Below are 57,671 nucleotides of genomic sequence, written 5' to 3'. Positions count from 1 at the left end.
CTAACGGAGCAGGGAAATCTACTACAATGAATATCATAACAGGGTATATACCTGCCAGTGAAGGTACTGTCAAGGTATGTGGTTATGATATTTTAGAAGAACCAAAGGAAGTAAAAAAGAGGATAGGGTTCTTACCAGAGCAACCTCCGGTCTACTTGGATATGACAGTAAAAGATTATCTAAGTTTTGTAAGTGATTTAAAGCAAGTGGATAAGGCTAAGAAGTGGAGCCAAATCAACGATATTATGGAACTTGTAAAGATTGGCGACCACAGAAACAGATTGATCAAAAATCTGTCAAAGGGTTACAGGCAGAGAGTAGGACTAGCCCAAGCCCTGATTGGAAACCCTGAAGTTCTTATACTTGATGAGCCTACAGTAGGTCTTGATCCAAAACAGATTATAGAAATAAGAAGACTGATTAAAGCTTTGGGAAAGGAACATACTATTATATTAAGTTCCCATATATTGCCTGAAGTAAGTGCTGTGTGCGAAAGGGTAGTAATAATAAATAAAGGGGAAATTGCAGCTATTGATACACCTGATAACCTTTCTAAAGGTCTAGGTACCATATCAAAGATTTCAGTTACAATTGCTGGTCCCAAAAATTCCGTATTAAATTATATTAGGGAAATTTATGGTGTAAAATATGTTGAGCCTAGTGTTGAAAAAGAAAAGGACGTTATTAGCTACGTTGTAGAATCGGACAAGGATATAGATATAAGACGTCCCTTGTTTTTCGCAATGGCAAAAGCAGGATATCCTATATTGGAGCTTAAATCATTAAGTATGTCCCTTGAAGAGATATTCCTTCAAGTTGTTACAAGCGAAAATAAGGAGGTGGGTTAAATGTTTGCAATATTCAAAAAAGAAGTAAAATCTTATTTTTATTCACCCATAGCTTATATTTTAATAGGATTCTTCATATTGTTAACATCTATATTTTTCTGGCCCAATCTTGTTTATCAATATGCGGATTTTAACGGTGTATTAAATACAATGGGTTTTATACTTATATTTATAATACCTGTATTGACGATGAGAATCCTTGCAGAAGACAGAAAAAACGGAACAGAGGTGCTGCTCATAACTTCACCTTGCAGTATTGCAGACATTGTTATAGGAAAATATCTTGCAACCCTGGTTGTTTTTCTTGTAATGACAGCTATTACTTTCATTTACCCTATTATTTTGATTGCATATGGAGGACAGCTTACTGTACAGCTTGTAGGTGGTTATATAGGTTTTATCTTGTTAGGCGCTGCCTTTTTATCAGTAGGTGTGTTTGCTTCTTCTCTTACTGAAAACCAGGTTGTCGCAGTTGTAATTGCTTTTGTAAGTTTGTTGATAATGTGGCTTGCCGACAGCATAGGAAATATTGCGGGAGGAATAACATCTAAAATATTAAGCTGGTTTTCTCTGATATCAAGGTATGAGGATTTTAATGTAGGTATTCTGGGATTAAGCCCCATAGTATACTATATAAGCTTTGTGGGAGTTTTCCTGTTCATTACCATAAGAGTAATAGAAAGGAGACGCTGGAGTCAGGGGTGATAAAATATGAATAATATAACGGAAAAAATTAAAAAAATTCTTACTAGCAAAAAACTAAAATATGGAAGCAATTCTGTAATATTAATAGCAGTTGTTATTGCAATTGCAGTTGTTCTCAATATGTTGGTAGACCTCCTTGGAATAAAATGGGATTTAACACCTAATAAGCTATATTCTATTGGTGATGTTACAAAGGAACTTTTAAGTTCTCTGGATAAAGATGTAAGAATAATAGGTTTATTTGATGAAACAACAATAACTTCAGATGACAGATATAAAGATGTCATAGAGCTTTTGGAAAACTACGCCAAATATCCTCGTGTTACTGTAGAGTATATTGATCCCGATAAAAACCCCGGTATCATAAAGGAATTGGATCCCGATAACCTAAAAGATCTATCTTATAGCGATTTTGTTGTAATGCATAATGGCAAAATGAAAAAATTAGAATATTACGATCTTTTTAATACTCGGTTTAACCAGATGACTTTCAGTTATGAGCTAACAGGAACAAATGCTGAACAGGGATTTACCGGGGCTATTAAATATGTAACTGCTGAAGTCACTCCAACGGTGTATTTCCTGGAGGGACATGAGGAAACCAAGATAGATACTGATTATACCACTCTTAAGGAATATCTTGAGAGGAATAATTATGATGTTAAATCTTTGAATCTCTATTCAGAAGAAAAGGTTCCAGATGATGCAGCAATTTTAGTAGTGGTATCTCCCAAAAAGGATATAACGACTAGTGAACGTAATAAAATCCTTGATTATATTAAAAATGGCGGAGAAGCTATATTTATGTTTGATCCATTGGAAACAAACCCTGATTTTCCGGAATTCCAGAAACTTCTGGCAGAAATTAATATTTCCATAAACTATGACAGAGTAAAAGAAAATGACAGCACCAGACACATTCCCAACAATAGTTATAATCTGGTACCGATTTTACAGTCAAATTCCATAAATTCATCTTTGAATCCTGACAGTTTTGTAATGATCATGCCTGTATCAAGAAGTATAAATATACTAAAGAATCAAAAGGATTATATTACTATAACTCCTCTGTTAAAGACTAGTGATAGTGCTGTGGGAGAGCAGATAGACAAGAATAAAGGCGCAGATATTGAAGGACCTTTGGATTTGGCTGTAGCAGTGGAATACGTTGGCGGTCTTAATCCTTCTAAAATACTCGTTATGGGAAATGGTAGTTTTATGAGTGATACTGCCATAAGCCGGTATCAGAATTACTCGCTGAACGGGATGTATTTCTTCCTGAATTCCTTAATGTGGATGCAGGATAAATCTGATGATTTATTCATCGCTCCTAAATCATATGAAATGCCCAGATTGCAAATTACTGCTCTTCAATCGACCATAACCGGTATTGCAGTAGTAGTAGGTCTGCCCTTGATTATTTTGATTACAGGATTTGTTGTATTCTTAAGGAGGCGGCATCTATGAAATTATACAAGAATGCAATTATCCTTATAGTGATATTAGGGCTGTTAACGGGAGCATATCTTTTTGTTAATAATAATAAAAGGCCCAAAGAAGGAACAGGCGGTAGTAATGAAATCATAAGAATCTTTGATCTATATACGGACAACATGGTGGAAATGACCATTGAGAATTATGATGGGACATTTGTTTTTGAAAGGGCTACTGAAAAGGTTGATGATAAGGAAACCAAGTACTGGAAGCTGGTTTCTCCTGATAATTTAAGGGTTAGCAGGGATACCTTAAACAGCATTGCAATTAACTTTTCGTCTCTTGTAGCAAACAAAATTGTAGAAGAGGAAGCTCAGGATCTATCAATATATGGACTGGATAACCCGGTAACAGTAACCATAAAGATGGATGATGGATCTGTATATTCAATACAAATAGGAGATGAAACTCCTACCGGAAGCGGTTATTATGCAAAGGAAAAGGATAGTAATAAAGTATATACTATAAGTTCATATACAGGTGGGAAAATAAAAGTAAGTAAAAAAGATATAAGGGAGAAACAGCTTTTCAAGGAAGAAAAAGATGATATTAAATACTTTAGTTTAGAGAGAAATGGACAGCAAGTTTTTTCAAGCTCAAAGACAGAAGAGGATACCTGGGTTATGACTTATCCTATTAAAGGAAATACTTATTATGAAACAGTAGTTACTATGGTGGATGCAGTTATTAATACAAGTGTTATTGACTTTGTAGAAGAAAATCCATCAGATTTTAGTAAATATGGTCTGGATAATCCAAGGTACGTATTTGAATATCAAAGTTCTAAAGGAACAACAAGATTGTTGCTGGGTAATGAAAAAGTCAAAGGCAAGGAAATATATGCAAAACTTGAAAATAATAATGAAGTATATACAATATCAATGGATTCTTTTGGGTTTATAGATAAACCTTTAAAAGAAATAGTTGAGGTGTTTGCATATATAGTCAATATTAATGATGTAAACAAGATAGAAGTAGAAATGGATGGCCAGGTTACAACATCCGTGCTGGAAACCAATGAAGAAGACAGAAGTAAAGATAAATTCTATGTCAACGGTAAAGATGCCAGCATGGAAGATAGTAGCGGAAGACAGGTATTCAGGAAATATTACCAGGCACTCATAGGAGTCACATTAAGCGAGGTGGACCCCGAAGGCGATCCTTCAGGCAAGGAAGCAGAAATAACCTTTACCTATCACCTGAAGAAAGACCCAGGAATAATGAAAGTCGAATTTATACCTAAAGATGACATTTACTATTACGTGGTTAGAAATGGTGAATACTCTGGAATTTTGGTTAACAAAAAGAAATTTGATGAGCCAGATGGGGTAAGGGATAGTTACAGGAAACTCATGGAGGCTATAGAAAATCAAGGTAATGACCAAAGTAACGATTAATAATTAAAATTAGCCTTAGAACTATGTAATCCTCCGGATAATATATAATATTGTCTGGAGGATTTCTTTTCTGTTAAGCAACCCATATTATTTTATTTCTGGTAATTGTATGATAAAATAAATAAAAATCTTGAATTAATTTTACTGATAAAGGTACAAACCAACATACATACGTAAAAACCCGGGGTGCACAAATGATAAGATCTGAGGAGAAACCAGCTACCGGCAAGGCTAATAGCAAATTCAACATAGTATTGTTTTTCATGCTTATCATATTAATTGCAGGGTTAGCCTTTGTTATTTATATTAAAAGCCAGGGAGTTGACATTAAAAACGTAAGACTCGAAGAATATATTTCCGGTTTATTTCCTAGTAATAAGAATGATTCTGAAGGTCAGGAACAACGTATAAGGGAGCTTGATTATGACGGAAGGGAACGTCCGAGTTTTAGTGTTCTTAAACAATATATAATCAAATGCACCAGAGAGCATATTATTATGCTTGACAAGGATGGAAACCAGGTATGGACAAGAAGTATTCAAATGGATAAGCCTATAGTAAAGACCAATGGCTCGGAAGCTGTTGTTGCTGATGTTGGAGGAATGGATATTTATGTTCTGCAGGCAAAAGGTGTTAAATGGGAAGCTAGGTCAGAAGGTAAGATAGTTAATGCTGACATCAGCAAAGAAGGGTTTGTGACCGTCATTGAAGAAGCAAAAGGTTTTAGGGGCAGAGTTAGAGTATATGATCCTCTGGGAATAGAAATGTTCAACAGAAGCATCGCGGAAAGATTTATTTTAAGTGCAAAAGTATCACCTTCATCCAAGCAATTGCTTATATCAGGTATTGATTTATCAGGTATAGCATCATCATCAAGTATTGAGATAACAGATATGAAAGGGGAGCCTTTCTCTGCCAGGATATTGAGAGAAAATGAAGTTTTTCCTTCTGTATGGTATATGAACGATAATTCCATTTTGGCGCTTAACAGCAATATGGCAATATATCTTGATAAAGATAGAGAAGAAAAATGGAGCAAAAACTTTAAGAAGATTTACAGTTCAAATATATTACTTGGCAAATACCTTGTGGTGGGGGCAGAGAATGAGAATAAAACCCGATATGGAAACGTTGATTCTGTAATAATAATATATGATGGAAAAGGAAATGAAATTGCAAGTTGTAAGATTGATGGCAAGATATTTAATATACAAACCTGTGATGATGTAATTGCAGTTAATACCACACGGGAAATATATTTTGTTAATTCAAAAGGGAAGATTCTTGATAAATATAGTTCAAAGTCAGACATCTCTGACCTCTGTTTTTTTAATAAAAATGAAATACTTGTAGTTTCTAAAAACAAATTGATAATCATTAATATTGAGGGGGATTAGTTTATGAACTGGAGTGATTTCCTGGTATTGGCAATTATAGTTTTGTTTACTTTTATAGGCTTAAAAAAAGGTTTTATAATTTCTATTTTTGATATTGCGTCCTTTTTTATATCAGCCGTACTTTCCATTAAGCTTTATCCTAAGGTGGCTGAGTTTTTGAACGGCATTGGAGTTCGGTCCTATTTTCAAACAACCATTTATAAAGGGCTGCTGACGCAAAAAGATATTATGGTATCCAAAATGGGTTCATCAGATCTTTCTGTTTCTGTAAGTTCCTTTGTCAACGACCTTCCTGTTCCGGGAATTATGAAGAACAGCATGATTGAGCAAATACCCAATTCGCAGGATATTATAGGCATTAATGGCGTACTTGACATTGTTAGCGCTGAACTGTCCAATGTAGCTGTTAGTATTGCGGCTCTTGTAGCACTATTTATTATAATAAGGGTTTGCCTGCTAATAGCAAGAGTTTTATTGAAAGGAATAGCAAATTTGCCGGTGTTAAAGCAGTTGGATAAAGCAGGAGGTCTGGTATTGGGAGCTGTAGAAGGACTCCTTATGGTTTACATAATATTTTCCGTAATAGTATTTTTCAATGCATGGCCTCAGTATGAAGCAACATTTGGAGCGATCGACCAGTCTCTGATAGCAAAATTCTTTTATAGTAATAACTTTATAATGAATTGGATGTTTCACTGAGGCTTGTCTAAGATTAATGAAAACAGTACATATTCTATAAAATTTTCACGTATTATATTTTTTCTAAAATACAACTTTACATCAATATTGTAAAATAGTAAAATAACTTTACTAACTAATAGCCGGGATTCCCGGCTATTATCACATACAAGAACAATTGTTAAATTTCCACGAAAAATACAAATAGATCATATATAGTAATGCAATCGGGTTTTAAAAATTTAGTAAATAAAGGAAGGATAATCATATGAGGAGTGATATAGTAAAAAAGGGTATCGAGAGAGCACCTCACAGATCTTTATTCAAGGCCATGGGATATACAGATGAAGAATTAAACCGCCCTTTAATAGGAGTGGTCAATTCAAAAAACGATATTATACCCGGACATATTGGACTGGATAAAATAACTGAAGCAGTAAAAGCAGGAATAAGAATGGCAGGCGGAACTCCCGTTGAGTTTGGTGCAATAGGTGTATGCGACGGAATTGCAATGGGACATACAGGTATGAAATATTCCTTAGCCACAAGAGAACTTATTGCTGATTCCTGTGAGGCCATGGCAATAGCTCACAGCTTTGACGGAATGGTATTTATCCCCAACTGCGACAAGATAGTTCCCGGCATGCTTATGGCTGCAGCCAGGATAAATGTTCCTTCAATAGTAATAAGCGGTGGCCCTATGCTGTCACTTAATAAGAAAGGAAAATATCTTGACTTAAACAGCGTCTTTGAAGCTGTAGGGGCATATAAGGCAGGCAAGATAGATGAAGAAGAAATGCTTTTCTATGAAGATAATGCCTGTCCCGGATGTGGTTCCTGTTCCGGCATGTTTACAGCCAATTCCATGAATTGCCTTACTGAAGCTCTTGGTATGGGACTTCCGGGCAACGGCACCATTCCTGCAGTTTATGCAGAAAGAATAAGGCTTGCCAAGAAAGCAGGAATGAAGATCATGGAGCTTGTTGAGAAAGATATAAAGCCTTCGGATATATTGGTTTACGAGGCCTTTGAAAATGCCCTTGCAGTGGATATGGCATTAGGATGCTCCACAAATTCTGTTCTTCATCTGCCGGCAATAGCTCATGAAGTTGGTATTACAATTGATCTTGATATTGTAAACCGCATGAGCAGCAAGGTGCCGAATCTCTGCAAGCTGGCACCTGCGGGCGAACATCATGTACAGGATTTATATGCGGCAGGAGGAGTTCAGGCTGTTATGAAGGAACTGTCCAGGAAAAATCTGCTTCATTTAGATTTGATAACAGTTACCGGAAAAACAGTGGGAGAGAATATCAGTAAGGCAGAAATATTGGATGGCAATGTAATCAGGAGTATGGAAAATCCTTATAGTGAAACTGGAGGACTGGCTGTTCTGAAGGGTAATATTGCTCCTCATGGTGCAGTTGTGAAGCGGTCTGCGGTTGCTGAAGAAATGTTGTGCCACAGGGGGCCTGCCAGAGTATTTGATTCGGAGGATAGTGCTATTGAAGCTATCTACAATGGCAGAATTAATAAGGGAGATGTTGTAATTATAAGATACGAAGGTCCAAAGGGCGGACCCGGTATGAGAGAAATGCTTAGTCCTACTTCAGCAATAGCGGGAATGGGATTGGATAAAGATGTAGCACTTATTACCGACGGACGTTTTTCAGGAGCAAGTAGAGGGGCATCTATAGGACACGTTTCCCCGGAAGCAATGGAAGGGGGACCAATAGCAGTTGTGAGAGAAGGCGAGATAATAAGTATAGATATACCTAATGGAAAGTTGAATGTGGAAGTACCGGAGAAAGAACTAAAGAAAAGACTTGAAAACTGGAAAGCTCCTGCCCCAAAGATTACCAGCGGTTATCTTGGAAGATATTCCAGACTTGTTACATCAGCCAGTACTGGCGCTGTGCTCAAGTAAAGGAGGGTTAATTGTGTAATGATGAAACTTACAGGCGCGCAAATTATTGTTGAGTGTTTAAAGGAGCAGGGTGTAGATACTATTTTCGGCTTCCCTGGAGGTGCCGTTCTAAATATTTATGATGCTTTATATGACGCACAAAATGAGATCAGACATATTCTTACTTCCCATGAACAGGGAGCATCACATGCAGCAGACGGATATGCGAGAGCTACCGGGAAGACAGGAGTATGTATTGCAACTTCAGGACCTGGAGCAACAAACCTTGTAACAGGAATTGCAACAGCATATATGGACTCAATTCCCATAGTTGCCATAACAGGCCAGGTTGCAACTACACTGTTAGGAAAAGATTCATTCCAGGAAGTAGATATAACTGGCATAACAATGCCTATTACAAAACATAACTTTATAGTTAAAGATGTTGAAAAACTGGCGGATACTATAAGATTGGCGTTCGAAATTGCAAAAGAAGGAAGGCCGGGGCCTGTTCTTATAGATATATGTAAAGATGTGACAGCTGCTACAACCTGGTATGAAAGAAAAAACCCTAAAAATGTCTATTATAAATCTAACAAACATTACCTGGATGCTACTGATGAAGAAATAGAGGCTGCCGCCAATATAATTAATAACGCCCAAAAACCTTTCATGCTTACCGGAGGAGGAGTTTCCATTGGAGATGCATCAGAGGAAGTTATTACTCTTGCGGAAAAGGCAAGGATACCTGTAGCATCTACTTTAATGGGGCTTGGTGCTTTCCCTGGGACTCATCCGCTTTACATGGGACTTTTAGGCATGCATGGAAATAAATCATCAAATATTGCGGTTTCAGAAGCAGACTTGTTCATTGCTGTTGGTGCCAGGTTCAGTGATAGGGTAATCAGTAATGTAAAGGCATTTGCCCCCAATGCAAAAATAATGCATTTGGATATAGATCCTGCTGAGATTGGGAAAAATATTAATGTTCACTATCCTTTAACTGGAAATATAAAAAGAATTCTTCAGAGAATAAATGCAAAAATTATGAAAAAAGAGGACTCAGAATGGAATAAAAAGATTGAAGAATGGAAAAACCAATATTGTTTAAAATATCAGAAAAATGGCACCTTAAAGCCCCAATACATTGTAGAGAGAATATACGAACTTACAAAAGGTGAAGCTATTATTACAACTGAAGTAGGACAGAATCAACTATGGGCGGCTCAATTTTATAAATATACCAGTCCCAGACAGTTTATTTCTTCCGGAGGACTGGGCACCATGGGATTTGGCTTAGGCGCGAGCATAGGAGCGCAAATCGGAAAACCAGATAAAAAGGTTATCAATATAGCCGGAGACGGAAGTTTCAGGATGAACTGTACAGAACTTGCAACGGCAGTGGAATATAAACTACCAATAGTAATTGCATTGCTTAACAACAGAGTACTGGGAATGGTCAGACAATGGCAGGATTTATTCTATAATAAAAGATACTCATATACCACCATAGACAGAGGAACTGATTTCGTAAAATTGGCAGAGGCTTTTGGAGCAATAGGTATAAACGTTACCAGACCTGAGGAAGTGGACAGCGCATTATTAAGAGCTCTTTCCTCAAATGACAGGCCTGTATTAATCAACTTTGAAATTGATAAAGATGAGAAAGTATTTCCGATAGTGCCTCCTGGAGCGGCAATAAGTGATTTGATACTCGAATAGCATTCAGTAATTCATTGGAGGGACCTGTAACCCTCCAATGAATATAGTTTTTATCTATAGTTTTCAAAAAAGCGGAAAATAAAACTTGACTTTACTTAAAAAATGTGGTACATTACTTATGCTCTCTTTGTAGGTCTTTTTTTTTATGCTAAAAATGCAAGTAAATTGCCAATAATGTCAATAATACATTATATGTATTCTATAGATAAACTTGGGGCTGGAGGTGCACACAATGAGAGTTAAGATAACTTTAGCATGTACTGAATGTAAACAAAGGAATTATGACAGCATGAAGAACAAAAAGAATGATCCTGACAGGCTGGAAGCCAGGAAATATTGCAGATTTTGCAGAAAGCATACCTTACACAGAGAAACAAAATAATTGTTAATTATAAAAAATAATAAAATGAGGATGTATGCATATGGCTGAAAATGCAAAAACTTCAAAACTTACCGATATAAGAAAAAGGATTGTTAAGTTCTTTAAGGAAATAAAAGCTGAATTAAAAAAAGTTATATGGCCCACAAGAGAACAGTTGACCAAAAGTACCATTACAGTACTGTTAGTTTGCTTAGGTGTAGGTATAATCATTTGGATATCTGATGTATTGCTTTCCTTTGTACTTGGATTGCTACTTGAAATGTAAAAGGAGGACATTTAAGCTGATGCTTGTTAATGATGCCCCAGAAGAAGCCAAGTGGTATGTAGTTCATACCTACTCCGGTTATGAAAATAAAGTAAAAGCTAACCTGGAAAAGATAATTGAAAACCGTAATATGCAGGATTATGTTCTGGATATTGTTGTACCTATGGAAGAGCAGATAGAAATCAAAGAGGGAAAAAAGAAGGCAACTTTAAGGAAAGTCTTCCCAGGTTATGTTCTGATAAAAATGATAATGACTGACGAATCCTGGTACGTTGTAAGAAATACCAGAGGAGTTACGGGCTTTGTAGGGCCGGGATCCAAACCTGTGCCTTTAACTGATGAAGAGGTAAAGGCTATGGGAGTGGAGGAGTTTGCTCCTATCGTTGATTATGAAGTTGGTGATAGTGTAAGAGTAATTTCAGGTCCTCTTGAAAACTTTATCGGTGTAGTTGAAGAGATCAGCTTTGAAAAGAAAAAGGTAAGGGTATTAGTATCCATGTTTGGCAGAGAGACTCCTGTCGAAATGGAACTTTCACAAATACAAAAACTGTAATCTAAAACAAGTGGCGCTTAAAGCGCTGATATTTTTGGGAGGTGGATTTATGGCTAAAAAAATCACCGGTTATGTAAAACTACAGATTCCTGCGGGAAAAGCAACACCCGCTCCACCGGTTGGACCAGCACTTGGACAGCATGGAGTTAACATAATGGGATTTTGTAAGGAGTTTAATGAAAGGACTGCAAAAGATGCAGGATTGGTAATTCCAGTTGTAATTACTATCTATGCAGACAGAACTTTTTCATTTATTACTAAAACTCCCCCAGCTTCTGTGTTATTAAAGAAGGCATGTAAAATTGAAAGTGGTTCGGGAAAACCAAATAGGGAAAAGGTTGCAACTATTTCAAAGGAAGAAATAAGAAAAATTGCTGAATTAAAAATGCCTGATTTAAATGCCGGCAGTGTTGAAGCAGCTATGAAAATGATCGAAGGCACAGCAAGAAGCATGGGCATAGTTGTAGCTGAGTAGTGGGAGGAAATATAGTTTCCGAAAAAATTTACCACGAAGGAGATGGAATTGATGAAGAGAGGAAAAAAATATAAAGAAAGCTTAAAGTTAGTTGACAGACTTAAATTGTATGAACCTAGAGAAGCATTGGATTTAGTACAAAAGACTGCTAAAGCAAAGTTTGATGAAACTGTAGAAGCACATGTTAGATTAGGCGTTGACTCAAGACATGCTGATCAGCAGGTTAGAGGCGCTGTAGTTCTTCCGCATGGTACTGGTAAGAAAGTAAGAGTGTTGGTTTTTGCTAAGGGAGATAAGGCTAAGGAAGCTGAACAAGCAGGGGCAGAATACGTTGGTGCAGAAGATCTGGTAGCCAAGATTCAGGGAGAAAGCTGGTTTGAGTTCGACGTAGTAGTTGCTACACCAGATATGATGGGTATAGTTGGAAGATTAGGGAAAATACTCGGACCCAAAGGATTAATGCCTAATCCTAAGGCTGGTACGGTTACTATGGATATCGCCAGGGCCGTTAAGGATATTAAAGCCGGTAAAATTGAGTACAGGCTAGATAAAACTAATATTATTCACTGCCCTATCGGAAAAGTATCTTTTGGTACCGATAAATTATACGAAAACTTCCGCACTCTTTTAGAAGCTATAATTAAAGCAAAACCAGCAGCAGCAAAAGGACAATATTTGAAAAGTGTAGTAATTTCATCAACCATGGGACCTGGCATTAAGATTAATACTCAAAAAGTTATGGAATAATAACACTTTACAAAATCAATATTATGTTGTAATATAATGTGTGAAAATTTAATAAGCTATCTTGACTGCCATAGACAGTAGGGGCCGAAAGGCGTAATAGACAGATGTCTTCCTACCGAGGCGGCGACAAACTTGAGATATATTGAAGAGTTGTTACCCCTTGTATGTGTCTATGCATGCAAGGGTTTATTATTTTCATTACCTGGCTTGCCACAGGAGGTGAAAGATATATATGCCAAGTGAAAAAGTTTTAAACCAGAAGAAGGAAGTTGTATCACAGTTAACAGAAAAGCTTAAAGCATCTGAAAGTATAATTTTAGCAGATTATAGGGGACTTACTGTTGAACAGGATACAGAGCTGAGGAGTGCACTTAGAAAAGCAGGTGTTGAATATAGAGTCATCAAGAATACTCTTATTAAATTTGCTGCTAAAGAAAGTGGTTTAGAAGAACTTAACCCGTTCCTGGTCGGTCCTACCGCTCTGGCTATCAGTGACAGTGACCCTGTTGCTCCGGCGAAAGTGCTGTATGAGTATGCTAATAAGTATAATAATCTCGAACTAAAAGCAGGCATTGTTAACGGTAAATTAGTTGATGTAAAGGGAATTAAAGAACTGGCAGAACTTCCGCCCAAGGAAGTATTGCTGGCAAAAGTACTTGGAGGCTTCAATGCGCCAATAGCAGGATTAGTAAATGTATTAAATGCTAATATCAGAGGTTTGGTTGTTGCATTAAATGCAATTGCTGAAAAAAAAGCAGAAGCTTCTTGATTAAATAATTTAATTGTATGTTGAAGATAATAAAAAATTCGGATTAATGATTTGGAGGTAAGTAAAATGGCTAGTGAAAAAGTTACAAAGTTAATTGAAGATGTAAAGGCATTGACAGTATTAGAATTATCAGAATTAGTTAAAGCTTTGGAAGAAGAATTCGGAGTATCAGCAGCAGCTCCAGTTGCAGTAGCAGCAGCTCCTGCAGCAGGTGGCGCAGCAGCTCCCGCAGCAGTAGAAGAAAAGACAGAATTTGACGTAATATTAAAGGATGTTGGACCAGAAAAGATTAAGGTTATCAAGGTTGTTAGAGAAGTAACCGGATTAGGGCTTAAAGAAGCAAAAGATCTGGTTGAATCAGCTCCAAAGCCAGTTAAAGAAAACGTTCCAAAGGATGTAGCTGCCCAGATCGAAGCTAAATTTAAGGAAGTTGGCGCAACTGTAGAAATTAAATAATTTGGTTGCATAAGTTTCAATTACAAAGGGAGTTCCAGTAAGGGATTCCCTTTATTCGTTTTTAGAAATAAGAAATATTAAATACAAAACTCCTCTCACTGAAAAACATACTTTTATTAAATAAATCCCCGGCTGAACAAAAAAATATATATTATCAGAAAATTACCCAAAAAATCAATGTCATTTAAATTTGCATTTTACATGGAAAAATGAAAAAATAAAAAGAATTGACAAGTAAATAATGGTATGTTACAATTATAAACTGCGTTATAATCTGGGGTGATGTGTCATATTTTCTTTTATATTTTATATAAAGAAAATTCATCCCTATACTCTTATTATAACATAGGAGAATAAATAAAACAATAAATGTTAATAATAATTTAATAGTTATGAGAAAGTAATAATAATTATTATATGTACTTTTATGAAATTTATTCAGAAATACAAGGAAAATAGTTTGTTACTATACTGTTCAGCAAAAAATGTAGAATCTTATGAGGTGATTTTATGGTTCATCCCGTACAACTGGGAAGAAATACTAGAATGAGTTATTCTAGAATCAAAGAAGTATTAGAAATGCCTAATCTTATAGAAGTTCAGAAAAATTCCTACAATTGGTTTCTATCAGAGGGTCTTAGGGAAGTGTTCAGGGACGTATCCCCGATTACTGATTACACAGGCAATTTAATTCTTGAATTTGTAGACTATTCCCTGGATGATAAACCCAAATACAGTGTAGATGAATGTAAGGAAAGGGATACTACATATTCTGCCCCTTTAAAAGTAAAAGTTCGCCTTATAAATAAAGAGACTGGTGAAGTAAAAGAACAGGAAATATTTATGGGCGATTTTCCGTTAATGACAGATAATGGAACTTTTATCATAAACGGTGCTGAAAGGGTAATAGTAAGCCAGTTGGTACGATCCCCGGGCATTTACTATTCCATGAAGATAGATAAGACAGGAAAAAAACTATATTCTGCAACTGTAATTCCTAATAGGGGAGCATGGCTGGAATATGAGACCGATTCCAATGATGTATTATATGTAAGAATTGATAGAACAAGGAAGTTGCCCCTGAGTGTTTTAATAAGGGCAATGGGATATGGAACTGATATAAGTATTACAGATTTAATGGGAGAAGATGAGAGAATTCTTGCAACCATACAAAAAGATAATGCAAAAACTGAGGAAGAAGGCCTGTTGGAAATATATAAAAGATTGAGGCCCGGTGAACCACCTGCAGTTGAAAATGCAACTTCTCTTATACATGGTTTGTTTTTTGATGCTAAAAGATATGACTTGGCAAAAGTTGGTAGGTTTAAATTTAACAAGAAGCTTTCTATTGCTTCCAGGATTAATGGATTTAGGGCTGCTGAAAATATAGTTGATCCTGAGACCGGAGAATTTATTGTTGCTGAGGGTGAAGTAATTAACAGGCAAACAGCGGCGAAGATTCAGAATCTGGGTATTAATTCGGTATATCTGGATATTGAAGGAAAGAGAGTAAGGGTTATAGGAAATAATACTGTAAATATAAAATCATACATTGATTTTAATATATCAGATATAGGTATTCCTGAATTTGTAAGATATGATGTTTTACGTGAAATTCTTAATGAAAAGAAGACAGAGGCTGAGATAAAAAGAGCTTTAAAAGAAAGAGCAGATGAATTAGCACCCAAACATATTACCCGGGAGGATATTATTTCTTCTATTAATTATCTTGTAGGTTTAAGTTATGGAATTGGAACAATAGACGATATAGACCATCTGGGCAACAGAAGGTTGCGTTCAGTTGGAGAACTGCTTCAAAACCAGTTTAGAATTGGTCTGGCTAGAATGGAAAGAGTTGTCCGGGAGAGAATGACTATACAGGATATTGATATAGTCACTCCCCAGGCATTAATAAATATAAGACCTGTAGCTGCTGCGATTAAGGAATTCTTTGGAAGCAGTCAGCTTTCACAATTTATGGATCAGACAAATCCTCTTGCAGAGCTTACTCATAAGAGGCGTTTAAGTGCGCTCGGACCTGGCGGACTGAGCAGGGAAAGAGCAGGATTCGAGGTTCGCGATGTTCACCATTCCCATTATGGACGTATGTGCCCGATTGAGACGCCGGAAGGTCCGAACATTGGTCTGATTAGTTCTCTCAGTACTTATGCAAGAGTAAACGAGTATGGATTTATTGAAGCGCCTTATAGAGTTGTTGATAAGGAAAAAGGTGTTGTAACCGACAAGATAGAATATCTTACCGCTGATGAAGAAGATGAGTTTTTTATTGCCCAGGCAAATGAACCTTTAACTGAAGACGGCAGATTTGTAGAAAAGAAGGTTGTCGCAAGATACAGAGATGAAATTCTTGAAGTAGAAGCTGAAAAAATTGATTATATGGATGTTTCTCCAAAACAGCTTGTTTCAGTAGCTACAGCGATGATACCTTTCCTTGAGAATGATGACGCTAACAGAGCACTAATGGGATCTAACATGCAACGTCAGGCTGTTCCCTTGATTAAGCCTGAAGCTCCGATAATTGGTACAGGTATTGAATATAAAGCAGCTTTGGATTCAGGAGTTGTAGTTATTGCAAAGAACAGCGGAGTTGTAGAAAAGGTAGCTGCAAACCAAATAATTATCAAGAATAATGATGGAAAAAGAGACGTGTATAAACTTCAAAAATATATGCGTTCAAACCAGGGTACTTGTATAAATCAAAGGCCAATTGTAAAAAAAGGTGACATTATTAAAAAAGGCGACGTTATAGCTGATGGTCCTTCAACAGACCAGGGTGAAATTGCCCTTGGGAAAAATGTCCTGATCGGATTTATGACCTGGGAAGGATACAATTATGAAGATGCTATACTAATAAGCGAAACACTGGTTAATGAAGATGTGTTTACATCTATTCATATAGAAGAATATGAAGCTGAAGCAAGAGACACAAAACTTGGACCTGAGGAAATTACCAGAGATATTCCAAATGTAAGCGAAGAGTCTCTTAAAGACCTGGATGACAGAGGCATAATAAGAATTGGAGCTGAAGTAAGAGCAGGAGATATATTGGTAGGTAAGGTAACTCCAAAGGGAGAAACCGAACTTACTGCTGAGGAAAGGCTTTTAAGGGCTATATTCGGTGAAAAGGCCAGGGAAGTAAGAGATACCTCCTTAAGAGTGCCTCACGGTGAATCCGGTATCATAGTTGATGTTAAAGTATTTACAAGAGAGAGTGGAGATGAACTTCCTCCTGGAGTAAATCAACTGGTTAGGGTATATGTAGCCCAAAAGAGAAAAATATCAGTTGGAGATAAAATGGCAGGAAGACACGGAAATAAGGGAGTTATTTCCCACATATTGCCTGTTGAGGATATGCCATTCCTTCCTGACGGCACTCCTCTGGAAATTGTACTTAATCCTCTGGGAGTTCCATCCCGTATGAATATAGGACAGGTGCTGGAAACTCACCTGGGCTATGCAGCCAGGGCTTTGGGCTGGGAAATAGCTACACCTGTTTTTGATGGCGCATCAGAAGAAGACATTATTGAAACTTTGCGTTTGGCAGGGCTTCCGGAAGACGGTAAATCTATCCTCTATGATGGAAGAACCGGTGAACCTTTTGATAACAGAGTTACTGTCGGCTATATGTATATGCTGAAACTTGCCCACCTGGTTGACGACAAGATTCATGCCCGTTCTACAGGACCTTATTCTCTTGTCACACAGCAACCTTTGGGAGGTAAGGCACAGTTCGGTGGCCAAAGATTTGGAGAAATGGAAGTTTGGGCTCTGGAAGCATACGGTGCCGCATATACATTGCAGGAAATTCTGACTGTTAAGTCTGATGACGTTGTAGGAAGAGTTAAGACTTACGAAGCCATCGTAAAAGGTGAAAATGTGCCTGAACCGGGAATACCAGAATCTTTCAAGGTTCTTATAAAAGAACTTCAGAGTCTGGCTCTTGATGTTAAGGTATATTCTGAAGAGAAAGAAGAAATTGCTATTAGAGAATCTGTTGATGAAGAGCTTGAAGAATTGACCGTTAATATAGAAGGCAAAGAGGATGAAACCCCAACACCCGAGTATGATGAGCTTGAAGATGACAATCTGGAAGATGATTTAAGTTTAGACGACTTTGATCTTGGTGATATAACAACTCCAGATGGAATAGAAGATATACTTGAAGACGACCTCTTTGTTAGTGACGATGATTTTGAAGACGATTTAGACGATGAGGACTTCTAAAGAAAGGGGATATGACCGTGTTTGAACTAAACAACTTTGATTCAATAAGAATAGGTTTGGCTTCTCCTGAAAAAATCAGGGAATGGTCAAGGGGAGAAGTAAAAAAACCCGAAACCATAAACTACAGGACGCTAAAACCTGAGAGGGATGGCCTCTTTTGTGAAAGAATATTCGGACCTCAAAAAGACTGGGAATGTCATTGCGGTAAATATAAAAGAATAAGGTATAAAGGAATAGTATGTGATAGATGTGGAGTTGAAGTAACCCGTTCAAAAGTCAGAAGGGAGAGAATGGGTCATATTGAGCTGGCTGCTCCGGTATCTCATATATGGTATTTTAAAGGTATACCCAGCAGGATGGGTTTAATACTTGATATGTCTCCACGTGCTTTGGAGAAAATACTTTATTTTGCAGCTTATGTTGTAATTGACCCCGGGCAGACTCCTCTTTCCAAGAAACAGCTTCTTACAGAAAGAGAATACAGAGACAGTCTTGAAAAATTCGGACCCAAATTTAAGGCAGGTATGGGTGCAGAAGCTGTAAAACAACTTCTTGAAGAAATTGACCTGGACCAGCTGTCAAAAGAATTAAGGGCAGAACTTGAGAATGTAACTGGTCAGAAAAGAGTAAGAACTATAAAAAGGCTTGAGGTTGTGGAAGCTTTCAGAAATTCCGGTAACAGGCCGGAATGGATGATATTGGATGTTATTCCGGTTATTCCTCCTGAGTTGCGTCCAATGGTACAGCTGGACGGCGGCCGCTTTGCCACATCCGATTTAAATGACCTGTACAGGAGAGTAATAAACAGAAATAACAGGTTAAAAAGATTATTGGATTTAGGTGCACCTGATATTATTGTAAGAAACGAGAAAAGAATGCTTCAGGAAGCAGTAGATGCTCTTATTGATAACGGAAGAAGAGGCAGGCCGGTAACAGGTCCAGGGAACAGATCCCTCAAATCTCTTTCCGATATGTTGAAAGGTAAACAGGGAAGATTTCGTCAGAACCTGCTAGGTAAGCGTGTTGACTATTCAGGACGTTCTGTTATAGTAGTTGGACCTGAGCTGAAAATATACCAGTGCGGACTTCCTAAAGAAATGGCACTGGAACTGTTTAAACCATTTGTAATGAAGAAACTTGTTAATGATGGCCTTGCTCATAATATAAAAAGTGCCAAGAGAATGGTTGAAAGGGTAAGAAACGAAGTATGGGATGTACTTGAAGAGGTTATCAAAGACCATCCTGTACTGTTGAACCGTGCTCCAACGCTTCATAGACTTGGAATACAGGCATTTGAACCGGTTCTTGTAGAAGGAAGAGCAATAAAACTTCATCCTCTGGTTTGTACTGCATATAATGCCGACTTTGATGGAGACCAAATGGCGGTACACGTTCCTTTATCGGCAGAAGCACAGGCAGAAGCAAGATTCCTTATGCTCTCCGCAAACAACCTGTTAAAACCACAGGATGGCAGACCTGTTGTTGTACCTACACAGGATATGGTTTTAGGAAGTTACTATCTTACAATTGAGCGTGAGGGAGAAAAGGGAGAAGGTAAGGTATTTAGTTGTCCTGAGGAAGTATTAATGGCCTATGACGAAAAAGTTATAGGACTTCACGCACGAATAAAAGTGAGGATGACAAAGAATATTGACGGAAAGCAAGTTAGCAAGCTAATTGAAACTACTGCAGGAAGATTAATATTCAATGAAGCTATACCACAGGACCTGGGTTTTGTAGACAGAACCAATCCTGATGAGATGTTTAATCTGGAAATATCTTTCTTAGTTGACAGGAAAGCATTAGGGAAAATTATAGACAGATGCATAAAGACACACGGAACTACAGAAACTGCCATTGTTCTGGATAAAATAAAGGCTCTGGGTTTCAAATATTCAACCAGGGGAGCTATAACTATTGGTATATCAGATATGATAATACCTGAGATTAAGAAGCGCTACATTGAAGAAGCCGAAGCAAAGATAGAGAATATCATGAAGCAATATAAAAGAGGGCTTATATCAGAAGATGAAAGATATAACTCAGTAATCAGTACATGGACTGAGGCCAGTGAAAATATAACTTCAGCATTGATGGCGAGCCTGGATAGATTTAATCCATTATACATGATGGCTAATTCAGGTGCGAGAGGAAATATCAACCAGATCAAACAGTTAGCAGGTATGAGAGGATTAATGGCTGATACGCAGGGAAAAACTCTGGAAATACCAATAAAAGCTAATTTCCGTGAAGGTTTAAATGTATTGGAATACTTTATTTCAACCCATGGTGCCAGAAAAGGATTGGCAGATACAGCACTCAGAACTGCGGATTCAGGTTATCTTACCAGACGTCTTGTTGATGTCAGCCAGGATGTAATAGTAAGAGAAGTTGATTGTGGTACCGACAAATACATTGAAGTTTCTGATATCTTAGATGGCAATGATGTAATTGAAGATCTTGAAGAAAGAATTACCGGAAGATTTGCTGCCGAGGATATTGTTAATCCGGAGACAGGTGAAGTAATAGTAGAAAAAGATACAATGATAAGCAGTGATATAGCCGGAAAAATTGTAAAAGCAGGTATACAAAAAGTAAAGATCAGGTCTATACTGACATGTAATGCGAGGTATGGCGTTTGTGCAAAATGCTATGGCTCTAACCTGGCAACGGGAGAAATGGTTAATGTTGGTGAAGCGGTAGGTATTGTAGCTGCTCAGTCCATCGGTGAACCCGGAACCCAGCTCACAATGAGAACATTCCATACAGGTGGTGTTGCCGGAGACGATATTACACAGGGTCTTCCTCGTGTTGAAGAGCTTTTTGAAGCAAGAAAGCCAAAAGGATTGGCAGTTATATCTGAAATTGCTGGTACCATAAAGATAAACGAATCCAAGAAAAAGAGAGAAATAATTGTTACATCCGACAGCGGGGAGGCCAAGAGTTATCTTATTCCATATGGTTCAAGGATAAAAGTCCAGGATGGAGATACAGTTGAAGCCGGTGACGAGCTGACAGAAGGTTCCGTTAATCCTCATGATATATTAAAGATTAAGGGAGTTAAAGCAGTACAGAGCTACCTGCTTCAGGAAGTTCAAAGAGTTTACAGGTTCCAGGGCGTTGATATAAATGATAAACATATTGAAATTATCATAAGACAGATGATGAAAAAGATTAAGGTTGAAGATGCCGGAGATACGAGACTCCTGCCAGGAGGACTTGTTGATAGGTTTGAATTTGAAAAAGAAAATGAAGAAGCTATAAAGAACAACCTGAAGCCGGCAACAGGAAAAGTAGCTTTACTGGGTATAACAAAAGCTTCCCTTGCAACAGATTCTTTCCTGTCTGCAGCTTCCTTCCAGGAAACTACAAGAGTACTTACAGAGGCTGCTATAAAAGGCAAGATAGACCCATTAGTAGGATTAAAAGAAAATGTTATCATTGGAAAACTTATCCCAGCAGGTACAGGAATGAGCAGGTATAAGGACATTCAAATAACTACATCAGCAGAGTAAAGGAAGAGGGACATTCCTTTCCGGGCAAGAAGATTTTCTTTTGCGTTAAGAAATGTCCCTCAATTACGTTAAGAAATGTCCCTCAGTTCTGTAACCCTCTCTCTGAGCAGGGTTAACTCTTGACAAAATAATATTATGGGTGATAGAATATTGCAGTGCATGAACCTGTAAGTAATCCTTTTTGGAGGTTAGGTTGTGTTAGAAAGTTTAAAGGGGAAAAATAAAACAGTAGGAATAAAGCAAACAGCTAAAGCAATAGCGGCTGATAAAGCTAAAGTTGTTTTCATTGCAAATGATGCTGACCCAAAAGTAACAGAAAATGTTATAACACAATGTAAATTAAAATCAATTGAAATTGTATATGTAGAAAGCATGAAACAGCTTGGTAAAGCTTGTGGAATAGAAGTTGGAGCAGCTGCTGCTGCTTTATTAAAATAAACTTGGATTATAGCTTTATATAATAGTTTATTTAAAAGATTATAACTTTGTATAAAAGTTTTACTCTATATTAGGAAATAATTATTGAAAGGAGGTGGATGGATGCCAACGTTTAATCAGCTGGTTAGAAAAGGAAGACAGACAGCAAAGAAAAAATCTGACGCACCTGCACTGCAAAGAGGCTTTAACTTTCTTAAGAAACAACCCATAGAAATTAGCTCACCGCAAAAAAGAGGTGTGTGCACAGTAGTTAAAACTACTACTCCAAAGAAGCCAAATTCTGCTTTGAGAAAAGTAGCCAGAGTACGTTTAACAAACGGAGTTGAAGTAACAGCATATATTCCCGGAATTGGTCATAATCTCCAGGAGCATAGTGTTGTTCTGATCAGAGGCGGTAGGGTTAAAGATTTACCAGGTGTAAGATATCATATTATAAGAGGAACTCTAGATACTGCAGGTGTTGCAAAAAGAATGCAGGGCCGGTCAAAATATGGTGCAAAGAGGCCAAAAACCAGTGCAGCTAAATAACAGAGATAAGGCTAAATAACAGAGATAAGTAAGAAGAGAAATTAAAAAGTGCAGGTACGTAGTTAATATATATTTTTTGTTTTTTCCAGTTAATCATCTATCTATAGTACACAGCACTTGACGATGGTTAGTTAAAAACTAACTCGAGTACCAATGATAGTATTATCATGAAAAGGAGGGAAGTAAAGTGCCAAGAAAAGGTCATGTTCCAAAGAGAGAAGTTCTGCCTGATCCAGTATATAATGACAAAGTAGTGACAAAACTTATAAATAAGATTATGCTTGATGGTAAAAAAGGTATAGCTCAAAAAATTTGCTATGGCGCCTTTGATATTATTAGGGAAAAGACAGGAAAAGATCCTCTGGAAGTATTTGAAGAGGCATTAAATAATGTTATGCCTGTACTGGAAGTAAAAGCCAGAAGAGTTGGTGGTGCCACTTACCAGGTGCCTGTAGAAGTAAGGCCGGAAAGACGCCAGTCCTTGGGAATCAGATGGCTGGTATCTTATGCTCGCGAGCGTGGGGAAAAGACCATGAAAGAAAGGCTTGCAGGAGAAATTATGGATGCAGCCAACGGTGTAGGCGGAGCATTTAAGAAGAAAGAAGATACTCATAAGATGGCTGAAGCTAACAGAGCTTTTGCTCATTACAGATGGTAATGTAAACGTGATGAACTATCGTAAAGTGAAAGGAGGGTGAAGATGCCCAGGCAAATCAATCTGGAGAATATAAGAAACATTGGAATAATGGCTCATATTGATGCAGGTAAAACTACAACTACTGAGCGGATATTGTTTTATACAGGGAAAGTTCATAGAATGGGAGAAACTCATGAAGGCGATGCAACTATGGACTTCATGGAACAGGAGCAGGAACGAGGCATTACCATTAGTTCTGCAGCAACTACCGCTTACTGGAAAGATCATAGAATAAATATTATTGATACGCCGGGGCACGTTGACTTCACTGTTGAAGTCGAAAGATCTCTTCGCGTTCTCGATGGTTCAGTAACGCTTTTTTGTGCAAAAGGAGGAGTTGAGCCTCAATCAGAAACTGTCTGGAGACAGGCTGATAAATATCATGTACCTCGAATTGCATATGTAAATAAAATGGATACTATAGGTGCGGATTTTTTTAATTGCATTCAAATGATGAAAGACCGTTTGCATGCAAATGCTATACCGATCCAGCTGCCAATAGGAAAAGAAGAGAATTTTCAAGGAATTGCTGACCTCGTAACAATGAGGGCACATTATTATAGGGATGAACTTGGCCAGGTTATAGAAGAAGGCCCAATTCCCGAAGAGATGAAAGATATTGTACAAAAATACAGGGACATTTTAATTGAAGCTGTTGCTGAACAAGACGAAGAATTAACTATTAAATATCTAGAAGGTGAAGAGCTGACTGAAGAGGAAATACGTGCAGGAATAAGAAAAGCTACTATAGGGGCAAAAATGGTGCCAGTATTGTGTGGTTCATCTTACAAAAACAAAGGCGTGCAGCAATTACTGGATGCAGTAGTATATTACCTGCCTTCTCCCATTGATATTCCACCAGTACATGGTTTTTCAACTGACCATGATGAAGAATTGGTGAGAAAGGCAGATGATAATGAACCATTTTCTGCTTTAGCTTTTAAAATTATAATGGACCCATATGTAGGAAAGTTGTGTTTCTTCAGAGTCTATTCAGGACAGCTAAAGGCAGGTTCATATGTGCTCAATTCAACAAAAAACAAAAAAGAAAGAATTGGCCGCTTACTGCTTGTGCATGCAAACCACAGGGAAGACGTGGATGCTGTTTACGCAGGAGACATTGCCGCAGCTGTAGGTTTGAAAGACACTACAACAGGGGACACATTATGTGATGAAAACCACCCTATAGTTCTCGAATCAATGGAATTTCCCGAACCGGTTATATCCATAGCCATTGAGCCAAAGAGCAAAGCCGGACAGGAAAAGATGGACATTGCCCTGCAAAAACTGTCAGAGGAAGATCCTACATTTAAAGTATACAACAATCCGGAAACAGGTCAGACAGTTATATCCGGAATGGGAGAACTCCACCTGGACATCATAGTTGACAGAATGATGAGAGAGTTTAAGGTCGAAGCTAATGTAGGTTCACCGCAGGTTGCGTATAAAGAAACTATCCGCAAACCTGTTAAATCTGAAGGGAAATTTGTAAGGCAATCCGGTGGTAGAGGACAGTATGGGCATTGCTGGATTGAAATTGAACCTCTCCCAAAAGGGGAAGGTTATATCTTTGAAAATAAAATTGTTGGAGGAGCAATACCAAAGGAGTTTATCCCTGCAATTGACGCCGGAATACAGGAAGCCATGAAAAGTGGAATATTAGGAGGCTATCAGGTCCTGGATGTAAAGGTTACACTTGTAGATGGATCCTACCATGAGGTAGATTCTTCCGAAATGGCATTTAAAATTGCTGCATCCATGGCATTTAAAGAAGGTTGCCGTAAAGCAGACCCGGTATTGCTTGAACCTATAATGAAGGTTGATATTGTGGTGCCGGAAGAGTATTTGGGTGACGTAATGGGTGATATAAACTCCAGGCGTGGAAGAATTTCCGGAATAGAAGCCCGTTCAGGCGCCCAGGTAATTACTGCTTATGTCCCGCTTGCCCAGATGTTTGGATATGCTACAGAACTGCGTTCAAAAACTCAGGGAAGAGGAGTCTTTACGATGCAGTTCAATAACTATGAAGAAATTCCTAAAAATATACAGGAATCCATTCTAAACAGGTAAGGTTTACAAACCTTCTGTAGACCTGTTTTTGGTAATCAGGTATTGCTAAGAAGGTATTGATTTAATTACAATGTAAGTATAGAATATTCATAAATAATTAATAAAAAAACTGGCATTTCAGTAAAATATACTGAAAAAGGAAGGAGAGTTAATAATGGCAAAAGCTAAGTTTGAAAGAACCAAACCACATGCAAACATTGGAACTATTGGTCACGTTGACCATGGAAAAACTACATTGACAGCAGCAATCACAAAAGTATTAGGATTCTTAGGAAAAGCTAATTTTACAGCATATGACCAGATTGACAAGGCTCCAGAAGAAAAGGCAAGAGGAATCACAATTTCAACTGCTCACGTTGAATACGAAACTGATAAGAGACATTATGCTCACGTTGACTGCCCGGGACACGCTGACTACGTTAAGAACATGATTACCGGTGCTGCTCAGATGGACGGCGCTATCCTGGTAGTTTCAGCTGCTGATGGTCCAATGCCTCAGACAAGAGAGCATATTCTTCTCGCTCGTCAGGTTGGCGTACCTTATATAGTAGTTTTCCTCAACAAATGTGATATGGTAGATGATGAAGAACTTATTGAATTGGTTGAAATGGAAGTTAGGGAACTGTTAAGTGCTTATGAATTCCCAGGAGACGATATTCCTATAATCAGAGGTTCAGCCCTCGCTGCCCTCGAATCTGCTTCACAGGATATTAATGCACCAGAATATAAGTGCATAATGGATTTAATGGATGCAGTAGACGAATATATACCTACTCCTGAAAGAGCAGTTGATATGCCATTCCTTATGCCTATTGAGGATGTTTTCTCCATCACTGGCCGTGGAACAGTTGTAACTGGTAGAGTAGAAAGAGGACAAATTAAAGTTGGAGACGAAGTAGAGATAGTTGGTTTAATGGATGCTCCAAGAAAAACAGTTGTTACTGGTGTTGAAATGTTCAGAAAGCTTCTGGATCAAGCTGTTGCAGGTGACAACATTGGTTGTCTCTTAAGAGGTATCCAGAGGAATGAAGTAGAAAGAGGACAAGTTCTTGCAAGACCTGGTTCAATTAAACCTCATACTCATTTTAAAGGACAGGTTTACGTATTAACTAAAGAAGAAGGTGGAAGACATACTCCATTCTTCAATGGTTACAGACCTCAGTTCTATTTCAGAACAACTGACGTTACCGGCGTAGCAGAATTACCTCAGGGTGTTGAAATGTGTATGCCTGGTGACCACATTAATATGACAATCAAGCTCATTACTCCTATAGCTATGGAAGAAGGCTTGAGGTTCGCTATCCGTGAGGGTGGAAGAACAGTAGGAGCAGGTACAGTTAGTGAAATAATTGAATAATAAAGGCTCTGTGATTATAGCATATGTAAGCATGATATGCATGGATAGAGCTCTGATATAAAAATTTAAATAAAAACAGCGGATGATCATAAGATTGTCCGCTGTTTTTCATGCTTTTTAAAAGGGTATTAAAAGGATAGTTGATTTATTAAAAATTTAATCTAAAGTGTAATTATTAGACATAATATTACAAATAGAGGGGGATTTACTATGTTATTTAATAGCCCTGGAAAAGTAATTGGTTACATAGAATCAATTACCAAAGGAAACCTGGATGTATTTGATGAACATGAATCTCAAACAAGCAATGCTTTGGCAAGGAAAGTCATAGAACTAGGCAAGGAACTTAAATTAAAGAGCAAATCTGTTAAAGCACTGTTAAAGGGGCTGTTTATACTAGCTACAAAAATAAGCAGCTTTGATATAAAATTAAAACATGCAAGTAAAAGAATTAGTGAATCAATAAAGGAACTTTCCAGGATTTCAAGTAATGTCTATTCAACCTTTCAGGAAGCTACAGCTGCTATAAACCAGATAGCTGAAGGCAGTGAAGAATTAAGCTCATCTCTTGAGAAAATAACAATAGAGTCAAAAATATTAAATGAAAATACTGTTAAGAGCAGTGAAATGATGAAGGCAATGGAGAATGAAAGCAGAGAAGTATTAGAATATTCTACAGGTATGAGCCAGGACATTAATTATCTTTTCACTACATTGGAAAAAATGCGAGAAACATTGCAAGGTATACATAATATATCCAACCAAACAAATCTCCTGGCTCTTAATGCTTCAATAGAAGCAGCCAGGGCTGGGGATGCAGGGAAGGGCTTTATGGTGGTAGCAGATGAAATAAGAAAACTATCAGATACCACGAAATCACTTCTTAAATCTATGGATGAGTTTCTCGATGAAGTAAATGCTGCATCAGTAAAAAGCCAAAAGAGTGTAAATATGACAATAAAGCTGATAGACAAGGCAAGTACTTCAATGGTTGCAATAATTGAAGATTTCAGAGCCAGTGCAGCATCCATAGATAATGTTACTCAAAGCTTAGAAAAAATTTCTGCTTTTAATGAACAACTTCATGCTTCCCTCGAAGAAGTATCAGCAGGTATGTACAGCATAAGTGAAGAAACTGAAAAGGTCAGCATTCTGGTTACGGATCTGGAATTGTTAGGCAATGATATCTCAAATGTGGCCGATGATATTAAGGATATAGAGTTAGAAGTTGATGAACTTACCAAACAGGGAGGCAAAATAGCTTCTGACAGGTTAAACGGACTATCAATCAGTGATTTTAATGCTTCAATCGAATCTGCTATTCAAGCTCATATTAACTGGGTTAAAATTCTAAAGGATATGGTAGCAAAAGGTCATGCACAACCTTTGCAAACTGATGACCATCGGTGTGGTTTTGGACATTTCTACTACAGTGTAGAACCAAAATCAGAAAAGATACTGCCATTATGGAAAGCAGTAGAAAAATACCATTCAGAACTGCACATTATGGGAGAAGAAGTAATTGAATTATTGAATAATGGAAATACCCATGAAGCAGCGCAGGTGGCCAAAAAAGCCGAAAAACATTCAGAGACTATAGTTGGAATGTTTAATAAAATGCTGGAAACTTCAAAGGAAATGGAGGCTATAGGAGAGAGGGTATTCTAGCTATTCCACAGTAAATATAACCGGAAAAGGCCTTCACAAAAGATTCTGAACACAACATACATTTCCTATAATACCATATTAAACAATTGAAATCAAAATATTAAAAGGTTATAATTTATACTACTGAAATGAAGTTGTCTTTTTTGCCTTGCAAGAATAAAGCTGTATAGAGCCAAATAAAAATATAACGAGCGGTGAAAATCGAAAAATTTTTATGAACCTGGGTGTTAAAACGGGGAAAAAGATGTATCCCAGATTGACAGAAAGCTGTTACCTTAAAGTTTTCGGGCGCTGAGAAACTTATGTTACTTTAATCAGAATATACAGGGTAAAATTTCTGTAGCGGGAAATATTATACCTTTATGTTATATGAAATGTATGAAATAAATGGTGGGAATAGATTATTTTGTGAGGGGTTGATTAATTTTGGAAAGAAAAAAGATTATAAAAAAACAGGTATTGCCGCTTTTACCCCTAAGAGGGCTAACTGTATTTCCGTATATGATTTTGCATTTTGATGTAGGCCGGGAAAAGTCAATTAAAGCTCTGGAAGAAGCTATGGTTAACGACCAGTTGATTTTTTTAGTAGCTCAAAAAGACGCTAAGGTTGACTCTCCAGATATAGATGACATATACAGTGTTGGTACTATTTCAAAAATCAAGCAGCTTTTAAAACTGCCAGGAGATACTATCAGGGTACTAGTGGAAGGTATAAGCAGAGCTGAAATATGTAAATTTACTCAAACTGAGTCTTTTTTTATGGCGGAAGTGGCAGAAAAGACCTATGTGATTGACGAAAAGAATAATTTGGAGATTGAAGCCCTTAGAAGGAGAATACTGGATGCCTTTGGTGAATATGTCAAACTAAGCGGTAAAATTTCACCGGAAGTGATAATGTCAATAATGTCCCTTGAGGAACCAGGACAGCTCACTGATACAATAACATACAGTATTTTTCTCAGAACCGATCAAAGACAGGAACTGCTGGATGAATTTGATCCTGCAATAAGAATGGAAAGACTTTTGGAAATCCTTTTGAAGGAAATTGAAATTCTGCGGATAGAAAGAGACATTAATGCCAAAGTCAGAAAACAGATTGACAAAATGCAAAAGGATTATTATCTCAGGGAACAGTTAAAAGCTATACAGAGTGAACTGGGAGATAAAGATAATCCTTTGGGAGAAGTAGAAGAATACAGGGAAAAAATGGAGAAAGCTAATTTCCCTGAAGCAGTAAAAGAAAAAGTAAATAAAGAACTGGACAGATTATCAAAAATGGCTCCCGGTTCAGCTGAAGGCACGGTTATAAGGACATATCTGGACTGGATATTTGATTTACCGTGGAATAAAAAGACTGAGGATACATTTGATATATTAAATGCTCAAAAGATACTCGAGGAAGATCATTACGGCCTGGAAATGGTCAAAGAGAGAATACTTGAATTCTTAGCTGTAAGCAAGCTAAAAAACAGTTTGAAAGGTCCGATTATTTGCCTGGTAGGACCTCCTGGTGTAGGTAAAACCTCTATTGCCAAATCAGTTGCCAGAGCATTGAACAGAAAGTATGTGAGGTTGTCTCTGGGAGGCGTAAGGGATGAAGCTGAAATAAGAGGGCATAGAAGAACATATATCGGTTCAATGCCCGGCAGGATAATTGCTGCCCTTAAAGAGGCAGGTTCCAGCAATCCTCTGTTACTGCTTGATGAAATTGACAAAATGAGCAATGATTTCAGGGGAGATCCTGCAGCAGCTTTGCTTGAGGTTCTTGACAGTGAACAAAATTTTGCTTTTAGAGATCATTATCTTGAGGTTCCTTTTGACCTTTCAGATGTATTATTTTTAACCACTGCCAATAATATGGAAACTATACCCAGGCCTTTGTTGGACAGGATGGAAGTGATAAGTATACCTGGGTATACTGAAGAGGAAAAAGTGAATATTGCAATAAAGTATCTGATTCCAAAGCAAATAGAAGCACATGGCTTGAAAAAAAGAAATATCAGCTTTGATGAACAAGCGGTAAGAGATATAATAAATTACTACACAAGAGAGGCAGGAGTAAGAAATCTTGAAAGAGAGATTGCCTCAATTTGCAGAAAGGTTGCAAAACAGCTTGTTTCAACCAATAAGAAGTCAGTTAAGATTCGATCCACTAACCTTACAAAATACTTAGGTGTTAAAAGGTATAGGTATGAAAAGGTTAATGAGAAAGATGAAATAGGAATTGCTACAGGATTAGCCTGGACACCTGTGGGTGGGGATACTATTTCTATTGAAGTAAATGTTATGAGCGGAAGCGGTAAACTTGAACTTACAGGACATTTAGGCGAAATCATGAAAGAATCTGCGAGGGCTGCCATGAGCTATATTCGCTCTAAGGCTGAACATCTGGGGATAGACAAGGATTTTTATACAAAATACGATATTCATATACACGTACCTGAAGGTGCAATTCCTAAAGACGGACCATCAGCGGGTATTACTCTGGCTACAGCAATGACATCAGCTCTTTCATTAAGGGCTGTAAAAAGAAATGTGGCCATGACCGGAGAAATAACTCTCAGAGGCAGGGTGCTGCCTATTGGAGGGCTTAAGGAAAAAGTGCTGGCTGCACACAGGGCTGGAATTGATACAGTGATAATACCGATAGATAATAAGAAAGATATTGAAGAAATACCCGAAAATATCAGAAAGAAAATAAAATTTATTACTGCAGCCGATATGGACACTGTCTTAAACGCGGCACTTGTAAAACAAAAAATCATGGCTTTTACAGGCAGCAATTTACAGGAAGAAAAAAGCAATAATATAATAATCAGCAATGAAAAAGATTCCTTAGATAAAATAGAACGTGGTGCATTAATGGAACAGTGAAATAAATAGGTTCAGTTTAAAAATAATGTGCAAGAATTTAAAGGCAAGGGGCGGTCTCCCTTGCCTTTAAAAATACTTATTTATAGTCTGTATCCCATTTTCTTCTATAATTTTTATTCCGTACTCATTTAAATAACCTTCATAAAAATTGGTGTTTTGAATTTTTGTTCCGTATTCATTCAATAATGATTCAAATAACCCTGAATTCGACTGACCTAAACAGGGTTTTATCAGGGTTAGATAGTATACGTTATTTAGCTCATATAAACTACTCTTCCCGTTATATAATGGTTGGATATTCTTACATAGCATGCATAAATCTTCAAAATTCTCAAAAGCGTAAATAATGAGTGATGAAGAAAGCTTACGGATTTTTCGCCTTACTCTTAAATCCGATTTTTTAAATCTGCTTTTAATGTACTTTTGAATGGATTCAAAATCTGCATCATCACTGATTTTAGTTATAGTTATTGTAAAACCATCGTTAAAATCCTGGTAAGGTTCTATTAATAGCTGAGAATCTGAAATATTCAGACCTAATTGTTCTTCAGCCTGTTCAACCATATCCCAGAATAAATTTTGTGCAGCAGGGGAGTTATAATTTAAAGAAGAAATGTCAATATTTCTTTCTTCCAGGTCATCCAGGGAAATAGTGACTTTGATGATGTTTTCACTAATTTTTTCTATTTTCATAATGACCTCCGGATAATACCAATATTAAGGAACTGCAATATTAAATTAGGTACTAATTATATTATACTTATATTTAAGTTAAAAGAGAAGAATAATTATTAGTTCACTAAAGGCAAGGCTTTAAGGAGAATTTCTTCAGCCTTCTTAGCCTGCTCCTGTCCTGGGCTTTTCAATCCTTTTAAGGAATATTTTTCACCAAGTTTTTCCCACTTATATTCCCCAAGATTGTGATAAGGGAGCACATTCACTTTTTGCACTGTTTTGAGGGTTGAAATAAATTGCGCCGCCAACTCCAGATCTTCTTTATCATCATTATATCCCGGGATAAGAACATATCTTATCCATATCGGTATACCTTTTTCAGATGCGTAAGTTGCAAATTTAACAATAGTATCTCTGCCTACACCTGTAATTTGCCTGTGTTTTTCCTCAGAAGCCTGCTTAATATCCAACAATATAAGGTCAGTATATTGCAATAAGGTTTTTACCTTCTCAATTGGGGCATGGCCGCTGGTATCAAGTGCCGTATGCACGTTTATTTCACGGCATTTTTTAAACACCTCAGAAACAAATTCTGCCTGGAGGGTCGGTTCTCCTCCGGTTATTGTAATACCGCCTCCTGAGGGCTTTATATAATTTAAATATTTACTTAATTCATTTATGATCTCATCAGGTGTGTACTCCTTACCACCACAGGTATCCCACATATCCCTGTTATGGCAATAAATACATCTTAGGGGACAGCCCTGCATAAAAACTACAAATCTTATTCCAGGGCCGTCTACAGTACCAAAAGTTTCAAAGGAATGTACTCTGCCTTTTATCATGTATTTGTCACATCCTAAGGAAAATATCTTTAATCCCCGGGCGAATCAAGGTTGATTATTTAAATGCCGCCGTGTATAGTCCTGTTTATGACGTCAAGCTGTTGTTTTCTTGTTAGCTTAGTAAAATTAACGGCATATCCTGATACTCTGATAGTGAGCTGGGGATATTTTTCAGGGTGCTCCATTGCATCCAACAGAAGTTCCTTATCAAAAACATTAACATTGATGTGATGCCCTCCCTGTTTAAAATAACCGTCAAGCAGAGAAGTAAGATTATTCACTCTTGTATCATTATGAATTCCGAGAGCTTTTGGTACAATGGAGAATGTATAGGAAATTCCATCCTGGGCATATTCATAAGGAAGTTTAGCTATGGAATTTAATACAGCCAAAGCGCCGTTAATATCTCTGCCATGCATGGGATTTGCGCCCGGAGCAAGAGGTTCGCCGCTTTTTCTTCCATCTGGCGTATTTCCGGTTTTCTCTCCGTAAACCACATTTGAGGTAATTGTCAGTATAGAAAGGGTAGGCATGGAATTTCTGTATGTCCTTTGTTTTCTTAATTTATTCATAAACATTTTAATTACTTCAACAGCAATTGAATCTACCCGTTCATCATTATTTCCGAATTTAGGGAAATCTCCTTCCACCTCAAAGTCTATAGCAATGTTATCTTCATTTCTGATGGGTTTTACCCGTGCATATTTTATTGCGCTCAATGAATCAGCTACTACCGAAAGCCCTGCAACACCGCAAGCCATAGTCCTGAAAACTTCTCTGTCATGAAGGGCCATTTGGAGCCTTTCATATGCGTACCGGTCATGCATGTAATGGATAATATTAAGAGTATTCATATATAGTCTTGTAAGCCAGTCAAGGATAGCATTAAAACGTTCCATAACTTCTTCATATTCAAGGTACTCGCTGTCTATAGGTGCCAGTGCAGGTGCTATCTGATTTCCGGTTATCTCATCTTTTCCTCCGTTTATGGCATAAAGCAGCGCCTTTGCCAGGTTGCATCTTGCACCAAAAAACTGCATTTGTTTACCCAGTCTCATAGCTGAAACGCAGCAGGCAATACCATAATCATCTCCCCAGTGATGCCGCATTATATCATCATTTTCATATTGTATGGAACTTGTACTGATTGAAATTTTGGAGCAGAACTTTTTAAAAGGTTCGGGAAGATGTACGGACCATAGCACGGTTAAATTAGGCTCCGGTGCAGGTCCAAGATTTATCAGGGTATTTAGCATTCTAAAGGAAGTTTTGGTTACAAGAGTTCTTCCATCAAGTCCCATACCTCCAATACTCTCAGTTACCCAGGTAGGATCTCCGCTAAAAAGTTTGTCATACTCCGGTGTCCTTAAGAACCTTACTATCCTTAACTTAATTACAAAATGGTCTATTAATTCCTGTGCTTCCTGCTCGGTAATTTTGTTCTCATCCAAATCCCTTTCAATATATATGTCAAGAAAGGTAGAAACTCTTCCTAAGCTCATGGCAGCGCCGTTTTGTTCTTTGACTGCTCCAAGATAAGCAAAATAAAGCCATTGAACAGCTTCCCGGGCATTTTTTGCAGGCCCTGATATATCAAAGCCATAACTTAGAGCCATTTCCTTAAGGTTTCTTAAAGCTTTTATCTGCTCACTGATTTCTTCTCTTTCTCTTACTGTTTCTCCATCAATATAGTCATACTCCAGAAAAGTTTTTTCCTTTTCTTTTTCTTCTATAAGCCTGTCAACTCCATACAAAGGCACTCTTCTATAATCACCAATTATCCTGCCTCTCCCGTAAGCATCAGGCAGGCCTGTAATAATACCTGCCTTTTTGGCTCGCCGCATTTCGGGAGTATAAACATCATATACCGCATCGTTATGGGTTTTTCTATAATTGGTAAAAATGTTTACTATTTCTGGAGGGACTTCTTTTCCATATGCATTACATCCTTTAACAACCATCCTCAGACCCCCAAATGGTATAATGGCACGTTTTAAGGGGGAATCTGTCTGAAGTCCTACAATTTTTTCCAGAGACTTATCTATATATCCTGGCTTATGGGATGTAATTGTTGATATGGTGCTTGTATCAATGTCAAGAACTCCGCCGTTTTTTCTTTCCTGTTCGAGAAGGTTTGATACTTTCTCCCACAACTTTTTTGTTGCTTCGGTGGGAGGCTGAAGAAAACTTTCGTTACCTTCATAAGGGGTATAATTTAATTGTATGAAATTTCTTACATCAATTTCTGAATTCCAGTTGCCTTTTTTAAATCCACGCCATGCATCCATAAAATCACCATTCCTGATATAATATTAAATCTAATGATGTAAATCAAAAACCTGATGTAAATTTAATAATCTATAAATTGATTATTTATTAAAATTAACAGGATAGAATAATGTACATATAGTTTTCTCCAGATAAGGGGCATTATATCCATGTTTATATTTGAAGATTATATTCAGACAATGTGCAGGGTAATATAATCACAAATGAGATTTATATAATCACTATAATAAGTAATATATTATAATATTTTATCAGGCCATAAGAAAATGCAGTAAATCATTCAAACCATCTATACAAGTATAAAATCATTCAAAACAGGTAATTCCAGGTGTTTAATTAATCTATGCTTCTGCTATAATTACAATTAATGTATTTAGCAAGCTGCTTTTGCCAATTACAGTTTTTTACTTATAACCGAAAGAAGCGCGGTGGAATGGAAACTTATGAAAACACAGACCCGCTGCCTAACCCATTGATGACGGTAGGTCTTGCCTATAACCTTAAAAAAGGTATAGAGTCAGTGATTGAAGACATTGAAGCAGAGTATGACAGTATAGAAACTATATTGGCTATAAAAGAAGCACTTGAACGGTTGCAATGCAAGGTTGAGCTTCTTGAAGCGGACAGTGGAATATTTCATAAACTGTTAAGCACAAAGTTGGACATAGTATTTAATATTGCTGAAGGCATTCATGGAAGAGGAAGAGAAGCACAGGTTCCTGCTATACTAAATTTTCTCAAAATCCCTTTTGTTGGTTCTGACGAAACTACATTATGTTTATCACTGGACAAAGCCCTCTCAAAAAGATTCCTGTCAACTTATAAGATAAAAACTCCAAGGTATAAAATATTTAATTCTATATGTCCAAATACAAAAGTAAACCTGAAGTTTCCCGTTATTGTGAAGCCCAATGCCGAAGGTTCCAGCAAAGGCATTTCCGACATTGCTGTGGCTGAAAATCATGAGGAACTGCGGCAGCTTATAGAAAAGAATATTTCTGCCTACTGCCAGTCTGTGCTGGTGGAGGAATTTATTCAAGGCAGGGAGTTTACAGTTGCCATTGTGGGGAATGGGGGTGAAACACTGATATTCCCTCCCATGGAGATTAAGTACAAAAATCGGGGGCAAAAGTACAATATATATAGCTTTAATGTAAAAAAGAACTATAAAGAATATGTAGATTATATCTGTCCTGCGGATCTTGATAAGTCTGCCGAAAAAAAGATGAAAGTTATGGCCGGAAAAATATACAGGTTACTTGAGTGCAAAGACTTTTCGAGAGTAGATTTCCGTATGGCAGAAGATGGAGAAATATATTTTATTGAGATAAATCCTCTGCCAGGATTAGCTCCGGGTTATAGTGATTATCCCATGATTACTCAATTCAACGGAGTGGGGTACACAGATACAATTAAAATGATATTAAACAGTGCTTTAAAAAGGTACGGAATAAAACAATTAATTTAGGATGAAGGCGAGAAAAGTGAGAGAATATAAATCTATCGAGTTATGGAAAGATGTAAGCGAAGAGGATTGGAGCGATTGGAAATGGCAGCTAAGAAACAGGATAACTTCTACAGAGCAATTAAGTAAGATAATAAAACTGTCAGATACAGAAATATCAGACATTAATGAATGCCTTAAAAAATTCAGGATGGCCATTACACCCTATTATGCAACCTTAATTGACCAGGATAACCCCAACTGTCCTATAAGATCCCAGGCAATTCCCAGCATAAAGGAGTTAGACTTTTGTCCTTTTGATATGTCTGATCCTCTCAATGAGGACATGTTTTCTCCAGTTGCAAATATAGTTCACAGATATCCTGACAGAGTATTGTTTTTATTGACGCATAAGTGTGCCATGTACTGCAGGCATTGTACAAGAAGACGTATGGTGGGAGAGGAGGATTACTCAATTGGAAGCAAGGCCCTGGATCAAGCTTTGAAATATATAAAGGATAATTCTTTCATAAGGGATGTCCTTTTATCTGGCGGAGACCCGTTGATTTTGTCAGATTCTTTCCTTGAAAAGGTTATATCCAGATTGCGTGAAATACCTCATGTGGAAATTATTCGTATTGGCACCAGAGTTCCGGTGGTACTTCCAATGAGAATAAATGATGATTTGCTGAAGATGCTGAAAAAGTACCAGCCGATATGGATTAATACTCATTTTAACCATCCGGATGAAATTACGGACCACTCAATAAAAGCATGCGGTAAGATTGTTGATGCCGGAATACCTTTGGGAAATCAGAATGTTTTACTTAGGGGTGTTAATGATAACAGTGCCACTTTAAAGGAACTATATCTTAAACTTGTTAAAATGAGAGTAAGGCCATATTATATGTATCAATGTGACCTGGCCATAGGCATAAGCCATTTCAGGACACCAGTAGATACCGGAATAAATATAATGAGGGATTTAAGAGGATATATATCAGGGTATGCCATACCCTCTTTTGTAATTGATGCACCCGAAGGGGGAGGGAAAATCCCTGTCAATCCGGAATATGTGATTTCGATAGATAAAACGCAAGTTATTATGAAAAACTATAAAGGGGAGATATATAAATATCCGAATACTATATAACATTTTTATGATTTTAATATTTCATATATTTTCAGCACCTTCGATACGAGTACCTTGCTCTTGTTGTCCAGTATTGGCCTCATTGCTGCAATAGTGCTGGCTATGGTATCGGAGCTGATACCTCTGTTTTTTGCCAGGGTAAAATTTCTTTTTAAATTTCTGTATGAATTAGTATAATCAGCGCATATACGCACGGTATTACTTAATGAACTTTTATATTTTTCAGGGGAATAATGCGCTATTACTTCCATTATTTGATCAGGTTGAGGACGGGATTGAATACTTACACTCTGTCCTCTCTCAGCCTGGAGAAGATCTCCTGATACCGGGGTATACATTTTTCTGATCTTGCTGGCAGCAAGTAAACTATTGGCAACGTTTTCCATTACACTGTATTTATCCATAAAGCAAAACCTCACATTTTTTTGATATGCCTTTATTATATATACCTTATTCTATAGTATGAAGAAATTTCTGAAGCGGTGAAAATCTATGTAATTATTCTGGAAAAAATTAATTATGAAAAAACTTAATTAAAGAAAAAATTTTTCTCTTGCCATATGATTTAAGATGTGTTATTATCTTTATTAACTATATTATGAAATAGAATAATACTAAAGTGATGATTGAGTATAGTAACCATTAATTGAAAATTACAGAGAGTCACTAGATGGTGCGAATGTGGCGTGGATGTTAATGGTGAATGGGCTCATGAGTGCGATCCGAATAAAAAGTAGGCGTCGACGGGGTTCCTGCCCGTTAACAAGAGGACATGTATTATTGTACATGAAATGAGTGGGCATATTATTATTAATATGTCAATTTGGGTGGCACCGCAGGAGAAATTAACCTCTTGTCCCTAGTAAGGGAACAAGAGGTTTTTTATATTACTAGACAGCAAATGCTCTCAAGCTTTGTTAACAGCTTTGTTACAACAGCAATCTAACAAGGCATCAAGAAGTTACTTGCTTCTATAGGCGGTATCGGAATTTATGCAAATTATAATAAAAATAATTAAATTTAAAATGGCAAAATTCAACAAAATTTGTTTAAAAGAAGGGAGATAAGAATGATGAAAAATGGATTTTTTGGAGAATTTGGAGGAAGGTTTGTTCCGGATGAGCTTGTAGCTCCGTTGACTGAATTGGAAGAAAATTTTTACAAGTATATTGAGGATGAAGAATTTTTAAATGAACTGAATTATTACTACAAACATTATGTAGGAAGAGAAAGCCCACTATATTTTGCTGAAAGGCTGACCAAAGAAATGGGCGGCGGCAAGATTTACCTTAAGAGAGAAGACTTGAACCATACAGGTGCCCACAAAATAAATAATGCTCTGGGACAGATATTGCTGGCTAAAAAAATGGGAAAGAAAAGAGTAATTGCTGAAACCGGAGCAGGACAGCATGGTGTGGCTACGGCAACAGCCTGTGCTTTATTCGGGCTTGAATGTGTGATTTATATGGGAGAAATCGATACAAAAAGACAGGCACTTAATGTTTTCCGGATGGAGCTTCTGGGAGCAAAAGTAGTTCCGGTAAAAACAGGTACAAGAACCTTAAAGGATGCAGTAGATGAGGCATTAAAAGATTATGTCCAGAATTATAAGAATACTTTCTATCTATTGGGTTCTGCTGTAGGTCCTCATCCATACCCAACAATGGTCAGGGAATTCCAGAGCATTATAGGACGTGAAGCAAGAAAACAGATTCTTGAGACTGAAGGAAAGCTGCCCGATTACCTGGTAGCTTGTGTTGGAGGCGGAAGCAATGCAATAGGGCTATTCCATCCTTTCTATAATGACAGCTCTGTTAAAATTATCGGAGTTGAGCCTGCAGGTAAGGGATTGGATACAAATGAACATGCAGCAAGTATATGTAAAGGAACTATTGGTATAATACATGGATTTAAGTGCTATACCTTACAGGATGAGAACAATGAACCATTGCCGGTTTATTCTATTGCTGCCGGTCTGGATTATCCGGGTGTGGGACCTGAACATTGTTACTACAAAGAAACCGGAAGGGCAGAATATGTTACAGTAACGGATAAAGAAGCTGTTGATGCTTTCATGACCCTTTCAAAAGTGGAAGGAATTATACCTGCCATTGAAAGCTCTCATGCAGTTGCCTATGCAATGAAACTGGCGAAAGAAATTGATAAAAATGAGATAATTATTGTTAATCTTTCCGGCAGGGGAGATAAGGATGTTGTGCAGATAAAAGAGTACCTTGAGGGATGCTAGATACTAATTCTTAAAAAAGGCATATTCAGGCATGGTAATAATGGTAATAATACAGGTATAAAAATAAATAAAAAAACAGTGCGGGTTAATTAAATAAAAGCAACAAGAAGCCTTACATGAATCTTGTTGCTTTTATTTTAGTAGGAAAAAAATTAGATTCTAAAAAGAAGAAAAGATATCATTCTTTATATTACTATGATATACTTTAACCATGAGCAAAAAATGACTTTCTTGAGGACAGGACCATTCACTTTCTTAAAATCATAAAAACCATGGAGGATGATAATCTTGAAGTTTACGTTTTGCCACAACAACATCAATGTTCTCGACCTTGAGAAGAGCATAGCTTTTTACAAAGAAGCTCTGGGGCTACAGGAGATCAGAAGGCGTAACCATAAAGACGGGGATTTTATTCTGGTTTTTATGGGTGATGGCTCAACTCAGCATGCTCTCGAACTAACCTGGCTAAGAGACAGAAAAGAACCTTACGATCTTGGTGACAATGAATTCCACATAGCATTCAGAGTGGATGACTTTGAGGCAGCTTATGAGCATCATAAAAAGATGGGCTGCATATGCTATGAAAATAAGGACATGGGTATATATTTTATAAATGACCCTGACGGATACTGGATTGAAATCCTTCCAGCGAAACGGTAAATGAAAAATTAGTGCTATGAATACAACTTGAATAAGCTGACAAAGGGACGTTTTGTCGCATGTTTTGGGAGCAAAAGAACCGTCCCTTTGTTCTGTTGCTTGTGAATAGGAGATGACCCTTGTTGGATGCTGCTAAAAGAGTTTGTGCGGAAATTAATTTGAACAATTTAAAACACAATATATCAGAGATAAGAAAAATTTTAGATAAAAATGTTATGATTATGGGTGTGGTTAAGGCTGATGCCTATGGCCATGGAGCTGTTGAAATATCAAAAACTCTTGTATCAAATGGCGTGCAAAGGCTGGCTGTGGCCACTGTAGATGAAGCAATAACTCTGAGGGAAAATAATATAAATGTTCCTGTGTTAGTTTTTGGTTCCATAACAGAAGAGGATGTTCATAAGGTTTTTGATTATGATTTAACTCCTATAATATTTAATGTTAATCATGGAGAACTTATTTCATCTGCAGCGGTTAAATACGGGAAAAACATAAAGGTACATATTAAGGTTGACACCGGCATGGGCAGACTTGGTTTTTTCCCCGATTCTTATGGAGTAAAACAGGTAGTGGATGTTGCACGGCTTCCAAGATTAGAACTTGAAGGGATTATGACACACTTTTCTTGTGCGGATGACGAAAAACCAGATTATACACTTCTTCAATTTACATTTTTTATGGAAATGTGCGAAAATCTTAAGAAACAAGGTGTTGAATTTGAGATACGTCATGCGGCAAATAGTGCGGCAACTTTAAAATATAAGGATATGCATTTAAATATGATCAGACCCGGATTAATAATATACGGGATATATCCTGAGCATACCAAAGAATATACTTCCGTTGATCTTAAACCTGTAATGACCTTAAAATCAAAACTGGTTTCCATAAAACAATTCCCAAAAGATTCTTTCATCAGCTACGGAAGAGCTTATAGAATAAGCAGGGATCACAGTATTATTGGAGTAGTTTCAGCAGGATATGCAGACGGATATTGGAGAGCACTGTCAGATAAAGGTCATGTATTGATAGGTGGAAAAACTGTACCCATTGCAGGAAGAATATGCATGGATTATTTTATGGTTGATCTAACAGATGTATCGGATTGTGTATATGAAGGACAAGAAGTAATTCTCATGGGAAAAAGCGGAAGCAAGGAAATAACAGCAGATATGATCGGAAACCTTTGCGGAACAATCAGCTATGAGGTTGTGTGCAGAATTGGAAAGAGAGTAGAAAGAGTTTATGTGAATTAATACCACAACGTAGGAAATATACTTAGATAATAATTGTGACGGAGGATACGGTTATGACAGATGATATCAAAAAAATTGCTGAGGAACTTTTTCAAGATATTATTAGAATGAGAAGAGAACTCCACATGTATCCTGAAGAAGGATATAAAGAATTCAGAACCTCTGAATACATAGCCCGTGTCCTGAGGAATGCCGGAATTGAAACCACTACTGGTATTGCTGGTACGGGAGTTGTTGGTATAATAAAAGGTGAAGCCGGTGATGGAAAAACCATAATGCTCAGGGCAGATATAGATGCAAATACCATTAGAGAAGAAGTACAGTGTGAATATACCTCAAAAGTAGATGGCATGATGCATGCCTGCGGACACGACGGACATACAGCTTCTTTACTGGGCACTGCCTTAATTCTCTCCAGGTTAAAAGATAAGCTAAAAGGCAATGTCAAGCTGGTGTTCCAGCCAGCTGAGGAAAAACTTACGGGAGCCAGAAAAATGATAGAAGAAGGTGTATTGGATAATCCTAAAGTTGATGCATGTTTAGGGATGCACCTTTGGCCTTCAATACCTTCTGGTAAAATAATAGCAAAGGCAGGACCTGTACTATCTGCAGGAGATTTTTTTGATATTAAAATCACCGGGAAAAGCGGACACGGCTCACAGCCCCATTTTACCGTAGATCCCATATCTGCCGGAAGCAAGCTTCTAAATGAACTGTATACAACAGTAATAAGAAAGATTGATCCATCAGAGGCTGCTGTTATTTCAGTATGCTCTTTCAATGCCGGGTCTTATTATAATATAATTCCTGACACAGCGGAATTAAAAGGAACCATCCGTTCTTTTAAAAAGGAAGTACAGGATAAGATTCATAAAAACATGCAATTTGCCGCGGACAAGATTGGAGATGCTGAAGGAGTAAAAATTGACCTGGCTATTCATAAATTGGTTGATGTCACGGAAAACGACAGTGTCTTGGCATCCTTGGTCAGAAACTCAATTAAGAAGATAGCAGGAGAAGATAGTTTGGAGGATAATGTGGCTCCATCTACAGGTTGTGAAGATTTTTCCTTCTATTCCCAGAAGGTTCCTGGAGTATTTTTACTTGTAGGATGCGGATTTCCTGACAAAGCTGATAATTCTCCTTTACATAGTTCAACTTTCCAGATGGATGAAAACTGCCTGCTCCTTTCAGTTCAGGTATTTGTACAGGCAGTTTGCGATTATCTTTTGAGTTAACAAAAAAGTTGCCCTGATGAAAGAATATACAATAAGAAAAAGAAGATTATAGCTAAGGAAAGTATATAAAAAACCTGTGAATTATCCGAAAAACATATAAGATAAGTTGTATTAGTCAGTGGAGGCTCTATGGTTAATAATAATTATTTAGAAATTCCTGATTATACATTTGTATATTCAGAAATCAATAAATGTATATTAGCCCACCCAGATAAAACTGCAGCATTTATATATGTGGAAATAGATAATTTTAAGGAAATCAACACTAATTTTGGATATTCTTATGGTAATAAAGTAGTTGCCTATATAGCCGAGATACTCCTTTCAATGTTTCACGCTGATAATTCATGTATTTTCAGGCTGTGTAGTGATAGTTTTCTGATTGTTTTTCATGGGTGGAAAAGCATAGCAGAAGTTGATGAAGCTGCTATCATGATTATTCAAAGTGTTCTTGAGACTAATCAAATAGAGGGATGCTTTGTTAATGTATATCTTAATATTGGCATTTCAATCTACCCAAACAATGGACAAAGGGTTGAAGAACTGCTGAAATGTTCGAGTATAGCTGTCAGCAAAGCCAGATATAGTGGCAGGAATAAATATGTTTTCTATAAAGACCATATGCAAAATAGTATTTTGAAAAAATCAACCCTGGAAAACCATCTTCATACTGCATTAAAAAATTATGAATTTGAGATTCACTACCAACCACAGGTAAAAGCTGATTCAGGGGAAATTCTGGGATTTGAGGCTTTACTCCGCTGGAATAATACTGAATTAGGAGATATATCTCCAATGGAGATTATAAACATTGCTGAAGAAAATTACCTTATAATTCCTATAGGGGAATGGGTCTTAAGGAATGCATGTTTTTTTCTAAAAGAACTCCATAGTATGGGATATGATAATCTTACCATGTCGATAAATGTTTCTGTGAATCAGTTGCTAGATGATGATTTTATTAATAACATATTCGACCTGTCTTATCATCTGGGATTGAATACGGAATGTTTACATCTGGAAATAACAGAATCAGTACTAAGAGAATCTTATTCAATCATCAGCCAAAGACTGAATTTGTTAAGAGAAAAAGGAATTAAAATCGCATTGGACGATTTCGGCAAGGGATACTCTTCACTAAGTGAACTTAAAGATCTGCCGGTAGATATTATTAAAATAGATAAGACTTTTATAGATATGATAACTACTGAGAATAGAGAAAAAGTAATAACAGGCATGCTCATAAGTATTATACAAAAACTAGGCAAGGAAGTTATTGCTGAAGGTGTTGAAACAATTGAACAAAGGGATTATCTGTTAGAAAATAATTGTAAAATTTTACAGGGATATCTGTTTGGCAAGCCTGTTTCCCAGGAAAAGGTGCTGGAAATGCTGCCGAAAAAAACAAAAACTGAAAGAAGCAGCTTTATAAAGTTTATGTGGAAAAAGGATTATGAAATGGATATTCCTGAAGTTGACAAGCAGCACAAATATTTATTTGAATTGGGAAATAAAATTGCAAATTTAGTTTTTTCAGACAATATTTCTGACCTGTCAGTTGAGATTTCGACGATACTTGGTGAATTAATGGATTACGCCAATTATCATTTTAAATGTGAAGAAGAAGTTATGGAAAAACATTGTTTTGTCCATTTAGGAACCCACAAGAAAGGGCACTCATATTTTATTAAAACTGTAGAAAGGATTGCAGGAGAAGTTAAAAACCCTGCAGATAGAGAAACATTGTCCAAGCTTTTAGACTTTACATACCTATGGATTACCAACCACATTCTGAAAAGTGATATGAAATACAAGATTTTGTTTGATAAAGGAGAGAATAAAATATAATTTATAAAACAGAACAAAAAAATGCATATAATAAAGCAAACTAACAAAACAGAAAACGTAATGCAAACAAAGGAGGAGAAATATAATGAGTAAAAATAAAATCTCATGTCTTTTTCTTTCCCAGGAAGATTTAATATCTGCAGGTTGTTTTGACCTTAAGGCCGCCATGGCTTGCGCCAGACAAGCTCTTATGGATTATCAGAACGGGAAAATTTTATTTCCGGAAAAAATTGTCCAGATCTTTAATGAAGAAACCCAGGAGCGAATCAATTGCCTGCCTGCAACTCTTTTGGAAGAAAAAGTATGCGGAGTTAAATGGGTGTCTGTTTTTCCATTAAATCCTGTAAAATATGGAAAACAAAATTTATCGGCGCTCATATTATTATCTGAAATTGAAACAGGATTTCCTGTTGCGGTTATGGAAGGTACTTTATGTTCTAATATACGAGTGGCAGCTATGGGTGGAATAGCAGCAGATTTTCTGGCGAGGAAAAATTCTGAGACCATAGGCTTTATTGGCGCAGGTGAACAGGCTAAAATGCATCTATTGGCCATGAAGTCTGTACGTCCTTCTCTAAAAATCTGTAAAGTGGCATCAAAATATGCTGAAGAAGAAGACAAATTTATATCAGATATGCAGGCGGTTCTTCCGGATATAAAATTCATTTCTTGTAGAACAATATTAAAAGATGCAATTACCGGTTCAGATATCATTGTAACTGCAACAAGCGCCCAGGCTCCGTTGCTCAAAGCAGAGTGGATTAAAGAAGGCGCGTTTTACAGCCATATTGGTGGTTGGGAGGATGAGTTTGCTGTTGCCAAAAAGGCTTCAAAGATAGTATGTGATGACTGGGATACTGTTAAACACCGCACGCAGACACTGAGCCGGATGTTCAAATGCGGTGAGTTAACTGATAATGATATTTACGCAAACCTTCATGAAATAGTTATGGGCAAAAAAGCGCCAAGAGAGACTGAAGATGAGTTTATATACTTTAACGCAGTAGGACTATCTTATGTAGACGTTTCCATTGCGTATAACATGTTTAAAACCTGCAGGAATGCAGGTATAGGAACACATTTGAGGTTACAGGATAGTATGATATTTGATAAGGCAAACCTTATTGAAAAGATTATTATATAATATACAATAGAATTATTATACTAAACAAAATGGCCTAAATAATTTAGACTTTTTTGTTAAAGGGGGTTAACATGTCATCATACAGAGTTCTTGTTGCAGGCTTCAAACATGAAACAAACACTTTTATCAAGCAGCCTACAACTATGGAGGATTACAAAAAGAGAAGACTGGTATATAACGATGAAATTATTCGGTTTTTTACCGGTACAAAGACAGAAATTGGCGGTTTCATAGATACAGCACAAAAAGAAGGTATTACTCTCATTCCTTCTATAGCAGCGGATGCCTGTCCCGGAGGACGGGTAGAAAAAAAGGTTTTTAATCATGTAAGAGATGCAATAATAAAAACCTATAAAGAAAATCAGCCTATTAACGGTATTTTGCTATCATTGCACGGAGCCATGGTTCTTGAGGGTTATCCTGATGGTGAAGGCCTGCTTCTTGAAAGTATCAGGCAGGTGACAGGATATGACCTGCCCATAATGGTTACATTGGATCTTCATGCCAATATTACAGAAAAAATGCGGTTTAACAGCAACGGGATGTTCCCTTTTGATCATTATCCCCATGTGGATATGTATGAACGGGGTGTGGAAGCGGCAACCAATTTATTTCGTATGCTGCGTAACGAGATAAAGCCGGTTATATGCATAAAAAAACTGCCTATTCTAAACCCTTGCCTTGAAAGCGGCAAGCCGCCCCATAAGCCATTCTTGGATATGGCCCTGGAGTGGGAAAAGAATCCACAGGTTATCAGTGTGTCTGTAGTATCAGGTTTTCCTTATGCAGATATACATGATGCAACAATGACTGTTATTGCTCAGACCAATAATGATCCTGAACTTGCCTCACAAATAACAGAGGAAATAGGTGAAGCTATTATTAAGAAACATAAAGATTTTGTTAAATATACAACTCCTCTTGAACAAGCCATTAGAGAGGCTGTTGAAGCACCAGAAGGGCCTGTTGTAATAGCTGATGTATCTGACAACACAGGTGCCGGTGCTCCCGGAGATGGTACTCATGTATTGCGAAAAATGATGGAGATGAACGTGAAGAACGCAGCTTTTGCATTAATTACAGATTCTGAAACAGTAGAAAAAGCTATTGAGGCTGGCGTCGGTTCTAGTGTTAAGGTTTCTCTGGGTGGAAAGAGCATGCCTGAAATCCTGGGTGATCCAATTGAAGCCGAAGGTATTGTAAAAACTATTACAGATGGTAGGTTTATTAATAAAGGACCTATGTCCAGGGGATTAATGAATGATATTGGTCCTACTGTTGTCATTGACTTTGACGGTATCGAAGTAATAGTATCGGGCAGGAGGATTCAACCCTTTGATCCTGAGATTTTCAGAAGGATGGGTATTGAGCCTTTAGATAAAAAGGTATTGGTGGTTAAATCCATGGTACATTTCAGGGCTGCATACACCCCTTTAGCTAAGAAAATTATTGATGTAGACGTGCCCGGACCCTGCCCTCAGAATCTCAGACTGCTAAAGTTGGAAAACGTCAGGAGGCCGGTATTTCCCCTTGATGAAATTGAATAGATATTTTTATTGTGATTTGATGAAGAATGCCTTTACTTTATATATTTATATGAATAATTGCCCTATGGGAGGCTGAATGAATTATGGATACTATGATAAGAAGAGAAGCTCTTAAAGAAGGAATAATGAAAGCTATTGTAAGAGGAGCGACATACATATCCGATGATGTTTACAAAGCTTTTAAAGAAGCCATAAAAATTGAGGGAAAGGAGAGTACGAGAACCTGTCTTGAGAAGACTTTGAAAAGCCTGGAAATATCAAGAGAAATAAAAAGTCCCTGTTGCCCCGATACAGGCTGGCCGATTTTTTACTTTAAGATAGGAAATGAAGCCCAGATTGAGGGAGGATTAATGGCTCTTGAAGAGGCAACTAAAGAGTGTGTTGAAGAGGCTACTCATAAAGGTTATTTGAGAGCAACCATGAAACACCCTCTTACAGGATATGATCCGGGAAACAACATTGGTGAAAACATACCACATCTTACATATAAATTTGTTCCCGGGAAGGATATACAGGTTACCTACTGCGCCAAGGGAGGAGGCTCAGAGGTTTTTGGAGGCACTCAATACAGGATGATTGCCTTTGCTGACGGCTTAACAGGTATCAAAAAATTCGTTGTGGATTCCTTTATATCATCTGCAAGGGCGGGTGCAATTTGTCCTCCGTCGGTATTGGGAGTAGGTATAGGCGGAACAGCCAATATTGCTGCCAATATTGCAAAAGAAGCAGCATGCCTGAGAAAAATAGGTTCTCATCATCCGGATCCTCAGATAGCGGAACTTGAAATTGAACTTACAGAGGCATTAAATGAACTAGGCTTTGGCTTAATGGGAGCAGGAGGAAGTACTTCAGTATTTAGTGTAAATATAGAATATGCGTACACCCACATTGCAGGTATTGCTGTGGCTACCAGCAGCAATTGCTGTGTGGCAAGACGGGGAACAACAAAAATTTGTCATGATAATACCATTGAGATAATGGATTATCCTGACTGGTTTGATGGGAGGTAATAATATGGCAACTCATTACTTGAATATTCCTTTAAAAGATGAAGATATAGAAAAAATAAAAATTGGAGACACGGTATATTTTTCCGGGCCTGCTTTTACCTGCCGCTCGCGGCTCCAGAGATATATTTTTGATGAAAAACATGAACTTCCTTTTAATACAGAAAACCAAAACTTACTTATACATGTAGGTCCTATAGTCATAAGGGAAGAAGATAACTGGAAACTGGTTTCATTTATGCCTACTTCCAGCATCAGGTTTGAAAAGTGGGGAGCAACTTCAATAGAAAACTGGAAACTTAAGGCCATTGTAGGAAAAACGACAATGGGTAAAAAAACAATGGAAGCCATGAAAAAATTCAAATGCATCCATGCTTCACCGCAGTCAGTAAGTCCCAATCTCTGGCTTGATTCAATAAAAATTAAAGATGTATACTTGTTTGATGAACTTGGGTCTATAGAGGCTTCCTGGCAACTGGAACTTGATAAGCTGGGACCTTTCATTGTGGATATAGACTGTGAAGGGAATAATTACTTTGAGAAGTTGGATGCTATAGTAGAAGAGAACAGAAAAAAAGTATATGAAAAACTAGGAATACCTGATGATTTTGAGTATACGAAATTGTAGAAACATGTACTCAGAAGAGCTATATCAAAACTAAAAAATAACATTAAAAGAGTTTTATCTAAACAAAATTTTATTTTATATAAAAAATTCCTGCCCCTTGTTACTTATTGTAAATATCCTGGTTTTGCCATGGATTTTGTTTTGAGCCTTCAGGTCAGACATATATTGTGCAAACTTGCCGGTGGTTTCATAGCTAACTCCAAAATGCATAGGAAATAAGTGCTTCGGGCTTATTTCCTTTATAAAATATTCTCCGCCCATATAATAATTATTCTCTAATCTTGGATCAACAGGGAAAAATGCAATATCAATTTCTTGTGAAGATATATATTTCTTTATTTTAGATATTTCACCGGTAAAAGCATTTCTCATGGTTGCGGCTTCCTCAGGTGTATCGTCAGGCCATGCCCACCAGTTTAAATCACCTGCATGAAAGATTCGCAGGTCGTCAATGTCAACTAAAAAAGAAATACCTATATCAGTAGAACCGAAGGCCTTTATGTTTAAATTGTCAATTTTTATTTTCTGATAAGGAGATATAAATATAGTATTTTGGTTATTATTAGCAATATCTTTAATGCTATCTTTTATATCACTGCTAAGTATGTATTTAATATCCGGTCTGGTAATTGACCATTTGAAAATTTCATTATTGAAATGGTCGCCATGGCTATGAGAAGAAAAAACATACATTTTCTTGTTGGCCAGGTCAGGTTTATTTAAATCTACATGCCCTTTATAATAATCAAATATTAGGAAGCAATTAACTGTTTGGACGCTAAATCCGCTATGAAATATATATTGAATCTTAACAGACTGATTATTCATAGTATTTCACCTGTTCTCACAAAAACTAATATACATTATCTAAAATAATTCATATGCCTTATGATATTCAGTAGTAATTTCTTTAAGCTATGGAAATATTTTATATGTTAGAATATATAAAATCAATTATATTTTTTAATACAATTATATTTTAAATAATTCTATAATATTTAATAAATACACCATATTTTATTATGAACTTACTTAACCTTATTTTTTCATCTTATTAACTTAATAACTAATTAACTTATTAACTTATTAACTTATTAACTTATTAACTAAAACTCTTATTGACTTTTACCATCTTATTTTATGTTTTATTGTGGAAAAACAAAGGAATGAAGGTTATAATAGAATCTAGGGTTCTAATAGGTGTGAATACTGAAGAACAATAAAGAAATTGAGCTAATAACAATTTCTTTAGGAAAATTGAAAAGTAATAAATATATGCCTTGAAGATTTCAATAATAAAGGAGAATATAAGTGATTAAAACTTCAGTAATAATATGGACAGTCATCAGCACAATCATCTGTTTTGGAATTCCAATAGGAGGATTTCTGTTAATCCAATCCAGAAAGCAGATGGTAACCAGGCCCTTTCTTGCAGGGGCACTGACTTTTTTCCTGTCTCAGGTTGTGGTACGCATACCAATTTTTACTTTGATATTGCCATATATGATGTGGTATAACCAGTTGTCATTGAATCCCTGGCTGTATGGACTCTTTTTGGGTTTTACGGCAGGTCTCTTCGAAGAAGCCGCAAGACTTTTTTTCTTAAAGGTATTATGCAGGAAGAACAGGAGATATATAGACGGCATTGCTTTCGGCCTTGGGCACGGAGGAATTGAGGCGATATTGCTGGTAGGAATAAACGCAATAACCATGCTGATTTACTTTTTTGCAATAAACAACGGAACCTTTGACAGCCTCACTGCAGGACTTGATCCTTCCTATGCATCTGCCATTTATCAACAATATACGGGAATTACTGCCCTGCAGGCGGCACTTATGGGTGTGGAACGCATAATAGCAATCATAGCACATATTGGATTTAGCATGATTATACTTACGGGAATAAGAAAGAAACGTTCTTTTAAGTACCTGGTTATTGCAATTCTAGGGCATACCCTGCTTGATGCTCCAATTATTATTCTGCCCCAGGTTTTCGGTGTAGGGGAAATAGGTCTGGAAATATATCTTGCACTTTGTGCGGCAGTATTGATGTTTTATACAATAAAAGTCAAGGAGAAATACATTGATCATGATCAGGGTACTATACCAGCTGATAGTATCAAATAATAAATTTCAAGCAATTAAGGAGGATTAAAATGAGAAGGAATCCAGGCATTTTGTTAGCCATTATTCTTATAACAGCATTAATAACAGTATTACTAGCAGGTTGCACAGGTACAAAGCTTGCAGAGAGTTTTGATAAGGATGAAGTAATTAGCACGGCTGAAGAAATTATTGGCTTTATGAGTAATGAAGATTATGAAGCTATCACCAGTAAAGTAAGGGAAGACTTGAGAAAAGATTTATCTCCAGATGTATTGAAAAATGCAGCAGATGTAGTTTTAAAAGGGGCAGGAGAGTTTAAAGAATTTCAGAAAAGTTCCGTTGTGGGGCAGAAGAGTAAATCAACAGGGGAAGATTACGCTATAGCCATACTAATTACGGAATATGAGAATAAGAAAGTAACTTATACTATTTCTTTTAATACAAATATGGAAGTTGTAGGTTTCTATTTGAGATAAAAATATGGGGGCAAAAGCCCCCGGATTAGGATAAGTTTGCAAATTTATTTTGATTATATATTACTTATACATATAAATATCATAGATTCATAGGTTAGCCTGGTGAGCAATTGCTGCACCAGGATTTTAATATTGGTATTTAGTATTAGTAATATCCAGGAGATCCATAAAATCCAGGAGATCCGTAAAACCCAGGAGATCCATAAAATCCTGGATAACCAAAGAATCCTGCATTGTAAGGGAAGGGCCTTCTTCTTCTACGTATCAGGTTGCTTATTATTATAGCGCCGATAAAATCTCTTAAAAGACGTCTGCCGGTTCCCAAAAATTGTCTTTCTTTTTCATTTAGTCCATGTTTACAAGCACTTTCAACATCTGCTTCAACCTGTGTATATACCTTGTCAATCATTGATTCTAACTGATCTTGAGTTGGTACGAATGACTCACCGTAAACTCCCATTAAATTATTGCATTCTCTGTCGGCAACAGGGTGTATGATTTTATATGTCCTTGGATACATTGCCTCTAACTGAGTTTCTAAATGATCATAGGGCATGGACATATAGGGGCAGGACTGGAAAGACTCCATCACCGGCATATTGCCGGTATAATAATTATTATACACATTAACACCTCCCTGATAATATGTGCTAAATATATACACTTTATTTTATGAAATAAGAAAGATATTAGTTACAAATAAAGAACTTATGTTAATTATAATTTCTATTTTTTATGATTAAAGGTAATAATATGAGGTATATAAAAAATAAATAGGCAATCAATATATTATGAAGAAAATAAAATATAATTGGGGAAGAATAATATAAGAATTAGCGCAGATGATTATTATGATCATATGGACATAAAAATATTACGGAAAAATAAGATCACGTTTTTGAAAGGTTAAATTAAAGTTAGTAGGAGGGTTACTATGAGCGAACAAATTAATAACCGTGAATATCGTCAAAAAGTATTAAAAGAGATCATAGGGGAATTACATAAGGGAAAAAGTGTGGATGAGGTAAAACCTAGATTTGAAAAGCTGATTAAAGGAATATCCACTTCTGAGATAACAGAGATGGAGCAGGCGCTTATCATGGAAGGTATGCCTGTTGAAGAAATACAAAGGCTTTGCGATGTACATGCCGCAGTATTTAAAGGTTCTATAGAAGAAATTCACAATCCTCAAAGTCAGGAAGAGATTCCCGGCCATCCTGTCCATACCTTCAAGCTTGAAAACAGGGCTTTGGAAGAGTTGCTAAATAACAGAATAATAACACTTATGGAGAATTTTAAAAGTTCGGACAGCCAGGAAAACGTCAATTTACTTCTTGAAGAATTTGAAACTCTCTCTGAAATAGACAAACATTATTCCAGAAAAGAAAATTTGCTGTTTCCTTACCTGGAGAAGTACGGCATTACAGCTCCTCCAAAAGTAATGTGGGGTGTGGATGATGAGATAAGGGATGCAATAAAGGAAGCGAAAGAACTTATTGCAAACTATTCCGGAGATAAAAACAATATTGTTGAAAAGGTTAATAATGTAGTTAAAAGACTAAATGAAATGATATATAAAGAAGAAAAAATACTATTGCCTATGGCATTAGAAACCTTGACAGAGGATGAGTGGTTGAAGATAGCTGAAGAAAGTGAAGAAATTGGGTATTTCCTTGTAAAACCCGAGAAAAAGTGGAAACCTGCCAGAGCTAACCTGGAGAAAAAAGCCCAAGAAGAAAACAAACTTAATGAAGAAGACTGCTCTGACAATAATTTAGTAAAATTTGATGCAGGAGTGCTTTCTCAGGAAGAAATAAATGCAATTTTTAATACCTTGCCTTTAGATATTACATTTGTAGATAAAGATGGCCATGTGAAATATTTCTCTCAGGGCAAGGAAAGAATATTTGCCAGACCAAAGACGGTTTTGGGAAGACATGTAACCAATTGCCACCCACCGGCAAGTGTCGGCATTGTGAACCAAATAGTTGAAGAGCTAAAATCCGGCAAGAAAGAACATGAAGATTTCTGGATTAAGATGGGCAACAAATATGTGTTTATAAGATACTTTGCTGTGAGAAATCAAAAAGGCGAATTCTTAGGCATAATGGAAGTTACCCAGGACATTAAGCCTATACAGGATATTACCGGAGAAAAAAGACTGATTTCAGAAACATAGTTTGATCTCAGAAAATTAAAGCATATATAGTGTTAACAATATATAAGGAAGCTGAATATTTTAGTATTAGGATTTTTTTATAGAAAAGATGTTATTATGAGCAATATTCAGCTTCCTTTGCAAATAATTACAAAAAAGATTGTTATGCCTGGGCTTGAAGTGTTTTATCCCTCTATTACCTATGGAACTAATTCAAATGCTATGCTAAGGATGAACCAGCAAATAATTAACCTTGTTAACAGGTTAATTGCAGAACAGGGTTATTATCAGGAACCATATACTACAAGTGTTACCGGATATTATGAGCTAAAGTCAAATGAAAGGGGAGTACTTAGTCTATCAATAATTAATTATACTTATCACCAGCATGCAGCTCATGGCTTAACAATAACAAAATCATTAAATTTTGATGTACTTACAGGCAAAAATTATCAACTATACGAACTTTTTAAACCAGACTCCAATTACATTCAGGTATTATCTGACATTATCAAGAAACAAATAAAGGAAAGAGACATTCCTGTAATCGAAGAATTCAAGGAAATAAGGCCTGACCAGGATTATTATATTGCCGACAAAGCATTGGTAATATACTTCCAGCTATATGAATTGTCCCCTTATGCTTACGGAATGCCTCACTTTCCTATATCAGTATATGAAATAAGCAATCTTATAAAAGAAAACAGTATCCTTGATGTAATGGCGACCAATTGATAAACAAACTTAAGGAGCCTGTCTTTCAGCAGGATATTGTCTTGTTATTGGAAGTATGGCTCCTGTTGCATTTGATAAAATAGCATCAATACCTAACTCAAGATACTCTTGAGCTTCCTTTTCATCATCAGCAAAATAAATATTGCAAAAAATTCCTGCGGCGTGAGCTTCATCTATCATGTCTTTATTAAAGTATGGCTTAAAAAACTGGAGGCGTTTGCATTTATATTTTATAGCATTCATGACAATATTCATTGGATTTAATCCACCAAGACAGTTGCGTACGATATCAGGAGCTACTTTGCCTGCAACCTCCAAAACATCAACATCGCCTGAAATATATACTGCGTTTTTACACTTATAAGCTTCAATAAGATTGACAATTTTTCGGATTGTGGACTCAGATATGGGTTTCCCTATATCCAGTTCACTTTTCACATGAATATTCATTTTAATACGATTAGCAAATAATTCAAGCACATCATCAAACCTGCAAAATTTTACACCCCGCCAGCCTTCACCTTTCCAAGCGCCTGCATCCAGGCGGGAGATTTCTTCCCAGGTCAGAGAGCTTATACGCCCCTTTCCGTTAGAAGTACGGTCTACAGTTGGATCATGGCATACTACCAATTCACCGTCACAGGTAGGCCACAAATCAAATTCTATTTCATCTGCGCCGGCTGCTATGGCTGCACCGAAAGACGGAAGAGTATTCTCAGGACAAACCAGGCTATAACCTCTGTGCGCAACAAGTAATCTGGTTCCTGGAGGATTTGTGTGATTTTTTGTGGAATACATTTTACATCTCCTTTTTGCAGAAAAATAATAATAATAAAACGAGCATAAGCAGGAATGAACTTAATAATATAAATTCTATCACAACATGATAAAAGGCGGCAATAGCGGATATTAACAGAGTGGTAAGGCTAATATTTCTGTTTAGCATATTTTCTGATATGATATGGTTGTGATGATTATTATAAAAACTTAAAAGAGGTCATCCATGATAAGATTATTAACATTCATAAAACGGCTATTTAAAAGTTTAATTAATAATGAACTGATGCGATATGGAATAATAGGCTTTTTAACAACTTTAATTAATATGGTTGTCTATGGCCTGTGTACAAGACTTGGTTTAAATTATCTTATTGCCAATACCATTGCTTTCATCATAGCGGTGCTGTTTGCATTTGTAGCAAATGACAGGATAGTCTTCAAGGTAAAAAGGAATGATCCTGCCTCTGTATTCAGCAGGCTTATAAAGTTTTTTGCCATGCGTGCAGGCAGCTATCTTGTAGATATGTTGCTGATGTTTTTCCTGATTGATATTCTTAAACAGAATGATATTATAGGCAAGGCTCTTACAAATATTGTTGTAATTATTTTGAATTATATAATGAGCAAATATTTTATATTTAGAATAGAATAAGGAAGCTTGTCTGTATTACATTGGAAAAATGGAGTTATTATCTCCTTGACACTTGTATGATATTTTGATAAATATTATTATATAATATGCTAAAAAGTGTAAGCAATATTTTATCTATATGTAACAAATTATACAAAAAGATGAAATATTTTAACATTTAAACGGGTGAAAATATTGTTATGTTTAAGGTGCGTTAACGTTGAAATTGCGTTAACGTTAAACAGGGAACATCTGGAGAAAAAACAACCTGATTTTTATTCAGGTGTTTATAATAAAATATTAACAATAAGGAGGCAGAAGTATGAGTAAGGTTTTTGACTTCGACCCGGCTCCGTGGATACCTTTTAGAGATAAAGAAGTTCTTGAGAGATGTAGAAACATAAAGCGCGAGGATATGGAAAAACATCCTAATCCTGACTTTAAAATTAAAATTGTTCAAGACGTTACTCCATTGTTTGTGGCTGATTGTTTCACCCGTATTAAAATGTCTGATGATTTAGATCAGAAACTGGTAATGATTTTCCCAAATCCATGGCCGTCCGCCTATGCCAATATAGCTGAAATGTGTAATCGTTACAGGGTAAACTGTAGAAACGTACATACATTTTGTATGGATGAATGGGCAGACCAGGATGGTAATGTAGCTCCTCTGACATACACTGCAGGTCTTGGATATTCTTTCAAAAAATATTTCTATGGAAAACTGGATCCTGAATTAAGACCAAAAGAAGAACAAATCCATGTATTCACCAATGAAAATGTTTATGATTACAGTAAAATAATCGAAGAAGTTGGAGAAGGTGGAGCAGACGTATGCTATAGTGCCAGCGGCTGGCCGGGACATATAGCTTTTATAGATCCTGATACAGAAGAATTTAAAGCTGATACTCTAGAAGAATTCCTTACTTTAGGTTCAAGGATTGTAACTCAGCATCCTCTTACAATAGCTGAAAACTCTCTGTTTGGTATCTTCGGATGCAGCGGAGACGTGGCAAATGTACCACCCAAGGCTGCAACAATTGGACCTCGTGACGTAGCTAATGCAAGGGATCGCTTTGAGATGCATTCATTAACCACTCTCGGAGGAGTAGGTACATTCCAGAGAATGATTTCAAGGTTGGTATTATATGGACCTGTCACCATGCAAGTTCCCGCATCTATAATACAATTGTTTAAGACATCAGTATATGTAAGTGAAGATATAGCAAGACCATTTGGTTGTTGGGAAACTGTTGGCTATTAATTTAATATGTCATCAAAGTTTTATATAAATTTTATATAAGTATTAGTACCGGATGACAATAACATCTGGTACTGATTAACACTTCTTTTCTTACAGCTTAAGCCATAACAATGACGGCATCTGTGATATCAACCGGGACTACATCATTGACTACAACATTGGAGACATCTGTGCCTGCATCAGTGCAACATCTATGAGGGACTTAATTTTTTTTCGCAAAAAATATCGGCTCTGTTAACTTAGTATGAAAGAAATGAGACCTGAAAGACTTCTAGTAGGTCTAAAAAGAAAAAAACCTACAAATGGAAGCCACTAAATGTAAGATAACACGAAAAAAAGAGAAGTGCAAGGCC

Annotated in this window: 48 protein-coding genes and 2 other annotated features (1 of these 50 running past the window's edge); of the genes, 41 read left to right on the top strand and 7 right to left on the bottom strand. The window is 36.8% G+C overall.

Going from position 1 to position 57,671, the window contains the following annotated elements:
- The 24 genes from GXX20_05795 to lon form a co-directional block, all read left to right on the top strand.
- Positions 1-848 carry the 3' portion of an ATP-binding cassette domain-containing protein gene (locus GXX20_05795; protein ID HHW31173.1) on the top strand. The gene continues 103 nt to the left of window position 1, outside the view, so only the last 848 of its 951 coding nucleotides appear in the window; its start codon lies beyond the left edge, outside the window; its stop codon occupies positions 846-848.
- Positions 849-1,553, top strand: coding sequence for an ABC transporter permease (locus GXX20_05790; GenBank protein HHW31172.1), 705 nt, complete (start codon positions 849-851; stop codon positions 1,551-1,553).
- Positions 1,554-1,559: 6 nt separating this feature from the next.
- Complete coding sequence (locus tag GXX20_05785) at positions 1,560-3,020, top strand: GldG family protein (protein HHW31171.1); 1,461 nt, start codon at positions 1,560-1,562, stop codon at positions 3,018-3,020.
- Positions 3,017-4,444, top strand: coding sequence for a DUF4340 domain-containing protein (locus GXX20_05780; GenBank protein ID HHW31170.1), 1,428 nt, complete (start codon positions 3,017-3,019; stop codon positions 4,442-4,444). Before GXX20_05785 ends, GXX20_05780 begins: the two co-directional genes overlap by 4 nt.
- Before the next feature lie 194 nt (positions 4,445-4,638).
- Positions 4,639-5,841 carry a hypothetical protein gene (locus GXX20_05775; GenBank protein HHW31169.1) on the top strand — a complete coding sequence of 401 codons (1,203 nt, stop codon included), beginning with the start codon at positions 4,639-4,641 and terminating at the stop codon, positions 5,839-5,841.
- A gap of 3 nt (positions 5,842-5,844) precedes the next feature.
- Positions 5,845-6,540, top strand: coding sequence for a CvpA family protein (locus tag GXX20_05770; protein HHW31168.1), 696 nt, complete (start codon positions 5,845-5,847; stop codon positions 6,538-6,540).
- Positions 6,541-6,787: 247 nt separating this feature from the next.
- Entirely contained in the window at positions 6,788-8,446 is a 1,659-nt protein-coding gene (ilvD, locus tag GXX20_05765) for a dihydroxy-acid dehydratase (GenBank protein ID HHW31167.1), read from the top strand.
- A 21-nt stretch (positions 8,447-8,467) separates the two neighbouring features.
- Complete coding sequence (gene ilvB, locus GXX20_05760; protein ID HHW31166.1) at positions 8,468-10,147, top strand: biosynthetic-type acetolactate synthase large subunit; 1,680 nt, start codon at positions 8,468-8,470, stop codon at positions 10,145-10,147.
- Positions 10,148-10,379: 232 nt separating this feature from the next.
- On the top strand, positions 10,380-10,529 hold the full coding sequence (rpmG, locus tag GXX20_05755; GenBank protein HHW31165.1) for a 50S ribosomal protein L33: 150 nt from the start codon (positions 10,380-10,382) through the stop codon (positions 10,527-10,529).
- Positions 10,530-10,569: 40 nt separating this feature from the next.
- Positions 10,570-10,794: a preprotein translocase subunit SecE gene (secE, locus tag GXX20_05750; protein HHW31164.1), complete on the top strand. Its 225-nt coding sequence runs from the start codon at positions 10,570-10,572 to the stop codon at positions 10,792-10,794.
- 19 nt (positions 10,795-10,813) lie between these two features.
- Positions 10,814-11,347 (top strand): transcription termination/antitermination protein NusG, encoded by a 534-nt coding sequence (gene nusG / locus GXX20_05745; protein ID HHW31163.1) that lies wholly within the window; start codon positions 10,814-10,816, stop codon positions 11,345-11,347.
- A 49-nt stretch (positions 11,348-11,396) separates the two neighbouring features.
- On the top strand, positions 11,397-11,822 hold the full coding sequence (gene rplK / locus GXX20_05740; GenBank protein ID HHW31162.1) for a 50S ribosomal protein L11: 426 nt from the start codon (positions 11,397-11,399) through the stop codon (positions 11,820-11,822).
- A 51-nt stretch (positions 11,823-11,873) separates the two neighbouring features.
- Positions 11,874-12,569 (top strand): 50S ribosomal protein L1, encoded by a 696-nt coding sequence (gene rplA, locus GXX20_05735; GenBank protein HHW31161.1) that lies wholly within the window; start codon positions 11,874-11,876, stop codon positions 12,567-12,569.
- Positions 12,570-12,619: 50 nt separating this feature from the next.
- Positions 12,620-12,769 (top strand) — a sequence feature (ribosomal protein L10 leader region).
- A gap of 32 nt (positions 12,770-12,801) precedes the next feature.
- A complete protein-coding gene (locus GXX20_05730) occupies positions 12,802-13,338 on the top strand; it encodes a 50S ribosomal protein L10 (protein ID HHW31160.1) in 537 nt (178 codons plus the stop codon).
- 66 nt (positions 13,339-13,404) lie between these two features.
- Positions 13,405-13,794: a 50S ribosomal protein L7/L12 gene (gene rplL / locus GXX20_05725; GenBank protein HHW31159.1), complete on the top strand. Its 390-nt coding sequence runs from the start codon at positions 13,405-13,407 to the stop codon at positions 13,792-13,794.
- A 510-nt stretch (positions 13,795-14,304) separates the two neighbouring features.
- Positions 14,305-18,039, top strand: coding sequence for a DNA-directed RNA polymerase subunit beta (gene rpoB / locus GXX20_05720; GenBank protein HHW31158.1), 3,735 nt, complete (start codon positions 14,305-14,307; stop codon positions 18,037-18,039).
- A 17-nt stretch (positions 18,040-18,056) separates the two neighbouring features.
- Positions 18,057-21,554 carry a DNA-directed RNA polymerase subunit beta' gene (rpoC, locus tag GXX20_05715; protein HHW31157.1) on the top strand — a complete coding sequence of 1,166 codons (3,498 nt, stop codon included), beginning with the start codon at positions 18,057-18,059 and terminating at the stop codon, positions 21,552-21,554.
- A gap of 195 nt (positions 21,555-21,749) precedes the next feature.
- Positions 21,750-21,992: a 50S ribosomal protein L7ae-like protein gene (locus GXX20_05710; protein ID HHW31156.1), complete on the top strand. Its 243-nt coding sequence runs from the start codon at positions 21,750-21,752 to the stop codon at positions 21,990-21,992.
- Between the two features lie 102 nt (positions 21,993-22,094).
- Entirely contained in the window at positions 22,095-22,520 is a 426-nt protein-coding gene (gene rpsL, locus GXX20_05705) for a 30S ribosomal protein S12 (protein ID HHW31155.1), read from the top strand.
- 187 nt (positions 22,521-22,707) lie between these two features.
- Positions 22,708-23,178, top strand: coding sequence for a 30S ribosomal protein S7 (gene rpsG / locus GXX20_05700; protein HHW31154.1), 471 nt, complete (start codon positions 22,708-22,710; stop codon positions 23,176-23,178).
- A 42-nt stretch (positions 23,179-23,220) separates the two neighbouring features.
- Positions 23,221-25,287, top strand: coding sequence for an elongation factor G (gene fusA / locus GXX20_05695; protein ID HHW31153.1), 2,067 nt, complete (start codon positions 23,221-23,223; stop codon positions 25,285-25,287).
- Positions 25,288-25,441: 154 nt separating this feature from the next.
- Complete coding sequence (gene tuf / locus GXX20_05690) at positions 25,442-26,644, top strand: elongation factor Tu (protein ID HHW31152.1); 1,203 nt, start codon at positions 25,442-25,444, stop codon at positions 26,642-26,644.
- A gap of 210 nt (positions 26,645-26,854) precedes the next feature.
- Positions 26,855-28,312 (top strand): hypothetical protein, encoded by a 1,458-nt coding sequence (locus GXX20_05685; GenBank protein HHW31151.1) that lies wholly within the window; start codon positions 26,855-26,857, stop codon positions 28,310-28,312.
- Positions 28,313-28,735: 423 nt separating this feature from the next.
- Positions 28,736-31,186, top strand: coding sequence for an endopeptidase La (lon, locus tag GXX20_05680; GenBank protein ID HHW31150.1), 2,451 nt, complete (start codon positions 28,736-28,738; stop codon positions 31,184-31,186).
- 66 nt (positions 31,187-31,252) lie between these two features.
- Here lon and GXX20_05675 read toward each other — a convergent pair whose 3' ends face one another.
- From GXX20_05675 to pflB, 3 genes are all read right to left on the bottom strand, one after another.
- The gene (locus GXX20_05675) at positions 31,253-31,879 is read right to left on the bottom strand and encodes an adaptor protein MecA (protein HHW31149.1); all 627 of its coding nucleotides are present in this window, start codon (positions 31,877-31,879) and stop codon (positions 31,253-31,255) included.
- Between the two features lie 98 nt (positions 31,880-31,977).
- Positions 31,978-32,706 (bottom strand): pyruvate formate lyase-activating protein, encoded by a 729-nt coding sequence (gene pflA, locus GXX20_05670; GenBank protein HHW31148.1) that lies wholly within the window; start codon positions 32,704-32,706, stop codon positions 31,978-31,980.
- 59 nt (positions 32,707-32,765) lie between these two features.
- Positions 32,766-34,994, bottom strand: a complete 2,229-nt coding sequence (gene pflB / locus GXX20_05665) for a formate C-acetyltransferase (protein HHW31147.1) — start codon at positions 34,992-34,994, stop codon at positions 32,766-32,768.
- A gap of 434 nt (positions 34,995-35,428) precedes the next feature.
- Between pflB and GXX20_05660 the strand changes: the two genes are divergently transcribed.
- Both GXX20_05660 and ablA read left to right on the top strand, forming a co-directional pair.
- Positions 35,429-36,463, top strand: coding sequence for an ATP-grasp domain-containing protein (locus GXX20_05660; protein HHW31146.1), 1,035 nt, complete (start codon positions 35,429-35,431; stop codon positions 36,461-36,463).
- Positions 36,464-36,479: 16 nt separating this feature from the next.
- Positions 36,480-37,592, top strand: a complete 1,113-nt coding sequence (ablA, locus tag GXX20_05655; GenBank protein HHW31145.1) for a lysine 2,3-aminomutase — start codon at positions 36,480-36,482, stop codon at positions 37,590-37,592.
- A gap of 5 nt (positions 37,593-37,597) precedes the next feature.
- Here ablA and GXX20_05650 read toward each other — a convergent pair whose 3' ends face one another.
- Entirely contained in the window at positions 37,598-37,996 is a 399-nt protein-coding gene (locus tag GXX20_05650) for a hypothetical protein (protein ID HHW31144.1), read from the bottom strand.
- Between the two features lie 209 nt (positions 37,997-38,205).
- Positions 38,206-38,456 (top strand) — a binding site (T-box leader).
- 208 nt (positions 38,457-38,664) lie between these two features.
- On the opposite strand from GXX20_05650, the gene trpB reads away from it, so the two are divergent.
- From trpB to GXX20_05605, 9 genes are all read left to right on the top strand, one after another.
- Positions 38,665-39,840: a tryptophan synthase subunit beta gene (gene trpB / locus GXX20_05645; GenBank protein HHW31143.1), complete on the top strand. Its 1,176-nt coding sequence runs from the start codon at positions 38,665-38,667 to the stop codon at positions 39,838-39,840.
- A gap of 279 nt (positions 39,841-40,119) precedes the next feature.
- Positions 40,120-40,500, top strand: a complete 381-nt coding sequence (locus tag GXX20_05640) for a lactoylglutathione lyase (GenBank protein HHW31142.1) — start codon at positions 40,120-40,122, stop codon at positions 40,498-40,500.
- Positions 40,501-40,622: 122 nt separating this feature from the next.
- Complete coding sequence (alr, locus tag GXX20_05635) at positions 40,623-41,756, top strand: alanine racemase (protein HHW31141.1); 1,134 nt, start codon at positions 40,623-40,625, stop codon at positions 41,754-41,756.
- A gap of 53 nt (positions 41,757-41,809) precedes the next feature.
- The gene (locus GXX20_05630) at positions 41,810-42,994 is read left to right on the top strand and encodes an amidohydrolase (GenBank protein HHW31140.1); all 1,185 of its coding nucleotides are present in this window, start codon (positions 41,810-41,812) and stop codon (positions 42,992-42,994) included.
- Positions 42,995-43,123: 129 nt separating this feature from the next.
- Positions 43,124-44,842 carry a bacteriohemerythrin gene (locus tag GXX20_05625; GenBank protein ID HHW31139.1) on the top strand — a complete coding sequence of 573 codons (1,719 nt, stop codon included), beginning with the start codon at positions 43,124-43,126 and terminating at the stop codon, positions 44,840-44,842.
- 85 nt (positions 44,843-44,927) lie between these two features.
- A complete protein-coding gene (locus GXX20_05620) occupies positions 44,928-45,986 on the top strand; it encodes an ornithine cyclodeaminase family protein (protein HHW31138.1) in 1,059 nt (352 codons plus the stop codon).
- 71 nt (positions 45,987-46,057) lie between these two features.
- Positions 46,058-47,533, top strand: a complete 1,476-nt coding sequence (locus GXX20_05615; protein HHW31137.1) for a M81 family metallopeptidase — start codon at positions 46,058-46,060, stop codon at positions 47,531-47,533.
- 83 nt (positions 47,534-47,616) lie between these two features.
- The gene (locus tag GXX20_05610) at positions 47,617-48,543 is read left to right on the top strand and encodes a fumarate hydratase (GenBank protein ID HHW31136.1); all 927 of its coding nucleotides are present in this window, start codon (positions 47,617-47,619) and stop codon (positions 48,541-48,543) included.
- Between the two features lie 4 nt (positions 48,544-48,547).
- Positions 48,548-49,168 carry a hypothetical protein gene (locus GXX20_05605; protein ID HHW31135.1) on the top strand — a complete coding sequence of 207 codons (621 nt, stop codon included), beginning with the start codon at positions 48,548-48,550 and terminating at the stop codon, positions 49,166-49,168.
- A 75-nt stretch (positions 49,169-49,243) separates the two neighbouring features.
- On the opposite strand, the gene GXX20_05600 is transcribed toward GXX20_05605, so the two are convergent.
- Positions 49,244-49,996, bottom strand: coding sequence for an MBL fold metallo-hydrolase (locus GXX20_05600; GenBank protein HHW31134.1), 753 nt, complete (start codon positions 49,994-49,996; stop codon positions 49,244-49,246).
- A gap of 483 nt (positions 49,997-50,479) precedes the next feature.
- Here GXX20_05600 and GXX20_05595 point away from each other — a divergent pair, with 483 nt between their 5' ends.
- Positions 50,480-51,295, top strand: coding sequence for a YhfC family intramembrane metalloprotease (locus GXX20_05595; GenBank protein ID HHW31133.1), 816 nt, complete (start codon positions 50,480-50,482; stop codon positions 51,293-51,295).
- A 29-nt stretch (positions 51,296-51,324) separates the two neighbouring features.
- Positions 51,325-51,750, top strand: a complete 426-nt coding sequence (locus GXX20_05590; GenBank protein HHW31132.1) for a DUF3887 domain-containing protein — start codon at positions 51,325-51,327, stop codon at positions 51,748-51,750.
- Positions 51,751-51,895: 145 nt separating this feature from the next.
- On the opposite strand, the gene GXX20_05585 is transcribed toward GXX20_05590, so the two are convergent.
- Positions 51,896-52,375 carry a hypothetical protein gene (locus GXX20_05585; GenBank protein HHW31131.1) on the bottom strand — a complete coding sequence of 160 codons (480 nt, stop codon included), beginning with the start codon at positions 52,373-52,375 and terminating at the stop codon, positions 51,896-51,898.
- 309 nt (positions 52,376-52,684) lie between these two features.
- On the opposite strand from GXX20_05585, the gene GXX20_05580 reads away from it, so the two are divergent.
- Both GXX20_05580 and GXX20_05575 read left to right on the top strand, forming a co-directional pair.
- A complete protein-coding gene (locus tag GXX20_05580) occupies positions 52,685-53,929 on the top strand; it encodes a DUF438 domain-containing protein (protein HHW31130.1) in 1,245 nt (414 codons plus the stop codon).
- A 96-nt stretch (positions 53,930-54,025) separates the two neighbouring features.
- The gene (locus GXX20_05575; protein HHW31129.1) at positions 54,026-54,643 is read left to right on the top strand and encodes a DUF3298 and DUF4163 domain-containing protein; all 618 of its coding nucleotides are present in this window, start codon (positions 54,026-54,028) and stop codon (positions 54,641-54,643) included.
- A 9-nt stretch (positions 54,644-54,652) separates the two neighbouring features.
- Here the strand turns inward: GXX20_05575 and GXX20_05570 are convergent, their stop codons facing one another.
- On the bottom strand, positions 54,653-55,441 hold the full coding sequence (locus GXX20_05570) for a hypothetical protein (GenBank protein ID HHW31128.1): 789 nt from the start codon (positions 55,439-55,441) through the stop codon (positions 54,653-54,655).
- 205 nt (positions 55,442-55,646) lie between these two features.
- Here GXX20_05570 and GXX20_05565 point away from each other — a divergent pair, with 205 nt between their 5' ends.
- Positions 55,647-56,075: a GtrA family protein gene (locus tag GXX20_05565; GenBank protein ID HHW31127.1), complete on the top strand. Its 429-nt coding sequence runs from the start codon at positions 55,647-55,649 to the stop codon at positions 56,073-56,075.
- A 301-nt stretch (positions 56,076-56,376) separates the two neighbouring features.
- A complete protein-coding gene (locus GXX20_05560; GenBank protein HHW31126.1) occupies positions 56,377-57,318 on the top strand; it encodes a hypothetical protein in 942 nt (313 codons plus the stop codon).
- Positions 57,319-57,671: the final 353 nt, after the last annotated feature.

It is taken from the genome of Clostridiaceae bacterium (assembly GCA_012840395.1).
GTDB lineage: Bacteria > Bacillota > Clostridia > Acetivibrionales > DULL01 > DULL01.
The sequence above is the reverse complement of the archived record's forward strand: the minus strand, read 5'-3'. Positions and strand labels throughout refer to the sequence as shown.

Bases quoted from the DNA above. Each gene is read 5' to 3' on its own strand.
- GXX20_05790 (HHW31172.1), top strand. From the start codon at position 849: ATGTTTGCAATATTCAAAAAAGAAGTAAAATCTTATTTTTATTCACCC.
- GXX20_05785 (HHW31171.1), top strand. From the start codon at position 1,560: ATGAATAATATAACGGAAAAAATTAAAAAAATTCTTACTAGCAAAAAA.
- GXX20_05780 (HHW31170.1), top strand. From the start codon at position 3,017: ATGAAATTATACAAGAATGCAATTATCCTTATAGTGATATTAGGGCTG.
- GXX20_05775 (HHW31169.1), top strand. From the start codon at position 4,639: ATGATAAGATCTGAGGAGAAACCAGCTACCGGCAAGGCTAATAGCAAA.
- GXX20_05770 (HHW31168.1), top strand. From the start codon at position 5,845: ATGAACTGGAGTGATTTCCTGGTATTGGCAATTATAGTTTTGTTTACT.
- ilvD (HHW31167.1), top strand. From the start codon at position 6,788: ATGAGGAGTGATATAGTAAAAAAGGGTATCGAGAGAGCACCTCACAGA.
- ilvB (HHW31166.1), top strand. From the start codon at position 8,468: ATGAAACTTACAGGCGCGCAAATTATTGTTGAGTGTTTAAAGGAGCAG.
- rpmG (HHW31165.1), top strand. From the start codon at position 10,380: ATGAGAGTTAAGATAACTTTAGCATGTACTGAATGTAAACAAAGGAAT.
- secE (HHW31164.1), top strand. From the start codon at position 10,570: ATGGCTGAAAATGCAAAAACTTCAAAACTTACCGATATAAGAAAAAGG.
- nusG (HHW31163.1), top strand. From the start codon at position 10,814: ATGCTTGTTAATGATGCCCCAGAAGAAGCCAAGTGGTATGTAGTTCAT.
- rplK (HHW31162.1), top strand. From the start codon at position 11,397: ATGGCTAAAAAAATCACCGGTTATGTAAAACTACAGATTCCTGCGGGA.
- rplA (HHW31161.1), top strand. From the start codon at position 11,874: ATGAAGAGAGGAAAAAAATATAAAGAAAGCTTAAAGTTAGTTGACAGA.
- GXX20_05730 (HHW31160.1), top strand. From the start codon at position 12,802: ATGCCAAGTGAAAAAGTTTTAAACCAGAAGAAGGAAGTTGTATCACAG.
- rplL (HHW31159.1), top strand. From the start codon at position 13,405: ATGGCTAGTGAAAAAGTTACAAAGTTAATTGAAGATGTAAAGGCATTG.
- rpoB (HHW31158.1), top strand. From the start codon at position 14,305: ATGGTTCATCCCGTACAACTGGGAAGAAATACTAGAATGAGTTATTCT.
- rpsL (HHW31155.1), top strand. From the start codon at position 22,095: ATGCCAACGTTTAATCAGCTGGTTAGAAAAGGAAGACAGACAGCAAAG.
- fusA (HHW31153.1), top strand. From the start codon at position 23,221: ATGCCCAGGCAAATCAATCTGGAGAATATAAGAAACATTGGAATAATG.
- tuf (HHW31152.1), top strand. From the start codon at position 25,442: ATGGCAAAAGCTAAGTTTGAAAGAACCAAACCACATGCAAACATTGGA.
- GXX20_05685 (HHW31151.1), top strand. From the start codon at position 26,855: ATGTTATTTAATAGCCCTGGAAAAGTAATTGGTTACATAGAATCAATT.
- GXX20_05675 (HHW31149.1), bottom strand. From the start codon at position 31,879: ATGAAAATAGAAAAAATTAGTGAAAACATCATCAAAGTCACTATTTCC.
- pflA (HHW31148.1), bottom strand. From the start codon at position 32,706: ATGATAAAAGGCAGAGTACATTCCTTTGAAACTTTTGGTACTGTAGAC.
- pflB (HHW31147.1), bottom strand. From the start codon at position 34,994: ATGGATGCATGGCGTGGATTTAAAAAAGGCAACTGGAATTCAGAAATT.
- GXX20_05660 (HHW31146.1), top strand. From the start codon at position 35,429: ATGGAAACTTATGAAAACACAGACCCGCTGCCTAACCCATTGATGACG.
- GXX20_05650 (HHW31144.1), bottom strand. From the start codon at position 37,996: ATGGATAAATACAGTGTAATGGAAAACGTTGCCAATAGTTTACTTGCT.
- trpB (HHW31143.1), top strand. From the start codon at position 38,665: ATGAAAAATGGATTTTTTGGAGAATTTGGAGGAAGGTTTGTTCCGGAT.
- GXX20_05640 (HHW31142.1), top strand. From the start codon at position 40,120: ATGATAATCTTGAAGTTTACGTTTTGCCACAACAACATCAATGTTCTC.
- GXX20_05630 (HHW31140.1), top strand. From the start codon at position 41,810: ATGACAGATGATATCAAAAAAATTGCTGAGGAACTTTTTCAAGATATT.
- GXX20_05625 (HHW31139.1), top strand. From the start codon at position 43,124: ATGGTTAATAATAATTATTTAGAAATTCCTGATTATACATTTGTATAT.
- GXX20_05620 (HHW31138.1), top strand. From the start codon at position 44,928: ATGAGTAAAAATAAAATCTCATGTCTTTTTCTTTCCCAGGAAGATTTA.
- GXX20_05615 (HHW31137.1), top strand. From the start codon at position 46,058: ATGTCATCATACAGAGTTCTTGTTGCAGGCTTCAAACATGAAACAAAC.
- GXX20_05610 (HHW31136.1), top strand. From the start codon at position 47,617: ATGGATACTATGATAAGAAGAGAAGCTCTTAAAGAAGGAATAATGAAA.
- GXX20_05605 (HHW31135.1), top strand. From the start codon at position 48,548: ATGGCAACTCATTACTTGAATATTCCTTTAAAAGATGAAGATATAGAA.
- GXX20_05600 (HHW31134.1), bottom strand. From the start codon at position 49,996: ATGAATAATCAGTCTGTTAAGATTCAATATATATTTCATAGCGGATTT.
- GXX20_05590 (HHW31132.1), top strand. From the start codon at position 51,325: ATGAGAAGGAATCCAGGCATTTTGTTAGCCATTATTCTTATAACAGCA.
- GXX20_05580 (HHW31130.1), top strand. From the start codon at position 52,685: ATGAGCGAACAAATTAATAACCGTGAATATCGTCAAAAAGTATTAAAA.
- GXX20_05575 (HHW31129.1), top strand. From the start codon at position 54,026: ATGAGCAATATTCAGCTTCCTTTGCAAATAATTACAAAAAAGATTGTT.
- GXX20_05570 (HHW31128.1), bottom strand. From the start codon at position 55,441: ATGTATTCCACAAAAAATCACACAAATCCTCCAGGAACCAGATTACTT.
- GXX20_05565 (HHW31127.1), top strand. From the start codon at position 55,647: ATGATAAGATTATTAACATTCATAAAACGGCTATTTAAAAGTTTAATT.
- GXX20_05560 (HHW31126.1), top strand. From the start codon at position 56,377: ATGAGTAAGGTTTTTGACTTCGACCCGGCTCCGTGGATACCTTTTAGA.